Source organism: Kitasatospora sp. NPDC056531 (assembly GCF_042794375.1).
In the GTDB taxonomy this organism is placed as follows: domain Bacteria; phylum Actinomycetota; class Actinomycetes; order Streptomycetales; family Streptomycetaceae; genus Kitasatospora.
On sequence record NZ_JBHTTU010000006.1, the window covers coordinates 6,889 to 62,915 of the forward strand.

The following is a 56,027-nucleotide window of genomic DNA, read 5'->3' on the forward strand; positions in this document are numbered from 1 at the left end:
GGGGGGGGGGGGAGCGGGGGAAAAGGGGGGAGGGGGGGGGGGGGGGGGGGGGGGGGGGGGGGGGGCCCCCCCCCCCCCCCCCCACAGCCCTTCGCCGTACCGGTCAGGCCCCGGCGGCGAGCGCGTCCAGGTGCGCGGAGAGCACCTTCATGACCTCACCGGGTCGGCTACTCAGGTAGAAGTGCCCGCCCTGGAACACCTGGAGGTCGAACACCCCGGAGGTGTGCTCCTGCCAGGCGCGCGCCTCCTCGATCGAGGTCTTCGGGTCGTTGTCGCCGGTCAGTGCCGTGATCGGGCAGCGGAGCACGGAGCCGGGCTCGCTGCGGTAGGTCTCCACGGCCTTGTAGTCGCTGCGCAGCGCGGGCAACACCATGCGCACGATCTCCTCGGAGGCGAAGACCTGGGAGTCGGTGCCGCTCATCGCCCGTATCTCCGCCAGGATGCCCTCGTCGTCGCGCTCGTGCACGTCCTCGTCCCGGTAGCGGGAGGGTGCCCGGCGGCCCGAGGCGAACAGGTGTACCGGGCCCTCGCCGTCACGCTCGAGGCGCCGGGCCACCTCGAAGGCGATGACCGCCCCCATGCTGTGGCCGAAGAAGGTCAGCGGCCGGTCGGCCAACGTGCGCAGCACCGGGTGGAGTTCGTCGGCCAGTTGGTGAATGTCCTCGATGCACGGCTCCAGACGCCGGTCCTGGCGGCCGGGGTACTGCAGGGCGATCACGTCGGTACCGGGGCTCAGTTGGGCCGACACCGGGAAGTAGAAGCTCGCCGAGCCGCCCGCGTGCGGGAAGCAGACCAGCCGGCTGGGTGCCTGCGGAGCCGGGTGGAAGCTGCGGCACCACAGGTCGGTGTCTGGGGCAAGTCCGGTCATGGTGGTTCGATCCCGTTCTCAATGGCACTCCGCGATCGCGGTCGTGCGAGGCCTGCCAGGGTCTGTCGATCGGTCATGACCGCACGGGCTCCACCCGGGTCGCAGTCCGTCCCCCTGATGGCAGCCAGCATAGAGACTGCCCATGGATCTTGTCCGCGTGATCCGCACCGCATCGAAGGTGCGCGTCGCACCGGTCCCGTCGGCCGTCCGGCGGATCCGCGCAGGCTCCGAACCGCTCGCCGCTGCGCCGACACCAGGTCAGGAAGCTTGTACCGAAGAGTCCGTTTCCTCACACTTCCGGACAGCACCGGTCAGGAGCAGATCATCCGTCGTGCTTCCGGTGAGCACCGGCACCGTGTCCCCGGCCGAGCTGGCCAAAATCATGCGCGCCGTCGGCCACGACGCGCCCGCGCTGACCATCCGGCGCGTCCCCGGGGGGCATCGCAGCAAGGTTGCCGCCACCTGGTACACCGACCTCGCCCACAGCACCCTGATCGGCCCGACCGTCGCCGCCACCTTCCCGAACCATGACTACGCGCTGGTCCGCTACGACAGGCCCCATGGCCCACCCGTATGGTCGAGTAGACCGCGGACGCGAGCCGACGCGGACTGCCACCGACTGCCACGGACCGGGGACGAGGGCGCATGAGCTGCCCCGTCATGCGGTGCGCATGGCAGCCGAGGCCCTCAGTAACCACCCGAACGAGTCGGCCGCGCCGCCGGCCGCGCAGCGCTACCCGGCTGCGGCCGGGGCGTGCACCGCGTTCGACCACATAAGCTGGACGGGAACATCGCCACTCCCGTCCGCGAGTTTCACTGACCTGAAAATGGCCTCGGCGGGAACCAGCCCGCGATCGGCCTCGTTGATGGGAAGATCGCCGATCTCGCCCCGGCCGATGTCCGAGTACCAGCCGACCTTCGACCTGTCGTTGAACCGAACGGCGTCCTCCACGTCGGGATCTGTCCGCGCCTCGTTGAGTTCGTGGTAGAAGGTGGCGACGACGTTTTCCCAGGAGTTGTCGAATTGGACTATGCCGTTGGATCCTTCCGAAAAGACCCCGACCGCGTAGTAGGCCGTCACGGCCTGGCCGTTCTTGGTCACATGCACCGATCCGTGGTACCCGCCCAGTCCGTGCGTCGAGTCACCATCATCGTCGTCGATCTTTATCAGGGCGCGCTTGCGGCGGGCGTGCTCTTCTTCGGTGCCGGGCGGGGGCTCAAAGTCGGGCGAGAAGCCGTCCACGAGGATGACCCCGCGCGGCAGCATCATGTTGATGACGCACTGCCCGGGATCATTGTCGCCGAGCGCCCCGCTCAGGAACAACTGACTGGCGAGCTCCTCCGCCTGGTCCTTGAAGAACCGCGATCCCTCCGGGAGTTCCAGGTCCACCACGGCGCGCGGCAACGCCCTGGAGCTGATGCTGCCCGAGTAGTACTGGGCCATGACCGATTGCAACGTACTGTCCGACATCGCCGCCGCGAGCGCCTTGTCGATGTTGTCCATATCGCTATCGACCCAGGCTGCGGCACCGCCGACAAAGCGGTTGACGAAGACCAGGTCGGCGATCGTCTTTCCGTGATGATCCTTCAGATCCCATTGCGGAATCTCACGCAACCCGTCAGCCGTGACCGCAGCAGCCGCGGCCTCGCCGACAAGCGCAGTCCGCCTGCTCGCGAGCGCCTGAGCAAATCGCGAGTTGGGGCCCACCACAACGCCGCGCGGCCTGATCTCCCCGTTCTCGGAATAGATCATGGCAAATATCCCCTTATGTATTAGCTGGGGCAAATGAAACCACGAAGATATTGAGGGTCTGGGCGAATTCTATTTCTCGTGCGGACACCCGGGCACCCGGGCACCCGGGCACCCGCTACCCGGTGGAACGCGATGGCAAAAGAGCTGGAGCGCGGCGCCGCAGACACTAGCTCCGATTCCAGTCTACCGCTGACGTGTCGTAGGGCACCGCTATAACCGGCTCACTGGCGACTCACGGACGTGCGCCACTCCTCGCATTACCGCCGATCACAGCCCCGTCAGACCCTTATGCAGACGAACAATCCGTGTTCGCCGACCCGTCGGCTGCGTCCCCCTTGTACGCCGAGGTCCGTCTTGCCCTTTTGCAGGCCGCCGACCACGGCAGGAGATCCAGGTCCCCGGCTTCGGCGACGAACGGGTGCAGCCGCTTTCCTCCGTGCACCGTCAACTCGCCTTCGGGACGGTCACCTTGAGGAGATCGTCAGGTCGACCTGCCGAGCGACCCGAGTTCGGCCGGAGACCCGATCAACGTCTTGCTACGGCCCGCTCCGGTCCCGGCCCGTCAGCCCGCCGTGGCCGTCACCCGGTCGAGGGAACCGGTCTTGGCCTGCTCCAAGAGCTCCGCCTCCACGGGCAGCGGCGCCAGGTCACCCGCGCGCCCGCCGCCCGTGCGCACCGGCGTGCGCGCGCCTCCGACCTGGAGACCATAGAGCCATGAGCCTGTCCCTGAAGAAGCGTCTCGCCGCCGCCTGCGCGATGGGCGCCGCAACCGTACTCGTCGCTGCCGTGCCGGCGTCGGCGCACGTCATCGTGCAGCCGTCCAGCGTGCCGAAGAACGCGACCGACCAGACCTTCGCGTTCCGCGTGCCCAACGAGGACGACAAGAACAGCACGGTGAAGGTGGAGATCGACTTCCCCACCGACCACCCGATCCCGTCCGTCAAGGTCGCGCCGGTGCCGGGCTGGGCCGACACGATCCAGACCACCAAGCTCGCCACCCCGATCCACACCGACGACGGCGACATCACCGACGCCGTCTCCCAGGTCGTGTGGACCGGCGGCCAGATCACCCCCGATCACTTCCAGGACTTCACCATCGAGCTCGGCGCGTTGCCCGGCGGCACGGACAAGGTCGTCTTCAAGACCCTGCAGACCTACAGCAACGGCAAGATCGTGCGCTGGATCGAGGAGCCCCAGGACGGCCAGCCCGAGCCGAAGAACCCGGCCCCGGTCCTCAAGCTGACCGCCGCCACCGCCGCCACCGCCAGCGACCCCGATGGTCCCACCCCCAGCGCCGCGGCGAGCGCCAAGGCCGACCCGCCCGCAACGAGCACCGCCACCGCGAAGGCGAGTAGTGACGACTCCACCGCCCGCGCGCTGGGCATCGCCGGCATCGTGGTCGGTGTCCTCGGCGTGGTGACGGGCGTCGTGCTCGCCCGCCGGGGCCGTGGCACCGGCAGGGGCACCTCGGCGTGAGCGCCCCGGCGGGGGCCGTACACGGCCGGTGGCGCTTCGGACCCAGCCCTACGGGGGGCGTGTCGGTAGCGCCCGAAGCGGTCCGCGATCAGCAGGCGACCACCGGCTACCAGACGGTCGGGACTGCCCCGTCGTCGTCGACGACACCGCCCTCACCACCTCCTGACACCCCGGCACCCCCAAGGAGCCGCGGCGCCCCGCGCTGCGGCTCCTCCCTGCGCTCACAGCTTCAGCAGCCCCCGCTCATAGGCCTTGGCCAGACGGCGCGGCACCAGGTGCTCACGCCCCTCGATGGAGAGCCGCCCACAGCGGCGCTAGATGAAAATGGATTTCATTTGCTGTGTTGCTTTCCGCCCGACCGACCGGAGGAGGACCTCATGGCCCGTAACGAGTTGCGCCCGATCATCAAGCTCCGCTCCACCGCCGGCACCGGCTGCACGTACGTGACCCGCAAGAACCGCCGCAACGACCCGGACCGGCTGGTCCTGCGCAAGTACGACCCCGCCGCCCGGCAGCACGTCGACTTCCGCGAAGAACGCTGATCCCCACTCGCCCCCAGAGGAGGAACCACCCCGTGCAGCCCGGAATCCACCCCGAGTACCGCCCCGTCGTCTTCCGTGACAAGGCCGGCGGCCTCGCCTTCCTCACCCGCTCCACCGCCACCGGCACCCAGACCGTCGAATGGGAGGACGGCCGCACCTACCCCGTCATCGGCGTCGAGATCTCCTCCGCCGGCCACCCCTTCTACACCGGCAGGTCCCGCGTCCTCGACACCGCCGGGCGCGTCGAACGCTTCCAGCGCCGCTACGGCACCGCCCGACGCTGACCAGCCACCCAGCCCACCGCCCGATGGGGCGCGCGCCGGTTTCCGGGGTGATCGTGGCCGAGGGGTCCGTCGCCGTGATCCGGGGGATGCGGGGTGCCGGTCGTCAGGTGGTGTGCCTGGTGACGAAGCCGGCGATGGCGTCCTGCATCTGCTGCAGGCCCGGCTCTTCCAGGGGGTAGTGGCCCGCCTCGTCGAGCAGGACGGTGTCGACGGGGACCTGGTGATGCGGGAGAGGAACGGCGTGCTCAGGTGCAACGGGGTCCAGCGGTCCTCGGCGGGCCCGGCACCGCCACCGGCAAGATCATCCTGACCGGCTGGGCGGTCGACGCGAAGGCTCGACCTGCCGCAGACTCCGTCCGGGATGCCTAGGACGGTGGCGGGTACTCCGCGGGGGCATCGGCACCGCCGTGGCGCAGCGTCTCGAGGGATGAGCCGCGTCGGCGCCGCACGAGCTCCCGCAGGGTGCTGACGTTGCGGTAGCCGACCCGGCCGGCGATGGCCTCGGCGCTGAGCGTGGTGGTCCGCAGCAGGAAGGTCGCCTCGTCGAGTCGGATGTCCTGGATGAACTCCAGGGGCGATCTGCCGAGGACGGTCTGCGCGGTGCGCTGCAGGGTGCGCTGGCTCACGCCGAGGGTGCGGGCGGCCTCGGCCAGCGGGGGCGGGTCGGCCAGGTGAGCGCGGGCCCACCGTTCGAAGGCGGCCATCAGCGGGTCCGCCTGGGCCAGTTGGGTGGGGAGGGCGAAGGCGGCCTGCGAGGGCCGGTCGCCGATCAGCAGGTACCGGGCGACGAGGTCGGCGAGGGCGGGGCTGCGCCGCTGCACCACCCACAGCGCGAGGTCGATGTGGGCGAAGGCCGCGCCCGCGGTGGTGACCGGGCCGTCCTGGATCAGCGTCCGCGAGTCCTCCACCGCTACACCGGGGTAGCGTGCGCGGAAGGCGGGGCCCAGCCACCAACTCGTCGTCGCACGCCGCCGTTCGAGCGTGCCCGACTCGGCCAGGAAGAACGTTCCGCTGCACGCGGCGGCCAGCGGGGTGCCGGAGGTGGCGCAGGCCACGGCGAGGTCGAGCAGCCACGCGTTGGCGGGCTCGCGGACCGCCGCGACCACCTGGTCGGGAGCCTTGAAGCCCACCGCCGGCATCAGCAACAGGTCCGTCCCGTGAGGGAGTTCCCCGACCGGAACGGTCGCCAGACTCAGCCCGTTCCCGGTGCGGACCTGCGGCCCCGCGCCGATCACGGTGACCGAGAACGGCGGTGCGCCACCGTCCCTCGTGCTCAGCGAGTTCGCCGCGCCGAGCACGTCCATGATCGCCGAGAGCCCCGAGTCGAAGACGCCGTCGACTGCCGCCATCACAATCCGCATGGCGCAAACGGTACTGGAAACGTCGTTTCCGCCGCTCGTGGCGGATCGATCACGACCCTAACGTCTTTCCCAGGCCGGACGTCCGCTCCCGGCCCCGCCGGGAAGCCTCCGACGGCATCGCGGCTCAACCACCGACCCACCATGGAGATCCCGTCATGACACTGAAGCTCGGAGTCCTCGCGCTGCTGACCGCCAAGCCGGGCAAGGAGGCGGAGCTGGCCGCCTTCCTGGACGCCGGCCGCGCCGTCGTCGAGGACGAACCCGGCACCCGGGTCTGGTACGCGTTCCAGGTCGACGGCGCGACCTTCGGCATCTTCGACGCCTTCGCCGACGAGGACGCGCGCCAGGCCCACCTCACCGGCCGCATCCCCGCCGCGCTCGCCGAGGTCGGCCCGGAACTGCTCGCCACCGCCCCCGACATCCGCCTGGTCGACGTCCTCGCGACCAAGAACCCCTCCTGACGCGACGACGTCGAAGAAGCGCCGATCTCCAGCGCTCACACCCGAGGTGGAGATCGGCGCACCCGGCCGGCCGCAGTGTTCGGAAGGGCATCCGCCGGAACCGACGAAGAGGCGAAGAGGTGGACTCCCGTGTCAGCCGTCCGAAGCGAACGGGCCGTCCTCGACGAACCGCCGCAGCCGGCGGGCGAAGGACTGCACCTCGGCCGGCGTCCAGGAGGCGGGCGAATGCAGTCGTCACACCCCCACAATAGCGTGCGCTACGCACGCATCAGCTGCTAGAGTCACCACCGGCCTCGATGCGTGCGCAGCGCACGCATCTGCTTCCCTTCACCACGCCCTGTTCTCCTGGAGGAACCCATGCCCCACACGAACATCGCCGCCGCGCTCACCGATCTGCTCCTCACTCCGGGCCTCGACCTGGACGAGGCCGCGGACCGCCACTTCGCCCCCGACTACCGTCAGCGCACCGACGGCGACTGGGCCGACCGACAGGACTTCCTCGCCCACATCGCCCACCTGCGCACGATCGTGGCCACCGGATCGGTCCAGGTGCACGACGAGCTCGTGGACGGGAATCGCTACGCCGACCGGCACACGGTGGCCGTCACCAAGGCCGACGGGTCCGCCGTCCGGATGGAGGTCTACCTCTTCGGCGAGTTCGCCCCCGACGGACGGTTCCGCCGGATCGAGGAGACGACCCTCCTGCTCGACGGCGCCGAGGGCGACCGGAACCTCGGCAGCGCCCGATGAGCATCCATCACCGGCACATGTGACGAAGGCGCGAGCTCCCCGACGCCGGTCCGGGCACGCGTCTCGGATGCCGGCGTCGGCCGGAGCCGCCGTGGCGTCGGCGACCACCACTCACGCCGATCCCTGCAGGAGCGTGCGTAGCGCGTCGAGGCAGGCGGCGATCGCGGGTTCGTGTGCCGTGTCGTGGCGAACGGCGATCTCGATCGTGCGGGCGAGGGTGCCGTCAGTCACCGGTCGCGCGATCAGCGCGGGCGGTAGGCGCGTGGCGGCCATGCGGGGGATCAGGGCGGTGTGGCCCACGCTTTCGGCGAGAGCGATCATGGCGGAGAAGTCGGTGCAGATGTTCCTCACCCGGGGAGTGAACCCGGCTGACCGGCAAGCCTGGAGGACGGCGTCTCCGCACGCGGTCTGCGCCGGGGCGGTGGTCCACAGTGTGTCCGCGAGTTCCCGCAGGGCGACAGGAGGCCCGGCCGCCAGGGCTGCGGGGTGGTCGCGGGGCAGGACGGCGACCAGAGGGTCGGTTCGCAGCGTCCAGGTTTCCACGCCCGCGGGTGGGGGTGTGGCCAGGTTGTCGTACCGGTAGACGAGGGCGAGGTCGACACGGCGCTGGAGCAGCAGTCGTACGGCAGCCTCGGGCTCGGCCTCGGTGACGTGGAGCTGCACATCCGGACAGGCGCCTTCCAGAGCCTTCCCGAGAGGTGCGGCCACCGGTGCGAGGGCACTGGGGAAACAGGCGAAACGGAGGGGGCCTGCGGGGCTTTCGGCCTCGGTGTGCAGGCGGATCCGGGCACGCTCGAGAGCTGCGAGCACGTGCTCGGTATCCCTGTTCAGCCGACGCCCCGAGGCCGTGAGGTGGATGGAACGGCCGGTGCGCTCCAGCAGGCGGGTTCCGGTCTCCTCTTCCAGCAACCGCAGCTGCTGCGAGACGGCAGAGGGCGTGACGCCGTGGAGGTCGGCCACGGCGGTCACCGTGCCGTGCACCTCCAGATCACGGAGCAGAACGAGTCGTCGCACATCGAGCATCAGTCCATCTTAAAGATGAGTTGTAGGAGATGTAGCTGGACACGGGGGCGCGTGCACGACGACCCTGACTGCTTCAGCCCAGGCCCCGAGCAGTGCCAGGAGAGTTCCGTGCGTGCCACCGTGATCCACGGCCCCAACGACATCCGGATCGAGGAGGTGCCCGACCCCGTCGTCCGACACCCCACCGACGCGGTCGTGCGGGTGGTGAACGCCTGCATCTGCGGCAGCGACCTGTGGGCGTACCGCGGTGTGGCCCCCCGGACGGCGGGCCAGCGGATCGGCCACGAGTTCCTCGGCATCGTCGAGGCGGTCGGCCCCGAGGTGCGGGACTTCCGCCCGGGCGACTTCGTGGTCGCCCCGTTCGTCTGGTCCGACGGCAGCTGCGAGTTCTGCCGCGAGGGCCTGCACACCTCCTGCCCGCAGGGCGGCTTCTGGGGCGAGGTCGGCTCCGACGGCGGCCAGGGCGAGGCGGTGCGGGTGCCGTTCGCCGACGGCACCCTGGTGCAGCTGCCCAAGGAGACCGCCGGCGAGGAGAAGCTGCTGCCCGGTCTGCTCGCGCTCTCCGACGTGATGAGCACCGGCCACCACGCGGCCGTGACGGCCGGCGTGCGACCGGGCGCCACCGTCGCGGTGGTGGGCGATGGCGCGGTCGGTCTGTGCGGCGTGCTCGCCGCCCGGCGGCTCGGCGCGGGCCGGATCATCGCGCTGGGCCGGCACGAGGCGCGCACCGCCATCGCCCGCGCCTTCGGCGCCACCGACGTGGTCGCCGAGCGCGGCGACGCCGCCGTCGAGGCGGTCAAGGAGCTGACCGGCGGTCTGGGCGCGCACGCGGTGCTGGAGGCCGTCGGCACCGAGGAGTCGATGCGGACGGCGATCTCGATCGCCCGCGACGGCGGCGCGGTCGGCTACGTGGGCGTGCCGCACGGCGGCAGCGCCGGCATCGACATCGGCCGGATGTTCGACCGGAACGTGTCGCTGCGCGGCGGTGTCGCCCCGGCCCGCGCCTACATCCCCGAGCTGCTGCCGGACGTCCTCTCCGGCACGATCGACCCCGGCCTGGTCTTCGACCGCACCGTCGACCTCGACGGCGTCCCGGACGGCTACCAGGCGATGGACAACCGCACCGCGCTGAAGGTCCGCGTCGCCTTCTGACATTCCGCCACGCCCACGGCGCCCCGGGACTCATCAGGTGACACGAGTCGCCGACACTCCCGACGCCTTTGTAGGATCCCTGACGGATCGGCGGCTCCGGGGCGGCGGAATCCGGTGCCGGTACTAGGGGGAACGGGAGCCGTCATGGTGTCCGTGGGCGAGAGACTGAGCACTGCGCGCGTCCGGGCCTTCATCGGCCGGGACGAGCAACTCGAGCGCTTCGGGGAGTCTTTGACCGGCGATCCGCAGGCGCCCTTCGCCTTCTACGTGTTCGGGCCGGGCGGCATCGGCAAGTCGACACTGCTGCGTCATCTGGCGGACCACGCCCGTGCGGCGGGCCGACCGCTCGTCGAACTCGACGGCCGCTTCGTCAGCCGGGACCCAGCCGATTTCGAGCGCGCGGCTGGTCCTTTCCTGACCGTTCCCGGCACGGTGTTGTTCGTGGACTCCTTCGAGCACTGCCAGTGGCTGGAGAGCTGGCTGTGGCACCACTTCCTGCCCCGCGCCGCGGACGGCACCCTGGTCGTCCTGGCCGGCCGGCTCGCCCCGCAGCCGCAGTGGGCCGCCGACCCCGCTTGGTCCGAGCTCCTGCACGTGACCGAACTGGAACCGTTCTCCGAGGAGCAGGCCCGCAGCCTGCTGGTCGCGGCACGGATCCGGCCCGAGCTGCGGGAGCGGGTGCTCCGCTTCGCCGGAGGCAACCCGCTGGCCCTGTCCCTCGCGGCAGCCGCAGGATCGGCAGGCTGCAGCAGGGAGGAGATATGGGCCCCCTCGGCGGACGTGCTACGAACCCTGCTGACCGGGTTGATCGGAGAGGTGCCCACGGCCGCCCACCGCCGCGGCCTGGAGGTGGCCGCACAGGCTTACTCGACGTCCGAGGAACTCCTGGCCGCGGTGCTGCCCGAGGAGGACGCCCATCTTCTCTTCTCCTGGCTGAGGGACCTCCCCTTCATGGAGTCCACGCGGCAGGGGCTCCACCCCCACGACGCCGCACGCGAGACGCTGGCCGCCGACCTGCGCTGGCGAGCACCCAACGCCTTCGCGACGATGCGCCAGCGCCTGGCGGACGAATACCTGCGCATACTGCGTGAGGCACCCGAGGAGCGGGTGTGGACCGTCACCGACGAGCTCTTCTACCTCTTCCGGGAAGGGAAGACCCTGGCGCGACTGCGCACCTGGTCCCGCGAGGACGAGGTGCACGACCGCCCCCTGCACCCGGAGGACGTCGACGTCGTGCTGCGCATGGCGGAGGAAACCGAGGGAACCGCCTCCTCGGAACTGGTCCGCTACTGGGCGCAGCGCCAGCCGGAGGCCTTCAGCGTCTACCGCCTCGTGAACACGGGCCGCATCGTGGCGTTCACCGCCCGGCTCGCCCTGCCGGCCCCTCCCGACCCCGAGGACCTGGCCACCGATCCCGTCGTCGCCGCGGCGTGGGCGCACACCGACGCCACCGTGCCGGTGCGCCCCGGCGAGCACATCGGAATAAGCCGCTTCTCGGTCTACCCGGAGCGCTACCAGGTCCCCTCCCGCGTCATCGACCTGAGCAGTTCCCGGGCCCAGGCGGAGTCCGCCCGTGCCCGCGGCCGCGCCTACGGCTTCGCCGTCTGGCGGGACGCCGAGACATGGGCCGAGCGCGTCAAGGGGACCCTCGTCGACACCGGTGCGCGACCGCGAGTCGGCGAGCACACCTACGGACTGTTCGGCGTCGACTGGCGCCAGGTACCCGTGGACGCCTGGCTCCAGCGCTTCATATCGGACGCCGACGTACCTGTCCGGTCGGGACCGTCGCCCGTCTCGCGCACCGCATTCGACCAGGCCGTGCGCGAAGCGCTGACGCACTGGCGCGACGCGGGCGCCTTCGCCGCCTGCGCCCTGATGCGCACCCGTCTCGCGGCCGACTTCAGCGATCCCGTCGAGGAGTTGCGCGCTCTGCTGCGCCAGGCCGTCGACGACCTCGCCCACGACCCGCGCGGAGTACGGGCCCGCGAGGCCCTGACGGCGGGCTACCTCTCCGGTGCGCCGACACAGGAAGCCGCCGCCCGCCGCATCGGTCTTCCGTTCGGCACCTACCGGCGCCACCTGCGCCAGGGCCTGGACCTGCTGTGCGAGGCCCTGTGGCAGCGGGAACTGCACGACCCCCCGGAGACTCCGTAGCCGCCGACCCCTCCGCCCGTTCGGCAGGACCCGGTGGACAGGTGCGGACAGGAGTGGACAGTCACCGCTCCTGCCGGGCCTGGATAGTGGACACCGCCCCGCACGAGGCTGTGCGCCATGAACCTCCACCGCACACAGTCGGGGCGGCTGCCGCCCGCCCCTCGGCCGGCAGCCGCGCTCACGGTGCTCGCCGCAGCCCAGTTCACCGTCATGCTCGCCACCTCGATCGTGAACGTCGCGCTGCCGCAGATCCGCGCCGGGGTCGGCCTGTCGGACGGCGGCACCACGTGGGTGGTCAACGCCTACGGCCTCGCGTTCGGAGCACTGCTCCTGGCGGGCGGACGGGCGGCCGACCTGCTCGGTCGCCGCCGGGTGCTGATCGCCGGCCTCGTACTGTTCGCGGCTGCCTCGATGGCAGCGGGACTGGCCGCCGCACCGAATGCGCTGATCGCGGCCCGAGTGGTTCAGGGCCTGGGCGCCGCCGCCATCGCCCCGGCTGCGCTCGCCCTGGCCATGGACCTGTACCCGCCCGGCCCCGGGCGCGGCAGAGTACTGGGGGTGTGGGGCGCGGTCTCCGGCGCGGGAGGAGCGGGCGGTGTCCTGCTGGGCGGCGGGCTCACCCAGGCGTGGGGCTGGCCGTGGATCTTCCACTCCGTCGCGCTCGGGGCGGTGCTGGTCCTGGCCGCGGTGGCGGCCCTCGTCCCGCGGACGGTCAGCCGTGCGGCCGGGCGGTTCGACCTGCTGGGCACCGCCACCGTCACCCTCGCCCTGACCTGCCTGGTGTGGGGGCTGACCACCGCACGCGGCGCCGGCTGGACGGACGGCCGGGTGCTGGGCGCCCTCGGCGCCGCCGCCACGCTGCTCGCGGCCTTCGCCGTCATCGAGCTCCGTCGGCCGAACGCGCTGATACCGCCGCGGTTGTTCACCACCGGCCGGGTGACAGCGGGAAACCTGCTGATGGCCTTGCTGGGGTCCGTGTGGATCGCCCTGTTCTTCTTCCTGCCGCTCTACCAGCAACAGGTCCTGGGATCCAGCCCGCTGGCCACCGGAGCGGGCCAACTCCCGCTCGCCGCGGCCAACATGCTCGGATCCACTCTCGCCCCGCGCATCTCCCGGCGGGCCGGCGCCACCGCGACCGTGACCGCGGCCCTGCTCACCGAGGCCGCGGGCCTGCTGTGGCTGTCACGGATCAGCGCTGACGGGAGCTACCTCGCCGACGTCCTCGGTCCGAGCGTCCTGGTCGGCCTCGGCCTGGGCATCGCCTTCGTCCAGCTCACCGCACTCGCCGTGGACGGCCTCCCGCCCCAGGACGCGGGTCTGGCCGGCGGACTGGTAAACACCACCCGCCAGGTCGGCGGTGCGATCGGCCTCGCCGCCCTGGCCACCCTCGCCGGCTCCGTCACCGCCCGCTCGTCCACGCACGAGCCGCACCTGGCGGCCCTCACCGCCGGCTACCGGGCCGCCTTCACGGTCTCGGCCGCCGTCCTGGCCGCGACGGCCCTCCTCGCGGTGCTCCTCATCCGGTGCACCAGCCCGCGGACCGCAACCGCAACCGCAACCGGCACGGCACTGGCTCCAGCACCAGCACCAGCACAGCCGTCCTGACTCCCTGATGTGCACCGTCCCGGACGTCGGCCGCCGGCCACGGACGATCCGAGCGCCCCCGACCTCAGCCGACGACCCGCTGTGAGCACCGCCCAGCCGGCCGCGTGCGAACCCGTGCCCGCGGATCCGCGACCCGACACGCCACCACCCGACACACCCACCACCCGAAGGAGCATCACCGTGAGGTCCGGCTCACCCCGTGTCACGACCGTGCTGATCGGTGCCGCAGCCGCCTGCGCCGCGCTCGGCACCACCGCCTCCGCCGCGCAGCCCGCCGAACAGCGTCTGCCGAAGGTCGTCACCGACTGGGCGTGCGCCTGGAACGGCACCGAACCCCAGGCGCTCGGCGGCCTGTTCGCCGCCGACGGCACCTACACCGACCGTGCCGTGGATGTCACCTTCCACGGCCGAGAGGAGATCGCCGGGTGGAAGGCCCGCGCCGACGGCCTCATCGACGACGTCCACGTCACCGTCCGAGCCGCGTACCGCGACGGCAACCACATCACCGTCGAATCCGTGTACTCCGGCCGCCTCAAGGGCGCGCCCGAGCCCTTCGCCGTGCCGATGGCCACTCTCCTCGAACTGAACACCCGTCGCCAGATCACCTCCGACCAGGACTACTACAGCCTCACCGCCGTCCTCGCCCAGTCCGGCCTGCCCGCCGACTGGACCCCGCCCACCCACTGATCGGCAACCGAGACCGCACCGTCGCGGTACGCGCCTGCCATCCGACGCAGGACGCCCCCCGGCAACTCCCCCGACAGACCGAAAGAGGTTTCTGCCATGACCGTCGAAAAGCCCTACCTGACCGGCCACTACACCCCCGTCGCCGACGAGATCACCGCCACCGAACTGACCGTCGAGGGCGACCTGCCCCCGGAGCTGACGGGCCGCCTGCTCCGCAACGGCCACAACCCCAAGCCCGGCGTCACCCCGACCCACTGGTTCAAGGGCAGCGGCATGGTCCACGGCATCCGGCTGCGCGAGGGCCGCGCCGAGTGGTACCGCAACCGCTGGGTGCACACGCCCGCCCTCGACGGCGCCCCCTACATGACCGAGCACGGCCCCGACCTGGCCGCCAGCACCGCCGGCACCCACGTCATCGAGCACGCCGGACGCCTCCTCGCGCTGTGCGAGGCGAACCTCCCGTTCGAGCTCACCCGGGACCTGGACACCGTCGGCGCCTACGACTTCGACGGCAAGCTGCGCACGGCGATGACCGCGCACCCCAAGGAGGACCCGGTGACGGGAGAGCTCCACTTCTTCGGATCCTCGCCGTTCCCGCCCTACCTGATGTACTACGTCGCCGATGCGAAGGGCCGGATCGTCGACAGCATCGAGGTCCCCGGGGCGACCGCCTCGCTCAAGCACGACTTCGCCATCACCCGCCACCACGTGGTCTTCATCGAGGGCAACGTCACCTTCGACCCCGCCGACCACTCCGGCATCCCGTACGGCTGGAGCGACACCCAGCCCGCCCGCATCGGTGTCATGCCGCGCGGAAAGGACGGTGCGCGGAGCGTCCGCTGGTTCTCCATCGAACCGGGCAACGTGCTGCACGTCGCCAACGCCTACGAGGACGGCCAGGGCCGCATCGTCCTGGAGGGCCCCACCGTGGATGACGAGGGATTCCGGCTCTCCTGGAACTGGTGGATCGGCGCACCCGAGCGCGGCACCGAGCCCGTCACCCGCTCCTACACCCGCCGATGGGTGGTCGACACGGTGGCCGGCAGTGTCGACGAGCAGATCATCGACGACCTGCCGGTGGAGTTCCCGACCCTCAACGAGGAGTACCTGGGCGTCGAGAACCGCTACCAGTACGCCGTCGCCTTCCCCGACGAGAAGGGCTTCGGCGGCTACGGTCTGGTCAAGTACGACCGCACGACCGGTGCCCGCCGCATCCACCAGATCGGCGACGCCCGCATGCCCAGCGAAGCCGTCTTCGTCCCCGCCGCCGGAGCCACCCGCGAGGACGACGGCTACCTCCTCACCGTCGTCTCCGACCTCAAGCAGGACGCCTCGCAGCTCCTCGTCCTCGACGCCTCCGGCCTCGACCGGATCGCCACCGTCCACCTGCCCCACCGGGTCAGCTCCGGACTCCACGGCTCCTGGATCCCCGACACCGCCCTCGACGGGGCCGACGACTGAACACCACCACCCACCAGGGGCCCCTCACCCCGAACATCCCTTATTCCGAGGAGTACTGATGAAGCCTCTGCTGTTCCCGAACGACGCCCAGTTCTGGTACGAGACCCTGCGGTCGTTCGGCCACATCGCCTACGGCGGAGCCGACTTCGGCGAGGTCGTCTCGACGAGCGCGCGCATCGTGGAGGGTGACTACGACAGCTGGCACGACGAGTGGCTGGCCACCGCCGACCGGGTGGCCGGCGAGGCCCGGCGGGCCCTGGCGGCGGGCCACCCGGTCAGCGCCCGGGACGGGTTCCTGCGGGCGTCGAACTACTACCGGTCGGCGGAGTTCTTCCTCCACGGCAACCCGTGCGACCCCCGCCACGACCACGCCTACGACCGCAGCGTGGAGTGCTTCCACGCTGCGGCGGCCCTGTTCACCCCGCGGATCGAGCCGGTCCGCATCCCCTACGAGGGCGGCACTCTGCCCGGCTACCTCTACCGGGCCGACACCTCCGCGACGCCCCGGCCCACCGTGATCATGCACAACGGCTTCGACGGCACGGCGGAGGAGATGCACTACTTCGGAGCCATGGCGGGCGTGGAGCGCGGCTACACCGTCCTCGTCTTCGACGGACCAGGGCAGCCCGGACCGCTCCACCACGACGGACTGGTCTTCCGTCCCGACTGGGAGAACGTCGTGGGCCCCGTCCTCGACTTCGCGCTGACCCTGCCGGAGGTCGACGGCGACCGCGTCGCGCTGCTCGGCAACAGCATGGGCGGACTGCTCGCCCCGAGGGCAGCGGCGTTCGAACACCGGCTGGCCGCCGTGATCGCCCTCGACGGCGTCTACGACCTCGGCGCGGCGGTCACCAACATCGTGCCCGGCGACCGGGTCGACGTCGAACGGCGGCTGCGCGCGGCCTCGGATCCCGAACTCGACACCCAGCTCGACCACTTGATGGCCACCAACCCGGTCATGCGCTGGGCGTTGAACCACGGCATGTACGTGATGGGAGCCGACACCCCCCGCGCCTTCGGCGCCGCGTATCTCGACCACCACCTCCGCGACGGCATCGCCGAGAAGATCGAGTGCCCCGCCCTGATCTGTGAGGCCGCCGAGGACCTGTTCTTCGCCGGGCAGGCCCGACAGCTCTACGACCACCTCACCTGCCCCAAGACCCTGATCGAGTTCACCGCGGAGGAAGGCGCCGACGCGCACTGCCAGGCGGGAGCTCAGCGACTCGCCCTCGCCCGGATCTTCGACTGGCTGGACGACACGCTGCAGCACCGGCCCGCGGTCAGGTAGGAGCGCCACGCGCGCCATGGGTGATGGTGCGCCGTGCCCGCGCCGGTGGCTGACGGCGCGGGCACGGCGCACCCGTTTCCGGTGCCGGCCGCCGTCGGCCGGCACCGCCTGCCCCGCCGCACCCACGACCCGACAACCACCCCACCGCCCCCGCTCCTCTCCCGGATCCACTCCAGCAACGAGAGCGTCGACCCCGGTGAGATCGAGCGAATGGCGCCGGCCGAGGCGATGTTCCTGCAGGCATACGCCGAAGGAAGCCGAATCGTCGCTTCCACTAGGCTGAGGCACGATGAGGACGCCAGCCCGGCGGCGGCCGCGGAGAGGGCAAGGAACCCGCAAGTGAATGACAGCAAGCTGCGCGTGGTCTGGGTCTATCCGGACCTGCTGAGCACTTACGGCGATCGCGGCAACGTCCTGGTCCTGCAGCGGCGTGCACGGCAGCGCGGGCTCGAGGTGGAGCGGATCGACGTCCGTTCCAGCGAGGCCATCCCCTCCACCGGGGACGTCTATCTGCTCGGCGGCGGCGAGGACCGCCCGCAGCGGCTCGCCGCCGAACGGCTCTGCGCTGACAGCGGCCTGAGGCGCGCACACGAGAACCGCGCGATCATCCTCGGCATCTGCGCCGGCTACCAGATCCTGGGCCAGCAGTTCGTCAACGACCTCGGCCAGGTCCAGGCCGGCCTCGGCATCCTGGACGTGACCTCCACCGGCGGGCGCACCCGCTCGGTCGGCGAGATCGTGGCCGAGCCCACCCCCGAGCTCGGGCTGCCGACCCTCACCGGGTTCGAGAACCACATGGGGGTGACGCAGGTGGGCCGGACGGCGAAGCCGCTGGCGAGTCTGCGGCTCGGTCACGGCAACGGGGTCGGCGACGGGACTGAGGGGGCGTGGCAGGACAACATCTTCGGCACCTACCTGCACGGGCCGGTGCTCGCCCGCAACCCTCGCTTCGCCGACTTGATCATCCGGCTGGCACTGGACAGCGGCGAGCTGCCCGGCCTGGACGACCAGTGGTACGAGCAGCTGCGCCAGGAACGGCTTGCCGAGGCCGAACAGCGGGCCTCCTCGGCAAGGCCCGCCTGACCGCTGGTCGCGATGCGGTAGCCGAGTTCGGCACGGCTCGTGCCGCCGAGCCGCTCCGAGGTGACGCGAATCCGCTCGGCGACGGTGCGGCGGCCGAGCGCGATCTTGCGAGCGATCCCGTCCTCGGCGAATCCGGTCACCCGCATGCGCATGATGCCGAGTTCCAGGTCGGTGGCCACCGTGTCCGTGGACCGCGCCGACTCGTCGCCGAAGGCGCCGGCGCGCTTCCACATCTGCTCGAAGTTGCCCTTGCCGAAGCGGATAACCGCCGGCTGGCGGATCTCCAGGGCGCCATGCTCACGCTGTTCACTGAGCGGAATGAAGGCGACGGACTCGTCGCAGATGATGAACCGGTCGACGAGCTCGTCGATGGTTCTCACCTCCCCGCCGGCGGCGACCACGTCGCGCATGTAGTGGCGGGTGGGGGCGTGCCTGCGCACTACGTGCTCGGTGCGCATCGCGGTCCGGTCGTGCATGCGGCCCGGGCGGTCCGCACCCGACCCCAGCAGACGGCCCCGGCCGTCGCTGATGGTGGTGGACCACCACCAACAAGCGGCGACCAGTGCATATCCCGACCGAGCACCGCCCATCACAACACCCCGGGCTGGTCAACGGTCGTAGCAACACCCCAGATCAGCTACCGCCGAGACGGAGCTACGCCCCTGCTCTCGGTGCGTCCGTAGCCGACGGTCCAGAGCTGGCCGTCCTGGGCGGCCGCGATCCTGCCGAGGACGCAGTCGTTGGTGGCCAGGTAGGGGACCGAACTGCTCGCCACTTCACCTGGATACCCCCCTAGGTATTTGACGTCGACAGCGCCGGGGAGTTACATTCGAAACCAAGATACCTAGGGGGGTATATGAAGGAATGAGATGACCCCCGAGATCGACCTCGACACCTTCGCTTCGACCTGGGCCGATGGCGGCCTCGTCCTGGATGTGCGCGAGCCGGAGGAGTACCAGGCGGGGCACGTGCCCGGTGCGCCGCCCGTCCCGCTCGCGAAGCTGCCCGCCTGGGCCGACGCCCCGGCGGACCGGCCGGTGTACGTGATCTGCGCGAGCGGCAACCGCAGCCTGGTCGCCGCCGACTGGATGTACGCCCGCGGCGTCGACGCCCGCGCGGTCGCCGGCGGCACCCGCGTCCGGGCCTGCGCCGGACACCCCCTCGTCACCGGCCCGCATCCGCACTGACCCGCTACCGCGCCACCCGGCGCACCTTCATTCCTCCGTTCACCTGAAGCCGCGGCCCGTCGCCGACCGCACGCAGCCCCACCCTGCCCGTTTTTATACCCCACCGGGTATATCAAGCCCGGTGTGAACCCTCAATCAGGAGGTTGATCCCCGTGTTCTTCGCCCAGTACTACCTCGACTGCCTCTCCCAGGCCTCGTACATGATCGCCGACGAGTCCACCGGCAAGGCGGTGGTCGTCGACCCGCGCCGGGACATCTCCGAGTACCTGGCCGACGCCCAGGCACGCGGCTTCACCGTCGAGGCGGTCATCAACACCCACTTCCACGCCGACTTCGTCGCCGGCCACCTGGAGATGGCCGCCCGCACCGGCGCGTGGATCGGCTACGGGCAGCGGGCCGAGACCGAGTACGCGATCCGCCACCTCGCCGACGGCGAGCGGATCAGCCTCGGCGAGGTGACCCTGCAGATCATGGAGACCCCCGGCCACACCCCGGAGTCGATCAGCGTCCTGGTCTTTGAGCGCGCCGCCGACGAGGTCCCCTACGGCGTGCTGACCGGAGACGCGCTGTTCATCGGCGACGTCGGCCGCCCCGACCTGCTCGCCTCGGCCGGCGTCACCGCCGAGGAACTCGGCCGGATGCTCCACCACAGCGTCCAGCACAAGTTGATGGGCCTGCCCGACGAGGTGCGCGTCTTCCCCGCCCACGGCGCCGGCTCGGCCTGCGGCAAGAACCTCTCCACCGAGAAGCAGTCCACCATCGGCGCCCAGCGCGCCACCAACTACGCCTGCCAGCCGATGAGCGAGGACGACTTCGTCGCCATCGTCACCGCCGGACAGTCCGCCGCCCCCGGCTACTTCGCCTACGACGCCACCCTCAACCGCCGGCAGCGCGACCTGTTCGACCCCGCCGCCGCACCCCGGCCGCTGCCCCTGGAGGACTTCCGCGCCGCACACGCTGCTGGAGCGGTCGTGGTGGACACCCGCAGCCCGCAGGAGTTCGGTACCGGCCACCTGCGCGGCGCGATCAACATCCCCGCCGACGGCCGCTTCGCCGAGCAGGCCGGCACCGTCCTGACCCCCGACAGCCGCATCCTGGTCATCGCACCCCAGAACCGCGAGGAGGAGATCACCACCCGCCTCGCCCGCATCGGCTTCGACCACGTGACCGGCTACCTGCCGGGCCCCGACGACGCCCTCGCCGCCATGCCCGACCAGGTCACCCCGGCCAGCCGCCTGACCGCCGAGCAACTGCGCACCGCCCTCGCCGGCGACCAGCCCCCGGTGGTCCTGGACGTCCGCAACTGCTCCGAACGCGCCGACGGCCACATCGACGGCTCACTCCACATCGCGCTCGGCGAACTGCCCCACCGCCTGGACGAGATCCCCACCGACCGCCCCCTGGTCCTGCACTGCGCCGGCGGCCACCGCTCCTCCATCGCCGCCAGCCTGCTGCGCCACCACGGCTTCGAGGACGTCTCCGACATCCTCGGCGGCTACGGCGCCTGGGCCCTGCTCGCCGAACCCACCACCGCCTGACCGACCCCCCAGACGCCGGGATCCGGCGCGGAGGCCGACCGTCATCAGCCCTCCGCGCCGGCCCCGGCCCCAAAGCCACATCCCAGCCCCCGAACCAACGGTGTCCGACGCGAGACCACCCCCACCGCCCCGCCGGACACCCGCGCCCAGCCACACCCCGACAAATACCCGGGTGGGTATTTAGCCCGCCTGGTAGAACCGGCAACGGAGACTCCATGACCACCCCCACCCGCACCCCCGCCGGCATCGACACCGCCGCTCTGAGGGACCTCACCAAGGACAGCAGCGGCCCGCGCCTGCTGGACGTGCGCACCCCCGGCGAGTTCCACACCGTCCACATCCCCGGCGCCTACAACGTGCCCCTGGACACCCTGCGCGAGCACCGCGCCGAGCTGCTCCACCACCTCGACGAGGACACCGTCCTGATCTGCCGCTCCGGCGCCCGCGCCGCCCAGGCCGAGCAGGCCCTCTCGGATGCCGGACTGCCCAACCTGCGCGTCCTGCAGGGCGGCATGGTTGCCTGGGAGACGGCCGGGGGCCCGGTGACCCGCGGGGCGGCCCGCTGGGAACTGGAACGCCAGGTGAGGCTGATCGCCGGTTCGATCGTGCTCGTCTCCGGACTGGCCGGCCTCGCGATACCCGGCCTGCACCTGATCGGCACCGCCGTCGGGGCCGGCCTCACCTTCGCCGCCGTCACCAACACCTGTGCGATGGGCATGATGCTCGCCAAGCTCCCCTACAACCGCGGCCCGCGCACCGACATCAACTCGGTGATCGCCGCCCTGAGGAGCCGGCCGTGATCACCCTCGCCATCGCGGCCTCGCTCCTGATCGGGATCCTCCTCGGGATCCTGGGTGGCGGCGGATCCATGCTCACCGTCCCGATCCTGGTCTACCTGGCCGGCCAGGACACCGAGCAGGCCATCACCACCTCCCTGTTCGTCGTCGGCGTCACCAGCATCGCCGGCCTGATCTCCCACGCCCGCGCGGGCCGGGTGCGCTGGCGCACCGGAACCCTGTTCGGCCTCGCGGGCATGGCCGGCGCCTACGCCGGCGGACGAGCGGCCGCCTACATCCCCGACACCGTCCTGCTCGTCGCATTCGCGCTGATGATGCTCGCCACCGCGGCCGCGATGCTCCGCCGCCCAGCCAAGGCCGCGAAGCGGCCACAGGGCGAACTCCCCCTCCCCCGCCTGCTCCTGCAGGGCCTCGTCGTGGGCGCGGTCACCGGCATCCTCGGCGCCGGCGGCGGCTTCCTCATCGTCCCCGCACTGGCTCTGCTGGCCGGCCTGCCCATGGGCATCGCCATCGGCACCTCACTGCTGGTCATCGCCATGAACTCCTTCGCCGGACTGGCCGGACACATCTCCGGCGCCCACCTCGACTGGAACCTGGCCCTCGCCGTCACCGCCGCCGCCGTCCTCGGCAGCCTCATCGGCGGCCGCTACGCCGGACGCATCCCCCAGCACACCCTGCGCACCGGCTTCGGCTGGTTCGTCATCGCCATGGGCCTCTTCGTCCTCAGCCGCCAGACCGGCCCGGCCGTCCTGGCCGCCGCCCCCGCGATCGCGGCCTGGTCGCTGCTCCAGCGCAGACGCGCACGCCGTACCGAAGACCCATCCGCAGCAGGGGCGGTGGCATCCACCCCGGAACCTGCCACCCGCCACTGACTGCCACAGATACCCGCTGGGGTATCCTGGAGGGCGTAGTCGGCACGAGCCAGGAGGAAACCGGTGAAGGTGGAAGAAGAAGCGACGAGCGCGGTCCTCAACCGGCTGCGCCGCGCCCAGGGGCAGCTCGCCGGCGTCATCGCCATGATCGAAGCCGGCCGCGACTGCAAGGACGTCGTCACCCAACTCGCCGCCGTCTCCCGGGCCCTCGACCGGGCCGGCTTCAAGATCGTGGCCAGCGGCATGCGCCAGTGCCTGGCCACCGCGGACGGCGACACGCCGCCGATGTCCGAGGCCGAGCTGGAGAAGCTCTTCCTCGCCCTCGCCTGACCGAACCCGAGCGGCCCGACGGCACCACCTTCGCCGACGGGCCGCTCGCGCGATGTTCGGCCACCCGAACACGTAGGAACCGCGGAACATCCGAGTCCGGGCGGTCGGAGAAGTGGCCGCCCGGATCGATGTGGTGGTCGCGGGTGGCGACGATGTGCGTGTAGCCGTCGCCGGCCGGGCGTCGGATGAGGTCGGCGATGGCGCGGGCCCGATCGGCGCCGCCCTTCACCGGAACTTCTTCACGACCGCCGACCGACTGGCCCCTCGGCCCGGGGAAGGCCGGCGATGATCAGGTCGAGGGCGAATTCGAAGCGCTGGTCGAAGTCGTCAGGACCGACGTACGGCAGGACCGCGGCCAGGGCCGGGTAGGTGTCGGCCGGGACCTGGTCCGGGAGGAGGACCGGTGCGGTCTCCTGGGCGGCCTGCTGTTCCTGGGTGAGGCCCAGGGTCAGGTAGAAGATCGACCAGTGGGTCCACGCGGCCGTGCGCGGCGAGTGGCCTGCCGCCAGCAGGGTGGCGATCACGGTGTCGGCGTAGCGCAGCGTGCGGGGCTCGGCGGCGAAGACGCCCGCGACCATTCTGGCGGCGTCACGGCGGGAGAGCAGCGCCGCGCGGCAGCGGCGGCTCAGTTCCTTGAGCCGGTCGGGGAACGCCTCGGGCAGCGGCTCGTCGAGACAGTGCGCGAGGAGTTCGTCGGAGGCCAGTTCGAGCAGGCGGCCCTTGCTGGAGGCGTGCCAGCGGACGGTGTTGTGCTGCACCCCGAGCCGGGCCGCGACGGCGCGCATGGTCACCCCGTCCAGCCCGTGTTCGTCGAGGACTGTCAGCGTGGCGGCGACGATCTCGCCCCGTGTCGTACCCATCCGATGCGCCTTCCCGTCGGCTTCCACACCCCTGTTGTCCAATGGACAATTCTAGGGCATGCTCACTCTTGTCCAACGGACAAGAGTGAGAGGAAGTGGTTGTCATGCTCGACGTGCTCATCGCCGGGGCCGGGCCGGTGGGGCTCTGGCTCGCCGCGGAGTTGCGCCTGTACGGGGTGGAGGTGACCGTCGTGGAACGCCGGGCGACACCGGACGGACGCTCGCGCGCGGTCGGCATGCAGGCCGGCACGCTGGACACCTTCGCCACCCGCGGACTCGCGGAGCGGTTCATCGAACGCGGCACCCCGGTGCCGACCGGCCACTTCGGCGCGGCGACCACCCGGCTGGACTTCTCCACAGTCGGGGCGGTGCACCCGTTCATGCTGGCACTCGGTCAGTCCGTCACCGAACGGCTCCTGGAGGAGCACGCGGTCGCCGTGGGCGCCCGGGTGCTGCGCGGGGAGGAGGTCGTCTCGCTCACCCGGGGGCCGGACGCCGTCGAGGTGGTGATCCGGGCCGGCGGCACCCACCGGACCGTGCGGGCCCGCTGGGTGGTGGGCTGCGACGGCACCCGCAGCGCGGTGCGCCAGGCGGCCGGCATCGACTTCCCCGGTCAGGACACCACGCTGACCGGGTGGCTCGCCGACGTCGAACTCGACGATCCGCCCACCGCGCCGCTCGCCGCCACCGGGCCGGCCGGTTCGTTCCTGGCGGCCCCGATCGGCGACGGCGTCCACCGGCTGGCGGGCCTCTCCACGGCCACCATGCACCACGGCACCGGCGAACCGCTGACCCTGGAGGAGGTGCGCGAGCAGACCCGCAAACTACTGGGACGGGACCTGGGCATCCGCAACCCCCGCTGGCTGTCGCGCTACGGCAACGCCACCCGCCAGGCCGCGCGGTACCGGGCCGGACGGGTGCTGGTGGCCGGGGACGCGGCACACATGTTCTTCCCGGCCGGCGGGCAGGGCATGAACCTCGGCATCCAGGACGCCACCAACCTGGGCTGGAAGCTGGCAGCCACCCTCCAGGGCCGGGCACCCGACGCACTTCTCGACAGCTACGACACGGAGCGCCGGCCGGCCGCCCGCGCCGTCATCGACAACACCCGCGCGCAACTCGCCCTGTTCGCCGCGGCGAGCCCGGAGCAGATCGCGCTGCGCGAGGTCTGGTCCGCCGCACTGGCCGAACCGGAGACCAACCGCCAGTGGGCGCGCCGGATCGCCGGCTTCGACGACCCGCTCCCCACCGACACCGCACCCGGCGCGCACCCGCTGAACGGCACCCGACTGGCCGGCCTCGCTCTGGACACGCCCGACGCACCCACCGCCCACCCGCTGATGCACCACGGCCGGCCGCTGCTGCTGGACCTCGGCGGGACGCGGACGCCGTGCCCCACGGACGGCCTGGAACAGCGAGCAGCTTCCGTCAACGCCGAAACAACGGATCCGATCTGGCGGGACGTCACCGCCGTCCTCATCCGGCCGGACGCCCGGATCGCCTGGGCCAGCACCGACACCGACCCGCAGCGCCGGGCCGCGGACTGCCTCACCGCCCTGCGCACCCTGCGCCGCTGAGTACGCTCGGCGATCCCACCCTCCGGACCCGCTCGGCGCCCCAGGCGTCGAGCCGTTGGTCTACGCGCGCGTGAGGTTCGGAAGCAGGCACTCACCGGCCGGCGACACGGATCCGCGTGCCGGCGTCACGATTCCGCGAAGGGGCCGGTGGTGACGAAGCGGTGGAGCTGGCGGGCGAAGGCCCGCGCCTCGTCGGGTGGCCAGGAGGCGAGGGACGCCTCGATGTACGTGGCGAGGCGCTGCCGGGTGGTTTCGACCGCCCACCGTCCGGCTTCGGTCAGAGCGAGCAGGGTGGCGCGGCGGTCGTGGGGGTCGGGTTCGCGGCGCAGCAGGCCGGCTTCCTCCAGTCGGGTGGCGCGGCGGGTGACGCCGGAGCGGTCCAGGCCGATCTCACCGGCGAGGTCGGCGGCGCTGCGCGGGCCGGTGCGGGCGAGGCCGCTGAGGACGGGGTACGTGGTCTCGTCCAGGCCCTCGCCCAGGTCGTCTGTCAGGCGTCGGTACAGCCGTGCTCGGGTGTCGCGCTTGAGCAGCGTTCCCAGGGCGTCGGCGATCTCGTGTCCCACATCGTTCGGCATGACTCCAGATTAGCGTGCGCAGCGCACGCAATCTGCGGTACTGTGCAGATGCGTGCTCGACGCACGCATATTTTGCCGGAACGTGAATCCCGAGGAGATCCCCATGACCGCCGCCACCACTCGCACCGACGTCGTCGCCGCCCTCACCGACCTGCTCTTCACCCCCGGTCTGGAGCTGGCCGAGGCCGTCGACCGGCACTTCGCCCCCGACTACCGCCAGCGCACCGACGGCCGCTGGGACAACCGCGAGGAGTTCACGACCCACATCGCCCACCTGCGCACGATCGTTGCCGGCGGCGAGATCCAGGTCCTGGAGGAGCTCGTGCAGGGCGACCTCTACGCGGACCGCCACATCATCGACATCCACAAGACCGACGGCTCCTCCGTGCGCGTGGAGGTCTACCTCTTCGCCGAGTTCGCGGCCGACGGCCGGTTCCGCCGCATCGAGGAGACCACCCTCATGCTCCAGGGCGCCGACGCCGACCGGAACATCGGCAGCGCCCGCTGACCCGGCGGCCCCGCCGTCCGGCCGAGTCGGCTGTCGACGGCCGGCATTGACACCCCGAAACGCGAGGGCGCCCACGCCGGCTCCGACAGCCGGGCCCACCGCCGCCGAAGCCACGCCCGTCCGCGCCCCCGTCACGGACGGGCGTGGCTTCGGCGCCGCGCAGGAGCCTTCCACGAGTACCAACAGGCCGGATGATTCGGTCGTTGGCGGTGGGACGGTTCTTCACTTGCTCCGCAGGATCCCGAGCGGCTCGGGGTCTTCCGCCAGCGAGGCGGCCGCCACCTCCCAGCCGGCGTCGTCGCCCTGGAGGGCGCCGTGCGGGAAGGCCGTGGTGAGCTGCTGGATCAGGGCCACGCGCGCGGCATCCATGCCCGGGTGTTCTTCCGGCTCCCCCTCGGGGCGTGGCGGCGACGGCCTGGCCGTCGGTTCCCCGGGTCTGGCATCATAAATGAAACGGAACCTTGTTCCACATGCGATACGGAACGCCGTTCCGCTTTGCAGGAGCAGTCGTCGAAGGAGTGCCCGATGAGCGAGAGCAGTCCGCGCCAGGGAAGTTCGGCCGCCTCCAAGCGCAGGGACGCGCGCCGCAATCAGCAGACCCTGCTGGACGCCGCCGCCGCAGTCTTCGTCACCTCCGGCGTGGACGCACCGGTACGCGAGATCGCCGCCAAGGCCGGCGTCGGGCTGGGCACGTTCTACCGCCACTTCCCCACGCGGGCCGACCTCGTCATCGCCGTCTACCGCCACCAGGTCGACACCTGCGCCGAAGCGGGCCCGGCTCTGCTGGCGGCCGGCCCGACGCCTTTCGCCGCCCTCGAACGCTGGGTCGACCTCTTCGTCGACTTCCTGGTCACCAAACACGGCCTGGCCGCCGCGATGCAGGCGGACAGCACCGGCTTCGAGGTGCTGCACGCCTATTTCCTCGACCGCCTCGTGCCGGTGTGCGCCCAGCTCCTCGACGCCGCAGCCGCCGCCGGCGAGATCCGCCCCGACCTCGATGCCTACCACCTCATGCGCGGAATCGGAAACCTCTGCATCGGCACCGACAGCGACCCCCGCTACGACGCACGCCGACTGATCGCACTCCTCCTCGCGGGGCTGCGCCAGCCGCACCGAACCTGACGCCACAAATGACCGGGCGTGCCGCGTTCACCCGCCAGGACATGCGCCGGTGGACCCCGCCCGGTATCTCCTTCGCCGGCCCGGGGCCGCCGGCGGCATCGTCGCCACCGCCGGGGACCGGGCCCGCTTCGACACTGCACTGCTCTCCGACAAGCTGCTCCCCGCCGCCCAGCTCACCGCGAATGGGGTGCACGATGGCTGCACCATGACCAGAGGCTGCTCCAAGACCCCTGCTACACCGCTCGGCATCAATTGGCAGGCGGGGCGAGGACGGTTCGGTCGAACGGCCCGCCATGCGCGGCGGCGTACTCGACAGCGTCGTTGACGGCGTCGAGGGGGAAGGTCCGGACCCATTCGGCATTGAGATCGAGCGCACCGGATGCGACGAGTCGGATCATGCCGACGTTCGCCGAGCGGGGGTACATCCACTGCCCGCGCACGGTGACCGAGTTGCGCATGATCCACGGGTAGGGGAGAGCGAGGTCGGCACCGCCGAGCATACCGACGCCGCCCATGAGGACGACACGGCCGTACTCGCGGACGGTCATGGCCGCCGCACGTGCCGCCGAACTGGGTGCGGCGGGCGGGAGCAGGTCGATCACCATGTCGATCGGGCCCCCGGCTGCGGCGGACATGGCCGTGCGGTCGGCGTCCTCGTCGCCGGTCAGTTGGACCGGGCGTACGCGCGGGCCGAACCGGTCTGCGAGGAGGTCGAGCACGGCGCGGTTGCGGCCCGGCGTGACCACCCGGCCCGCTCCCATCGCAAGGGCTGTGGCGACCGCGGCGCTACCAAGGTTGCCGGTGGCCCCGCTGACGAGCAGTGTTTCGCCGGCTTCGAGCCCTCCTGCCAGCAGTCCTCCGTAGGGGATTACGTACACGCCGAGCGAGGACCAGCGCGCCGGGTCACCCTCCGCTTCCGTGGGCAGTGCGTAGACGTTCTCCGTCGGCACCCGCATGAGCTCGGCGAATGACCCGTCGTGCAGGTGCCGGGCGAGCCTGGCACCGCCGTCGCCGCGGGAGCTCCAGCCCTGCAACGTGATGTCGGGGGTCAGAGCGTCGTCGCGAGAGCGGACCGTGCAGTCGCACCACACCAGGTCGCCGACGCGCAGCCGGGTGGCATCCGGGCCGATGCTGACGATCCGGCCCACGCCACCGGTACCGGGGACCACTGGCGGTTCGAGCGGGTAGTTCCGCCGACCGTTGAAGACCTCCTCGGCGTACGGGGGGACGCAGCCCGCCAGGACTTGGACCACTACCTCGCCCCCGCCTGCCACGGGATCGGGCATCTCCTGCACGGTGAGCGGGGCGCCGAACTCTGTCAGGACTGCTGCTCGCATCTGCCGGCCTCCTTGATTGTCCGTCTTGAGACGACGTTAGGAGCACGGCGGCCATGCGCCAAGCGACGATCTGGCATCTGTGGTATGCGTAGTACGCATGGACTTCTCCAGTACATCTCTCCGGGTGTTGCGGCAGGTCGCCGAGTCGGGGAGCTTCACTGCGGCGGCCTCCCAGCTCGGCTACACCCAGTCGGCGGTCTCACGTCAAGCAGCGGCCCTCGAACGGAGCGCGGGCGCCGTCCTGTTCGAGCGCCGCTTCGACGGGGTGCACCTCACCCCCGCGGGCCTGACCCTGCTCCGGCACGCCCGCACGATCCTTGACTCCGTCGCCGAGGCCGAACAGGAGCTCGCCGGCTCCTCCTCACCGACGGAACTGGTTCGGCTGGGCATGTTCCCCAGCGCCGGGGCACTGATCCTGCCGCCCGTGCTCACACGGCTCGCAACGGCCGGCCCGCATCTCACGGTCACGACGCGGGAGGCCACCACACCCGTACTGATCCGCGCCCTGCGGGCAGGCTCGATCGACGTCGCCGTGCTGACATCCCGCCCACCGCACCGGCCGTCGGACGGCGAGTCCCCCCAGCTGCACATCGAAACGGTCGCGGACACCGAACTGCTCGTAGGGGCAGCAACCACCGGCATGTTCGCCGGCCGCACCGCGGTGCACGTGGACGAGCTCGTCGACGCTCCCTGGATCGCCGCCCCGTCATCGGGTGCCGAACCCCTGCTCGGCGTCTGGCCCGGCCTGCCCGGCCGGCCGCGCATCGTCCACACGACGAGGGACTGGATGACGAAGCTGCAGCTGGTCGCCGGTGGTTTCGGCGTGACAACCGTCCCGTCCCGCATGTCGATCGTGCTGCCGCACGGCGTGAGCCTGCTGCGCGTAGAAGGAGCGCCCCCCGAGGTCCGCCGGATTCTCCTGGCGCGGCTTCCCGGCCGACCGGGCCCCGGAATCTCGGCTGCCATCCGAGCGATCACCTCGGTCGCTTGACCTGTCGCCGGAGCCCGCCAACGCCGTCCCCATCGCGTTCAAGAGCCCCACCATCGACGACGCCATCCACGCCTACGAAGCCGTCCTGCAGCCCCGCTCCGTCGCAGCAGCCGAAGGAGCCGCAGAAGGCATCAACAGCGCCTTCGCCCCCGACAGCGCCGCCCAGACCCTCCTCGCCCACATGACCCAGCTCCGCTGACACCGCATCACCGCCTCGCGCCGTCACCCGAGCGGCCGCCTTCCCCGACCTGCCGATCCACCGGACCACCGAGCCCGGAACCATCGTCGACCGGATGTGCGGGTCGGCCGCCCGGTCGAGACCGGAGGACCGTTCGACACGGCCTACACCACCGTGGTGACTGTCCAGGACGGTCGGTTCGCCTCCTACCGCGAGTACTGGAACCCTCTCGCCGTCCGGTAGCCCGGACTCGACTTCCCCGGGAGCGGTGCCCGATGACCATGACCACCACCGGCGCCACCCTGGTCATCGGCGCCACCCGGATCACCGGCAGCCGTACCGCCACACGGTCGGCCGCTGCCGGAGACTGGCCGCGCAGATGCCCTTCGAGTTCGCCGCAACGCCGACCGGCATGGACCTCGCCATCGCCGAGTGCGCCGCGGACCGCACCACCGACACCGTCCAGCGACTCACCGGCCGCCCGCCACAAGTCGTCGGGGTCCACCTGCTCCAGCGGCAGCCCCACCCCCCTGGCGTCCACTGACCGGTGGACCCGAGGTTCAACCGGCCGGGCGTGTCGGGCGCGGCCCCCGGCCGACCAGGATCTCGGGTATGAGTCAACTCCCTGTACGGATAGCCCGTTGGAGCGCCCGGCACGCATGGCGCGCGATCGCCGGCTGGTTCGCGTTTGTCATTGTGTGCCTCGGTGTTGGTGTCGCGATCGGCTCCCATGAAGCAACTACCGAGGATTACCGGGTCGGTGAGGCGGGGCGGGCCGAGGCGATCGCGGCTGCGGGAGGCTTGCAGCAGCGGCCGACCGAGCAGATCATCATCCGTGCCAGGTCCGGGCCGCTGGACCTGGCCGCCGCCGCGGCGGCGCAGGACCTCACCGAGCGGCTGCGGAAGCTGCCCGAGGTGGACAGCGTCGCGGCTCCGGTCCGCTCCAAGGACGGCAAGGTTCTCAGGGTCCCGGTGGTCCTTGAGGGCCCCGAGCTGGAGGGGAAGAAGAACGTCGTCCCGGTCCTCGCCCAGACGGCTCAGGTGCAGGGCGGCCACCCGGACCTGATCGTGGAGGAGACCGGCTCCCCCTCCATCAGCAAGGGCGTCAACGACCAGCGCGGGAAAGACCTCACGCTCTCCGAGCGCATCACCCTGCCGGTCACGCTCATCACCCTGCTGATCGTCTTCGGATCGGTGGTCATGGCCGGAGTGCCACTGCTGCTTGCGCTCTCCTCGATCGCCGCCGCCCTGGGGCTGTCCATGATCGCGTCCCATGTCCTGCCCGACCCCGGTGTCGGGACCAACATGATCCTGCTCATCGGCTTGGCGGTAGGCGTCGACTACACGCTCTTCTACCTCAAGCGCGAACGCGAGGAACGGGCCCGTGCCGGGGGGCGGCTCAGCTCCGAGGCCCTGGTGGAGCTGGCGGCGGCGACCGCGGGCCGGGCCATCGTGGTCTCCGGTCTCGCCGTGATCGTCTCCACCGCGACCCTGTATCTGGCCACGGACGTCATCTTCTCCTCGCTGGCGACGGGCACGATCCTGGTCGTGGCGGTCGCCATGGTCAGCTCGCTGACCGTACTTCCCGCACTCCTGGTGAAGATCGGCCGGCGGACCGAGCGCCGTGCGGCCGGCAAGGCCGCCCGCCGGGCGAGCCGCGGCAAGCCGGTCCGGACCAGGCGCGCGGAGGCCGAGACGGGCCGGGTGTTCGGTGCCCTACTGAGGCCCGCGCGGAATCGTCCCGCCCTCACGCTGTGCGTGTCGGTGCTGGTCATGCTCGCTCTGGCGGCGCCCGCGCTCGGCCTGAAGCTCGTCGACCCGGGCAAGGACACCTTCTCCCGCGGCATCCCGGCCATGCAGGTCTACGACCGGCTGAACGCGGCCTTCCCGGAGCTCCTGGTCAAGCACGTCGTTGTCACCCGCTCCACTCCGGACCGAGCGACCCAGGTGCAGCATGCGCTGGCGGACCTCGGCCGGCGGGCGCAGGCCGATCCGCTGTTCGCCAGGGACACCGAGCCGACGGTGCGTACGTCGGCTGACGGCCGGGTCAGCGTGCTGGAGCTGGCCGTCCCGTTCCCCGCCCCCTCCGCCGAGGCGATCGAGTCACTCGACCACATCCGGAAGGACTATCTGCCCGCCACGGTCGGCAGGCTGTCCGGCGTGGAGACGGGGGTGACCGGTGACGTGGCCCGAGGCCGCGACTACGTGGATCACGAGAACAGGAAGCTGCCGCTGGTCATCGGGTTCCTGCTGCTGATGACCTTCGTGATGAGCGTGTGGGCGTTCCGCTCGGTGGCCATCGGCCTGATCGGCGCCGTACTCAACCTGCTGTCCGCCGGGGCCTCGCTCGGCCTGCTGGTCGTGTTCTTCCAGGGAACGTGGGCAGAGCACCTGCTGGCATTCGACTCCCTTGGCGCAATCGCATCCCGGGTGCCGCTGTTCCTCTTCGTGATCCTCTTCGGCCTGTCGATGGACTACCAGGTGTTCGTGGTCAGCCGGATCCAGGAGGCCAGGCAGAACGGGATGTCGGCACGTGAGGCGGTAGTGGACGGCATCAGCCGGTCGGCCAAGGTGGTGACCAGCGCGGCGATCGTGATGGTGACCGTGTTCGGTGCCTTCGTCGCACTGCACCTCACCGAGATGAAGCAGATGGGCTTCTGCCTGGCGGTGGCCGTGCTGCTGGACGCCGTGGTCATCCGGCTCATGGTCCTGCCGTCGCTGCTGTTGCTCCTCGGCGAGCGGGCATGGTGGCCGCCGCGCCCGGCGCGACGGGCGCGGACCGCTGTCCCTGCTGCCGGCATGCCGCAGAACGTAAGCTGACGATCATGATTCAACGGCCGCAGCCCGACGACCGGTTCCGCACCCGAACGCTGCGCCGGTGGTACGCAGTCTCCTGGGTGCTCCTGGGCTTATGTCCCCCGGTCATCTCCGCGCTGCACCACACCGGAACGACGAGGTACTGGTCGTTGGCGCTGCTTGCCGTGGTCGCCCTCTGCTACACGATCGTTGTGGCCCTTCCCCGCAACCCCGTGCTGCGCCCCCACACCTTTCTGGGCGTGCTCGTCCTCGGCCTGGGCGCGCTGTCCCTCCTGCGCGGCGACGGCGCGGCACTGTTCATCGTGTCGCTCCCCCTCTTCTGGCTCTTCGCCAGGAGCCCGCGGCACTCGATCGCCCTCAGCGGCGCTGCCGCCGCGGCCACCGTGGCCGGCATCGTCCGCCATCAGAGCTGGCACGCGGAGGACTTCGCCACCGGCAACATCGTCTTCACCCTCATCGGCTACACGGCGGGCGTGCTGCTCGGACTGGGGGTGGTCCGGATCGTCGAGCAGAGCGACGAGCGAGCGCGCCGCCTGGGCTCCGAGCTGGAGAGCACCCAACTGCGCCTGGCCGAGGCGCACAAGCTCCAGGGCGCCACGGAGGAGCGTGAGCGGCTCGCGCGGGAGATCCACGACACCCTTGCGCAGGGCTTCGCATCCATCATCGTGCTGGCGGAGGCGGCCCGCTCCAGCCTCGACACCGACCCCGGCAGGAGCGCCCGGCAGTTGCTCTCGATCGAGAACACCGCGCGCGAGAACCTCGCCGAGGCGCGGGTACTCGTCGACTCCGCCCCCCAGAGCGGTCCCGCCCTCGGCTCGGTCGCCAAGACCCTGCGCCGGACCCTGGACCGGTTCGCCGAGGACACGGGGCTCACCGTCACCGCAGATCTGCCGGACGTCGAGTGCGACCAGCCGACCCGGATCGCGCTCCTGCGCTGCACCCAGGAATCCCTGGCCAACGTCCGCAAGCACGCGGCCGCCTCCGCGGTGGAGATCGTCCTCGCGCCGTCTCCGGATGGCGTCGAACTGGAGATAACCGACGACGGCAGGGGCTTCGTGGTCGAGGACTCCCACGGCTTCGGCCTCAACGGCATGCGCAATCGCCTCGCCGAACTCGGCGGCGAACTCATCGTCACCAGCTCCCTCGGCGACGGCACCCGCGTCCTCGCCGTGATTCCCACGAACAGTCAGGTGTGACGACATGACCGCTCGGACAGAGACGGACGGGCTCCGGATCATCGTGGTCGACGACCACACGGTCATGCGCGCCGGGGTCGTCGCCCTGCTGGCCTCGGAGCCCACCATCGACATCGTCGGCGAGGGCGGCGACGGCCGCGCGGCCGTCGAACTCGTCGGGCGCCTGAAGCCGGACGTGGCACTGATCGATCTGCGGATGCCGGTCCTCGACGGGGCGAGTGCCACCGCCGAGATCGTCGCCCGCCACCCGGGAACCCGGGTACTGATCCTGACCACGTACGACACCGACGCGGAGATCGAGCGCGCGGTCGAGGCCGGCGCGATCGGCTACCTGCTCAAGGACACCACGCGTGACCAGCTCGTCGACGCCATCCGATCCGCGTCCCGCGGCGAGACCGTCCTGGCCCCGAGGGTCGCGGAGCGGCTGGTCGCCCGCATGCGGCAACCAGCTCCGGTGGCCCTGACCACCCGGGAGGTGGATGTGCTGCGAGCGGTCGCCGACGGCCTGTCCAACGTGGAGATCGGCCGGCGGCTGGTCATCACGGAGGCCACGGTGAAGACCCATCTGCTGCGGGTCTTCGCCAAGCTCGACGTCAGAGACCGCACGCACGCGGTGGTCGTGGCCCTCGAGCGCGGACTGCTGGACAGGCGATAGCGGCTGTTGTCGTTCCGATCTTGAGGGGTGTTGGTCGAACGGGAGTCTCGATCGGATGATTCCGGCGGCGGCCGCGTGTCAGAACAACACCGCCGTCCTGGCTCTGCCGCCGATCGGTTGCCACGGGTCCGCGCCCGGGATCGCACTGCGCCGCCGGCAGCCCCGGCGGTCGTGGCGCTCGCCCGCCGGCTTGTGCTGGAGGCCGCCTGCGCGGCGCGGGAGGCCGGCCGGCGGCGACGCCGGGTGCTGCTGCGCCCACCGGTTGAACCACCACTTCACGATGGCGGCCCCGGCGAGGGCCGCGGTCAGGGTGGCCCGGAGCCTAAGCGGTCAGCGGCGCGGTCGACGAACCGTCGGCGGGACGGGCGGCTGTTTCCCTGACACATCGTCGGCCGCGTCGAGGTGGTGCACGGGTTCCGGCCGCAGCCTGGGGCTGCAGGCCGGCGCCCGGCGACTGGTGCAGCGCCGGGGATGTCCTGGCGGGCACGGTAGATCGCCACTGGCCGCGATGGTCGTCAGGACGGTCGGTGCTCGGCCTACTAGGCTGGGTCTGGGAACGATCCCGGAGGGGGCTCAGCCTCTACGGATGAGCCGATAGGAGATTCCAGACCAACCACCAGGAGATCCGAGGGGAGACGAGGCCATGACGACGCAGAAATCGCCGGCGACCGGGACGGCCGAGATTCCTACCGTGGTCAGGCAGCCCGAGGGTGTCGGGAAGCGGGCCGGGGAAGTAGCGGAAATCACCGTGCTCTTCGATGTCAAGCCGGGCGGGGCAGCCAGGTATCGCCAGGACGCCGCCAAGTACCAGGCCGATGCCTGGTACTACGAGAGGCTCGTCGGCACCGTCCACGACTTCCGCGTGGTCTTCATCAACAACGACACCCAGGTCATCGCGGCGGTCACTTACGACGGTGGCTTCAAGCCGTACCTCGCGGACATCATTGCCAACGCCGCGCCGTGGTTCGACGAGATGTTCACCGACGTCGTCGAGGGCTGGCCCGGGTCGACCGACCCTCACTTCAGCGAGTGGCTGACGTCGCGAATCGTGGAAGCCGACATGTGGTACGCGTCCAATCCGACCATGACGGTCCAGGACACCGCCAAGGCACAGAAGGTCACCCAGGCGTTCGACATGTTGCTGGATGCCGCAGCTGGCTAGTGGCCCACGACTACCGGTCGTGGGAGGGGAGTCCCCAGGGATTGTCTCCCGCGCAAAGCGCTCCGGCCGGAGCCGTGATACCTGGGGTCACCGAGGGATCACCGAGTGACCCGGCAACGGCGCACGGGTCGCCGGCGCCGGGATGCGCACAGGAGGTCACAGCGTCGTGTCCGACCACCTTTCCGGTCCCCGAGCCCTGGCCGATCCGGCCATCGATCTCGCCGACCTCTATGCCTTTCCCAGCCCCGCCCGGCCGGACCGGCTCGTCCTGGTCATGAATGTCTTCCCCAACGCCCGGCCTGGGGCCCTGTTCTCCGACGCCGCCGACTACCGCTTCCGCGTACGTCCCGCGAGAATCCCCTCGGAACGCTCCGACCCGCTCTTCGGCGTCGGCACCGACGAATACGCGTTCACCTGCACGTTCTCGGCACCGGCCGAGCCCGACGCCGACGGTGCGCCGGTCCAGCGGGGAACCTGCGTGCTCCCGAGCGGGGAGTCGGTTTCCTTCGAGGTGGACGACGAGCGGGGCGGCCACGGCTCTGGCGTTCGCATCTACGCCGGAGTGCGGCTGGACCCGTTCTTCATGGACGTGGGCAAGGAGGTGGAGACGCGCGCGGCTCGGCGGCTCGCGTTCCTGCCGAAAGGCAGCAACGCGCTGGAAGGCGCCGACGTTCTGACGATCGTCGTCGAGCTCGACGTCGCCACGGTACTCGGGTCGGCCTCGGGCACCGTGTTCGCCGTGGCGGCGGAAACCGTCACCGCCGGCCCCTATCCCATGCGCCTCGAGCGGCTCGGCCGCTTGGAGATGAAGAACGTCCTCCTGTCGGAGAACGGGGTCGACCCCGGCAACACGGTGGTGGAGCTCCGCGATCTCTACAACGAGGAGGACCCGTTCGAGTTGGCTCCGACCTACGTGAGTGCCTATCGCTCACGACTCAACGCCAACCTGGTCTTTTTCGACGGTCTCGACGGCAGGCTCGACTGGTCGACGCAGCCGGACGGGACGCACCCGCTGACGGAGCTGTTCCTCGCCGACTTCCTGGTCGTGGACGTCGCCAAGCCGTACGCCGAGGACAGCTACCTCGAGATCGAGCGGGCGCTGTTGGAGGGACGGGCACACACGACCTGTGGCGGCAGGTCGCTCAACGATGACGGCTTCGACACGCTGTACACGCTGCTCATCAACGCCGGCCGCGGCCCGCGGATCAGCGACGGCGTCGATGGGGCGACCGTGCCGGCCTCCCGCGAGTTCCCGTACCTGGCACCGCCCAACCCCGACCCGCCCGCGCCCTATTCCGTCCCGACGGTCGCCGCAAGCCGATGAGCGGCTTCCCGGCGGACGGCCGTGCGGGCGGCGGGTCGCGGCTCGATGGTGACAGCTGGCCGGTCACCACGGCAGGCGCGATCGCGATGGGAAACCTCGATGCGCGCATCGAGGGCCTGACGTCGCAGGCGAGCCGGGGAAGCCTGACGGGTGCCGGGTGGGCCGAGCTGGTGGAGCTGACCGCCCTGCGCGGGCACGTACTGGGCCGCATCGACGAGAGCGAGCGCGCCGCGACGCTGGCGGAGGCGTTCGTCGACCTGGCGCCGCGTGATCCCCTCTCCCATCTGGCTCGCGCCAGGGCGGCCGCCTTCTTCCACCGCTTCCCGGCGGCGCTGGCCGAGCTCGACGCGGCGGCCGCTCTGGGGCTCGACGGGCGAAGCCTGGACGCGGAGCGCGCCGCCGTCCATCAGGCGGTCGGGCGATACGACGAGGCACTCGCGCTGCATCGACAGGCGCTGGCCAGGCGGCCCGACTTCAGCGCTCTGGGGGCCCTGGCCGGCTGGCATGCCGAGCGCGGAGAGACGGTCGCGGCCGAGACCTGGCTGCTGGCGGCGCGACGCGCCCACCGCGGGGTCAGTCCGTTTCCACTCGCGGTGCTCGAGTGCCGGTGCGGGCAGATGTGGCTGGCCCAGGGCGACCTGCGAAGAGCGCGCAGCCGGCTGGAGTCGGCGGCCCGCCGGTTGCCGGCCTACGTACCGGCCCAGAGGCACCTCGCCGATGTCGATGCCGCCGAGGGCAGGGCGGGCGCGGCGATCGGGCGGCTGCGTCGGGCGGCGGCAGGCGGTGATCCCGACTGTGCGGCCCGGCTGGCCCGTGTCCTGGGCGAGGCCGGGGCATCGGCGGAGGCGCGGTTCTGGCGCGCCCACGCGGCCGAGCGGTACGAGGACTTGCTGGCGCGCCACCCCGAGGCGTACGCCGACCACGCGGCGGAGTTCTGGCTGACCGTCGGTGGCGATCCGCGGCGAGCGCTTCGGCTCGCGCTGCGCAATCTCGAGTTTCGCCCGACCCCGCGCGCCCACATGCTGGTGGATCACGCGATGTGTCAGTGTCGGACGGGGCTGACCGCGCCGGCGCTCGGTACCACCTCTGCCGATGCCTGACCGGGAGGACGACATGACGGTGGCCGAGGGACCGCGGCTGCAACTGGACGAGATTCAAGGCATCGTGCTGCGCGACCGGCCCTCACCGTATGTCGGCATGTACATCCTGCTGCGGGTGGACGATTCCGGGACCGGCCGGCAGTTGATGGGACGCCTGGCCGAGCTGGTCGACTCCGCCGCCGACTGGTGGCAGCCCACCCTTCCGGCACTCCTCAACGTCGGGCTGACGTATCGGGGGCTCGAAGCGCTCGAGGTGCCGCCGGCCTCGCTGAACAGTTTCCCCGCGGAGTTTCGGCAGGGCATGGCTGCCCGCGCCGAGTTCCTGGGTGATACGGGCGAGAGCGCACCCGCGCGCTGGGAGCCGCCCTTCGGCAACGGCCAGGTGCACGTCGTGCTGTCCCTCCTCGCCGCCGACCAGGAGTCGCTCGCGGTTGTCCTCGAACGAGCCCGCCAGGCCCACGCGCGGCTTCCCGGGATTCAGGTCGTCCATCGGCAGGACTTCTACCAGCTGTCCACGGGCCGCACCAGCTTCGGCTACAAGGACGGCATCGGCAACCCGACGATCGAAGGCAGCGGGGCGGCCATGCCCCCTGCCTGGGGTCCGGCGCTCAAGGCGGGCGAGTTCGTACTGGGCTACCCGGACCAGACCGGCAATCTGCCGCCGATGCCGGAGCCGGAGGTGCTGGGCCGCAACGGCACGTTCGTGGCCTGGCGGAAGCTCCACACGCGGGTCGCCGCCTTCCGGAAGTATCTCCACGACAACGCCGGCAGCCCGGACGAGGAGGAGCTGCTCGCCGCGAAGATCGTGGGTCGCTGGCCGAGCGGCGCCCCGTTGATCCTGGCATCCGAGCGCGATGACCCGGCCCTGGGGGCGGACGCGCAGCGCAACAACGACTTCCACTACCAGGAGGCCGATCCGCACGGCGCGATCTGCCCGCACGGCGCCCACGCCAGGCGAGCCAATCCGCGCGACTCGGAGATCATCGGCGACGTCCACCTGCACCGCATGATCCGACGGGGCACCAACTACGGGCCGCCGCTGCCGCAGGGCGTCCTGACGGACGACGGCGCCGACCGCGGCATCGTGTTCGTCTTCATCGGCACACACCTCGACCGGCAGTTCGAATTCGTGAAGTCGCAGTGGCTCAACGACGGCAACTTCACCGGCCTCGATCGGGAGAAGGATCTGCTCACGGGCGACAACGACGGCACCGGCATCTTCACGATCCCTCAGCGACCCGTCCGGCGCCGCCTGCACGGTGTCGAACGCTTCGTCATCACCCGTGGCGGCGAGTACTTCTTCCTGCCGAGTATCGGCGCGCTGCGCTGGTTGGCCCACCCAAACGCCTGAGCCGAGACGACCGAGTACCTGGGCGACGAGCGCTTGGAGTCGCGAGGGCCGCGCCGCTGAATGCTTGGAGGCGTTCACCTTCAACTCGGACCGGCGCTCGGGGTCCGGATCGGTACCGATCAGGTGGCCGATCCCCAGCGCGGAGTAGGTGCCCCCGCTGCCCCCAGGGGCGGCTCACTCCTACACCCAGGCCATGCACGGATGCCGGACCGTGATCCACACCGCCTCACCCTTCGTCCGGTCCGTACGGGATCCCCAACGCGACCTCGTCGACCCGGCCGTACGCGGCACCCGCAACGTGCTCACCACCGCGAACGAGGTCACCAGCGTCGAGCGGGTCGTGATCACCAGCTCGATCGCCGCGATGATCGGCGATGCACGGGACGTCCTCCGCATCCCGGGCCGGACCGTGACCGAGGCTGCCTGGAACACGACCTCGTCGCTCACCCGCGAGCCCTACAGCTACTCCAAGACCCTGGCCGAGCGGGAGGCATGGCGGATCGCACAGGCCCAGGACCGCTGGCGCCTGGTCACCGTCAACCCGGGCCTGGTGATCGGCCCCGCGCTGAACGACGACCCGACCAGCGAGAGCTTCACCATCGCCGGTCAGCTGGCGAGCGGCCGGGCGCGCCTCGGCGCCCCCCGCGTCGCGCTCGCCGTCGTGGACGTCCACGAGGCCGCGTACGCGCACCTGGCCGCCGCGTTCCTGCCCGATGCGCAAGGACGCCACCTCGTCGTGGCCGAGAGCACCGACATCGTCGACCTCAGCCGCAGGCTCCTGCCCGCCTACGGGTCACGGTCCGCGTTGCCGCGCCGCGCGCTGCCCAAGGCCCTCGCCGTCGCGCTCGGCCCGGCGGCCGGACTCGACCGCGGATACCTGCGCCGCAACGTCGGCTACGACCTGCGCTGTGACACGTCCAAGAACCGCCGAGACCTCGGCGTGCGCTACCGGCCCGCCCAGCAGTCGATCGAGGACATGTTCGACCAGCTCGTCCGGTCCGGGCCACCGCTCCGCTGACTTCCAGACCTGCCCGAGCCGAAGCCCGGACCCGCACCGAACGCCCCCGGGCGAGGCGCGGGGGCAGTGCAAGCCCGCGTCACCCGTTCGGCCCACCCTCCCCGCAGCCCGGCACGCGCCGAACCGCCAGGCGCGGCAAGGATGGTGCCGCGGCCGCCGATTCGCGCCGCCATACCCAGCCCACCCCAGGAGGCCTCCATGGCCACGACCTCCCGCCCCACCGCCCCGGTCCTGGAGCCGGCCGCCACCGACCTGGCCAAGGCCACCGACCCCCACCCACGCATCTACGAGATCCCCCCGGCCGACGGACGCGACGCACTGGCCGGCCTGCAGACCGGCACCGGCGTCGAAAAGCCCGCCGTCGACGAGGAGTGGATCGACGTCGACACCGGCCCGTACGGCACCATCCGCACCCGCATCATCCGTCCCGCGGGCGTCACCGGCACCCTGCCGGTGATCGTCTACATCCACGGCGCCGGATGGGTCTTCGGAGACGAGAACACCCACGACCGCCTCGTACGCGAACTCGCCGTCCGCGCCAACGCCGCCGTCCTCTTCCCCGTCTACACCCGCGCCCCCGAGGCCAAGTACCCCACCCAGATCGAACAGAACTACGCCGTCGGCCAATGGCTCAAGGACCACGGCCCGGCCAAGAACCTGGACCCCGCCACCGTCGCGGTCTGCGGCGACTCGGTCGGCGGCAACATGTCGACCGTCTTCGCGATGATGAACGCCGAACGCGACGGACTGCGCCTCGCCTGTCAGGTCCTGCTCTACCCGGTCACCGACGCCGCCTTCGACACCCCCTCCTACCTGCAGTTCGCCGAGGGCTACTTCCTCACCCGCGAAGGCATGCAGTGGTTCTGGGACCAATACACCACCGACCCCGCCCAACGCGCCGACCCCCACGCCTCCCCCCTGCGTGCCTCCCTGGACCAACTCAAATCCATGCCCCCGACCCTGGTCATCACCGACGAGGCCGACGTCCTCCGCGACGAGGGCGAGGCCTACGCAGCCAAACTGCGCGCCGCCGGGGTCCGGGTCACCGCCGTCCGCGTCCTCGGCATGGTCCACGACTTCATGATGCTCGACAGCCTGCGCGACACCGCCGCCAACAACGTCGCCCTCAAACTCGCCGGCGACACCCTGCGCGACGCCCTGCACGGATGGTGAGCTCCAGCCGTCGCCCGACCAGCACTCACCCCGCATGACGCCAGAGCGCCGTACCGTGAACGGGTGACGGGATCGCTCTGCACGATGAGGTCCTGACGGAGGCTCGGCCACCGAGACACCACTCCCGCCCCCGGCACCCGCTCTCACCTCTGCTGGTGGCGCATGCCGCTGCCCCCTGCGGCTGAGGCCTCTTGCCCCGGCAGAGTTCTGACCGAGGTTGCTATAGGGAATGGGTGGCTCGGTAGCGGGTGGGTGGGGTGCCGCGGTGGCGGGTGAATGTGCGGGAGAAGGCGAACTCGGAGGTGTAGCCGACGGTGTTGGCGATGCGGGTGACGGAGTCGTTGGTGTCTCGGAGCCTTCGTGCGGCGATCTCCAAGCGCCAGCGTGTGAGGTAGGCCAGTGGGGGTTCGCCGACGAGGCGGGTGAAGCGGCGGGACAGGGTGGCTCGGGAGACGCCGACTTCGCGTGCCAGGGTGTCCACGGTCCATTTCCGCCCGGGTTCTTCGTGGATGAGGGAGATCGCGGCAGCGACTTCGGGGTCGCGGAGGGCCGCCCACCAGGTGGCGCCGTGGCCCGGGTCGTCCCGCAAGGCCGCCCACTGGCGCAGGATGTGGACGAAGAGGACGTCGACCAGCCGGTCGGTGATGGTCTGTGAGCCCGGTGCCGGGTCGGCCAGTTCGGCGGTCAGCATGCGCAGCGTCTCGGTGAGATCGTGCCGGCGCGCCGAGGGGTCGGCACGCAGCAGCAGCACGGGTGGCAGGGTCAGCAGTGGGTGGGAGGCGTGGGTGTCGAAGCGGTAGCCGCCGCAGACGACGCGGGTCTGGGGTCCGGGGCCGGGGAAGTCGATCGGTGTGCCCTGCCCGCTGCCAGGCGCCGGGGTGACGTCTTCGAACCGGATCGTCGGTCCTGTCGGGTCGCCGGCCATCGCGTGACCGGTGCCGGCCGGGAGCAGGACGAGGTCGCCCGCCGTCAGGGGGAGCGGTTCGGCGCCTGGGCGGCGCAGCCAGGCGGCGCCCTGGGTGATGTGGTGGAAGACGGCCGAGGGCAGGTGCGGGAATTCGATCCCCCACGGCCCGGCGGCGTGCACCCTGGCGGTGACGGTGCCGCCGATCTTCGTGGCAGACAGCACATCGGCGAGGACATCCATGCCCGGACACTACACGCGGTGAGACGAACAGACAGGAATCTGCACCAGACAGGCATGGAACGGCTCACTCTGGCGGACATAGCCTCGGAGTCATGGCACACACCACAGTCATTCCGGTACCGGTGATGGGCAGACGCAACGTCAACGCCTATCTACTCCTGGGCCGTAAGGCGGTTCTGGTCGACACCGGCATCCCGGGCAGCGGCGCGAAGATCCTTGCTCGAATCGCCGAGCACGGCATCGAGCCCCGCGACGTCTCGGCGATCGTCATCACCCACGCCCACATCGACCACTTCGGATCCGCCGCGGAACTTCGCCGGGCCACCGGGGCTCCAGTGGTCGCTCACATCGCGGATCTCGGGCCCTACACAACCGGCCGGATCCGGGAACCGTACCTCCCCACCGGACGGTTCGGCCGCTTCCTGGATCGACTGGACGCCTTCCACGAACACGCGGAACCCTTCCGGCCGGACCTAGTGGTCGACGGCCCCACCGCGCTGTACGAGCACGGCGTCGACGCCCGGATCATGCCCACCCCGGGACACACCGCCGGGTCGATGTCGGTCCTCACCGATGAGGGCGATCTCGTCGCGGGCGACCTGGTCGCCACCTCGTTCCTCGGCGTCGCCCGCCGAAGGCCGGCCAACCCGCCCTTCCACGACGACCCGGTCGGCAACCTGGCCAGCCTGCGAGCCATGCTCGCGCTGAAGCCGACCACGCTGCACGTGGGCCACGGCGGACCGCTGGACCCGGCACGAGTGGAGAACTGGGCGGTCAGGGAACAGCACCGACTGGACAGGCTCGCCGCGCGCGGCAAGCTCCACACCCGGGCAGAGGGCGACGGCGCCACGGGGAATTCGACGAGCAGCAGGCAATGAGACCCGGGCCCTGGCCCCGGAGTGCGCCAAGCAAGCGGACGGCTGCCGTCGGTTGGTCGTTGAGCGCCTTCCCCGATCGGTGCCGCGCCGGGCGGCGATGCGTCGGAAGCGGGCGGCCAGGCAGGTGCCCTTGGACCGGCCCGCGCTGGCGGCCGCCTGGCCGAGGACCGCCTTGAGATAGCGGTTGCCATGCCGGATCTGGCCCGACATTCGCCTGCCTCCGGACTCGTGGTTGCCAGGACACATCCCGGCCCAGGAGGCGAGCTGGCCGGCGGTCGGGAACCGGGACATGCCCGCGCCGATCTCGGCCAGGATCACCTCCGCCGCGCGGTCGCTGACGCCGGGGATGGTGACCGGCAGCTCGATCAGTCGCCGAAAGGGCCGGCCGTCAGCGGTGTGGTGCGCGGCCAGGCGGCGGCCGATCTCCTCGGTGATCCGATCCTCAGCCGCGCGGGCCTGGTCGATGCGGTCGAGCATCGTGCGAACGATGAACGCGTGGTGCTCGGTGAAGGGGACACGCTCGCGGACCACGTCGGTGCGGTAGCGGGTCAGGTCCCGCAGCTGCCGGATCGGCTCCGGGGGCACGAAGCTGGGCCGGACCAGCCCGTACTCGACCAGCTCGGCACCGGACAGACCAGGCGCCGGACCCGTACTGACGCCATGACCCGCCGTCCGTCACCGGCACGTCGGCGACCACCCGTCCGTGGAAGCCGCGCACCCGCCCCGTCGGCTGCCCGCACGCCGGGCACGGAACGGGATCATCCCGGGTCCGTGCCGACACCCGGATGACCTCGCCCTCGCCCGTCACGCCCTCGACGACGGTTGACGGTCCCGAAAACACCACGCCCACAGGCTGGTTGACATCACGCATGCCATGCCAGCGACGGCAGTCACACTTCGCTACCGCAGGTCGCCGCCGTCCCGGGGGTGCACGGTGCAGTAAGCGAAGCGGCCGGCGCCCGAGAGCCAATCGGCCTGGGTCGGGCCGAGCACCGCCCGGGCGAAGCTCAGCGAGGGGTGGGTGGCGGATTCGACCTCCGTGGCGGCCGTGTCGCAGCTGCTGCTCAGGAGGGCGAGGGCGGTGTGCCACTTCGCGGCGAAGGTCGGATCGGTGAGGGTGAGCACCGTGACGACCTGCGCCTGGTGAGGGCGGGCGCAGTCCAGCTTCGTCCAGCCGAGCCCCGCGTCCAGGTTCGTGTCCAGATCACCGGGCGGCTTGGAGTAGGAGAGGCAGTCGCCGGGGTGCAGCTGCGCCGGGAGCGGGGTGGCGGTCGGGTGGTTCGGCTCCCACCCGGGGGTGACGGTGCTGTCGGAGGTGGCGTACGGCACGTCGAGGACCTTGACGGCGGCCAGGGCGAAGGCGAGCACGGCAACGATGCCCAGGACGGCCCGGCGCACCCGGTGCTGCGGCCCATCGGCCTCCTTCGGCTCGCGACGCGTGGGGATCTGCCGCACCGCCTTCGGGGCCTTCCGGCCGCCGTGGCGCTCGGCCAGGCGGCGCAGTTGCTCGGCGACCGGTGCGGCTCCGGTCGGGCGCTCCGCCGGGTCGGGCCGCAGCAGGGAGCCGATCAGCTGCGCCAGCTCCTTGGGCACGTCCGGGCGCAGCTCTCGCAGCGGCTGACCTCCGGCCGGCGGCCGCCCGGTCAGCAGGGCGTGCAGGGTGCCACCCAACGCGTACAGGTCGGCCCGGGCGTCGACACTGCGGCCCGTGTGCTGCTCGGGGGCCATGTAGGCGAGGGTGCCGACGGCCGTGGTGCGGTCGGTCGGTCCGGAGTTGTCCAGGGCCTGCGGGCGCTCGTGGACGAGGCCGAAGTCCAGCAGTTTGACGGCGCCGTCCTCGGTGAGGAAGAGGTTGCTCGGCTTGACGTCCCGGTGCACCAGCCCGGCGGCGTGGGCCATCGCCAGGGCCTCCGCCACCTGCGCACCCACCTCGGCGGCCCAGCCCACAGCGACCGGGCCGTCACCCCGACGGGTTTCCAGCGAACGTCCGGCCAGTAGTTCCATGACCAGGTACGGCAGGCCGTCGAACTCGCCGAAGTCGTGCACCACCACGATCCCCGGGTGCTGCAGCCCGGCGACGGCCCGCGCCTCCCGCAGGAAGCGCTCCCGGGAGTCGGCGTCGGTCCGGTGCAGCAGCTTCACCGCCACCCGCCGGTCGAGCAGCTGATCCTCGGCAGCCCAGACCTCGCCCATCCCGCCGGCGCCCATCGGACGGTCCATCAAGTACCGGCCTGCCACGACCGTGCCGCTCTGCACCGCGTCCGCCTTCCGTTCTCGTGATCGTCGGAGAGCGGCCCAGCATAGAGCCAACCACCGTCTGCGGCCTCAGGGCTGGGCGGTGTCCTGGTACTGGTCGGGCGGAGTGGGGATCGGGGTGACGGTGGCGGCGTCGAGGGCGGGCTCCTCGGGGGGTCTGGTGCCGGGTGCCGGGTGCCGGTGACCCAGGAGTCGGTGGGCGGGGTGGGGGCGCCGTGGATCCGGACCCCGACCACCTTCGCGTCGGCGGCGCAGCAGGTGACGATCAGTCGGCCGGCTGCCAGCCGGAGCTGTCCTTGGGGGTGGCGAAGCCGGTGAGGCGGATGGTGCGGCCCTTGAGGGAGGCGGCGGAGTCCCAGACGGCGCGGCTGCGGCGAAGAGCAGCTGGCCCGAGGCGACCGGGCCCGGCGGTGCTACACGACGCGGGCGGCACGCCTGGGCGTCCGGCGGCGGCCGGAGGAGCCCTGGTCGTCACGGCCCGTGGCGGCCCGGGTGTCGCCGGTGGCGTAGGCGGGGCGGCCGCGGCGGCCGCGACTCGTGGACGGGCCGCGGCGCGGCCGCTCGACGACGGGGTCGGGTACTACGGTGGGGATGCCAGTGGGCACGCGGGCGCCGGTGATACGGGCCAGGTCCTCGTCACCGGCGCTGACCCTGGTGGTGACGGGGGTGATGGCGGCCGTGGTCATCATGCGGGCCATTGCGCGGCGCTGGTTGGGCAGCACCAGCGTGACGACGGTGCCGGACTCGCCGGCCCGGGCGGTGCGGCCGCCCCGGTGGAGGTAGTCCTTGTGGTCGATCGGCGGGTCGACGTTGACGACCAGGTCGAGGCCGTCGACGTGGATGCCGCGGGCGGCGACGTTGGTTGCGATCAGTGCGGTCACCTGGCCGGTGCGGAACTGCTCCAGGGTGCGGGTGCGCTGGGGCTGGGACTTGCCGCCGTGCAGGGCCGCGGCCGTCACCCCGTTCGCGAGCAGGTCCTCCACCAGGCGGTCCGCGCCGTGCTTGGTGTCGATGAACATGATCACCCTGCCGTCGCGGGAGGCGATGTGGGCGATCGTGGCGTTCTTGTCGAAGTTCTGCACGTGCAGCACGTGGTGTTCCATGGTGCTGACCGCTCCCGCGGACGGGTCCACCGAGTGTGTGACCGGGTCCTTGAGGAAGCGCCGCACCAGGCGGTCGACGTTGCGGTCCAGAGTGGCGGAGAACAGCATGGTCTGGCCGCCTCCGGCGACCTGTTCGAGGAGCTCGGTGACCTGGGGCAGGAAGCCCATGTCGGCCATCTGGTCGGCCTCGTCGAGCACCGTGATGCCGACCCGGTCCAGCCGGCAGTCGCCGCGCTGGATCAGGTCCTTGAGTCGGCCCGGGGTGGCCACCACGACCTCCGCCCCGCGGTTCAGCATCCATGCCTGGCGGCTGATCGACGTCCCGCCCACCACGGTCGCCATACGCAGGTGTACGGCGCGGGCGTAGGGGGTGAGTGCCTCGGTGACCTGCTGTGCGAGCTCGCGGGTGGGGACCAGCACCACGGCCAGCGGGTAACGCGGCTCGGCCCTCTGCCCAGCGGTACGAGCCAGCACGGCGAGCCCGAACGCGATGGTCTTGCCGGAGCCGGTCCGGCCTCGTCCGAGGAGGTCGCGGCCGGCCAGCGAGTTCGGCAGCGTTGCGGCCTGGATCGGGAACGGCGCGGTGACGCCCTGGCGGGTCAGCACCGACAGCAGCGCCTTCGGCATGTCCAGCTCGTCGAAGGACTCGACGGCCGGCAGTGCCGGGGTGGTGGTCACCGGCATCGCGAACTCGCCCTGCGCGGAGGGGCGTCGGCCTCCGGCGGGCCGGTCGCCGTAGAAGGAGCCGCCACCGGAGCGGGCCGCGGAGCGGAAGTCGGCGTTGTGGTACGAGGAGCGACTGGAGCGGGCCATGCGGAAAACCTTCCTCGGGGCGGCACGTCACGAGGAAGGCTCCGTGGCGCGGGGCGCCGGACGGAGACCGCAAGGGAACGGGCCAAAAGTGTGACGGGCGGAGCGTGGACGGTGAAACCGTTCGGCACGTCACCTACGGTCGGCGCTCACCGCAGAGGGCGGGAGCGAAGAACCTCGAACCGTGAGCTGTCACGGCAGGGCGCCGATCCGGACGCGGCGCTGTGCGTCTCGCGTGGGGATGGCCGCCGGTGGCGGAGCCAGGGGCCTGAACGGCCGGAGGGATGCGCCGTGGCGCGATGACCGAGGGGCCCGCACCGGGCACTTGTGCGCGGTGCGGGCCCCTCGCTGCTAGGCGGGTGCCATGGCAGAAGAACTACAGCGGGCGAATGTTCTCGGCCTGCGGGCCCTTCTGGCCCTGCGTGACGTCGAACTCGACCTTCTGGCCCTCGAGCAGCTCACGGAAGCCGTTGGCGTTGATGTTCGAGTAGTGGGCGAAGACGTCGGGGCCGCCACCCTCCTGCTCGATGAAGCCGAAGCCCTTTTCCGAGTTGAACCACTTCACAGTGCCATTAGCCATTAAAAATCTCCTTCAAGGGACTGTCCGAAGCACGCACAGCGCGGGCTTCGAGTCACCGCATGGAGCGCCCACCGGGGAAGAGCCGGGGAACAAAAAATGCACCTGCATACATCAGCAGGCGCACACAAAGTTCATGGGAACCACTACTGCAACTAAGACGACTGTAGCAGGCCACGGCCCGCCGCGGTGGGATGTTTCACCCCCGGTTCTGCGGGAGCCTTCCCCGGGGCGGCCGGTCCCGAGCCGGGAGGACCGTGAACACGCCTGGAGAGCAAGCCCCTTGAGGATCCGGCCCGCACCTCGTCGGGGCCGACGGCTCCCAGGGGAGGGCGATTCCCGCGGTGCGGAACGCCGCCTGCCCTTGCGGTGACAGCCCCGCGAAGGCGGCGCACCACGCCGCCCACCGGCGCCATTCAGGGGCCGCACTGGACGGCGGGCGCGGCATTCCGGCCCGACTCGAACTCGTATGCACTGAAAAGGCCCGCGCCCGCGCTTCCAGGCGCATACTGGCCGGAATGACGAAATCCTCAGCAGGTCGCCGCCCCCTGCCCACCAGCCCCTTCAAGCCCCGGGCGGAGGCACCGCGCAAGCACTTCGCCGTCGGCGACCGGGTCACCCATGACGGGTACGGCCTCGGTCGGGTCATCGGCATCGAAGGTGACGGCGACATCGCGGTACTCGTCGACTTCGGATCACGGCAGGAACGCATCACCCACCCGTACACCGCGATGTTCAAACTCTGACCCCGGACGCCCCGGCGCTCGGCCGATTGCGCCGCGCAGCACGCGGGCGGAGCACGCCGAGCGGGACGGTGGGGCATCGTGCCGGTGCGGCGTCGAGGGGGGTGCGCTCCGACCGAGAACCACACGGCCAGCGGCCCCCACGTGCCGGTCCAGGCGCCACAGCCGCCGATCGCCTCGCCGTACCGCGAGGACGCCGGCCGGGTTGGTCACGGAGGGTTCTTTCCAGCGGTTCGTCCGGACCTCCCGGCGGGGGAGGTCACCGAGGCGGTCGGGTGCGCTGGGGCCGCGTGGCGTTGTGTCTGGACACGCTCGGATCAGCAGGTCGTTCCGCTCGGAACCGGTTTGAGGTCGGTGAGGTAGGCGTCCACGGCGTCGGTGACGCAGGCGTTGCTACGGCCGTAGGCGGTGTGGCCCAGGCCCTTGTAGGTGAGCAGCATGCCGCCGGGCAGTTGGGTGGCGAGGCTCTGCGCCCACGGGTAGAGCGTGGCCGGGTCGCCGGTGGTGCCGACGACCAGGACCGGGGGCAGGCCGTCGGCGTGGACGCGGTGCGGCTGCTGTTGTCCGGCGGGCCAGTCCTTGCAGGTGAGTTCGGCGAGGACAGTAGAAGTGCCGATGGCTCCGGCCTCCTTGTGCGCGCGCTCCAGCAGGTCCCAGTAGGGCTGCGGGTCCCTTGGGTGCGGTTGGTCGAGGCAGTTGACGGCGGTGATGGCGACGGAGGAGTTGTCGGGGGCCTGCTCTGCGGAGGCGCTCGGGTCGGATCCGGCGTCGGGGCTGTCATCGGAGTTGCTGTCGGAGTTGCTGTCCTGGGTGGATATGCCGGGGCTGGCGAGTTCGGCGAGTTTCGTTCCGTCGCCGTTGCGTGCGGCGCGGAGCGCCTCGGACAGGTCCTGCCACTGGGCTTCGGGCGTGTACATCGACGTGGTGATGGCGGTGAGCAGCAGGTTCTGGTCGAGCCGTTCGTCGGTGCCCTTGATGCGCAGGGGGTGTTTCGATGTGCGTGCGTACAGGTCGGTGATCACTTTGCGGATGCCGTCCGGGGTGGTGGCGGGGCAGGCGTCGTGCACGACGGTGGCGCATTGCTGGGCGTAGTCGTCCACCGACTTCTGGAAGGCTTTGCCTTGTTGGAGGGTCTGTTCGGACCAGGTGAGTGAGGGGTCCATCGCTCCGTCGAGGACGAGCGCGCGTACCCGGTGTGGGAACAGTTCGCCGTAGACGGTGCCGAGGTAGGTGCCGTAGGACCAGCCGAGGTAGCTGAGCTTCTCGTCGCCGAGGGCGGCGCGTAGCACGTCCAGGTCGCGGGCGGCGTCCAGCGTTCCTACGTGCGGCAGGATCGCCCCGCTGTGGGCCTTGCAGGCGGCGACCTGGCGGGCGGCGTCGGCGAGCGCGGCGTTGCGTTCGGCATCGGTCGTCGGGTACACGCTCGTTGGTGTGTCGTCGGAGGCGGGCTGGTCCTGGTCGGTGGCGTCGGAGGGGCCGCAGTCGATGGCCGGTTTGCTGCCGGCCACGCCGCGTGGGTCGAGGCTGACGATGTCGAAGCGGGCGCGGGTCCGTTCGCTGAAGGAGGAGACGCCGCCGTCCTTCAGCTGGTCGACTCCGGAGGAGCCCGGGCCGCCGGGGTTGAAGACCAGGGAGCCGATGCGCTGGACGGGGTCCGCCGCAGCCTCCCTGGCCAGCCGCAGGGTGAAGGTCTGGCCGTTCTCGGGGTGTGCGTAGTCCATGGGGACGGTCAGCGTGGCGCACTGCAGTCCGCCGCATGGTGTCCAGGTAAGCTTCTGCTGGTAGAAGGCTTGCAGGGCGCTCCGCTCGGCGGGGTCGGCCGTCGCGGCGGCGGTGGGCTGCGCGTGGGTGTCCTCTGCCGCGTCGTGGCAGCCTGCGAGTGTCGTCGCGCCGAGTACGGCCAGGGCCAGGATCAGGCTGCCGCGCTTGATGGTCGGGTACTTCATGGGACTACTCCGTCGGTTTTGGTCAGAGCTGTTTCGCGGCACGCAAGGCACGGGCGTGCGGGCCAGTAGCGTCGAGCACGTGGCCGCCCCGGTACCCGCGGCGTTCTCGGGCCTCCTTGCACCAGCGCGTCAAACCCGCGGCATCGGACGCCTGTGAGAGGCCCAGGGCGTTGGCCGCCCGGCGGACCTGCTGGACCACCACTCCCCGCTGGTCCAGGCCGCCCACGTCCGACGCCGCGCCCGCGACGGTCAGCAGTGCCAGCACCCCGGCGGCCCACCGCAGCCGGAGCGAGGACGTCAGCCGGGCCCGGCCAGTCCCCGGGGCGCGATCGGGGCCCACGCCCGGGGGTGTCCCGCGTCGCCGCACACCGCCGCGCTCACCAATCTCTCGGACCGACCACCGCACTGTCCGGGCCCCTCCTGTTCGATTCCGCCGTCACGTCACTGGAGGATTCCTGAGGAAGGCTGAGGATTTGATGAGGTCCGCCTCAAGGCCGGACGCCGGACCGGGCTATCCTGACCGCCGTGCGAGTACTGGTGGTCGAAGACGACGCTGACCTGCGGTTCGCGGTAGCCGCGGCACTGCGCGGCGAGGGCCTGGCCGTCGACGAGGCCGCCGATCTGCCGGCCGCCGACGAGGCGCTGTTCGTCACCGAGTACGACTGCGCGGTGTTCGACCGGATGCTGCCATCCGGGGACGCCGTCGACTTCGTCCATGGACTGCGCCGCGCCGGGCACACCGTCCCGGTGCTGTTCCTCACCGCCCGCGACACGGTCGCCGACCGGGTCGAGGGGTTCGCCGTCGGCGGCGACGACTACCTGGTCAAACCGTTCGCGGTGCCCGAGCTGGCGGCCCGGGTGCACAGCCTGTGCCGACGCGCGACGACCCTCCGGCCCCCCGTGCAGCGCTTCGCCGACCTGGAGATCGACACCGCCCGCCGCCAGGTGCACCGCAGCGGCGTGCTGCTCGGCCTGACCCGCAAGGAGTTCGCCGTGCTGGAACTGCTCGCGACCCGGGCGGACCAGGCCGTACCCCGCGCCGACCTCATAGAGAAGTGCTGGGACGAGATGGCCGAACCGAACTCCAACGTCGTCGAGGTCCTGGTCTCCCAGCTGCGCCGCAAGCTCGGCGATCCACCGTTGATCCACACGGTCCGCGGGATCGGCTACCGGCTGGCACCACCCACCGCCGGCAGCCGGCGATGAGCGCCGCGGCCCGGCGCCTGCGCCTGCGTCGGCGACAGCGGCCGGCGATGACGGCCGCGGCCCGGATCCGGCGGCTGCGCTGGCGGCTCACGGCACTGTTCGCCCTGACCAGCGCGGTCGGACTGATCGCCCTGGCGGCGTTCGCCATCCGCACCGACGACAACTCCTGGCGCAGCGAGCTCGACGACACGCTCAACCTCCAGGCCAGCCAGGCAATCCCGTATCTGAGCTTCGACGACGACGGCCGATTCGAGGCGCAGAGTCTGCTGGACGCCGTGGAGACCGAGTGCCCGCCGGTGACAGTGGTGACCGGTACGGCCGACCGGCCCACCATCGCCTACACCCCGCACCAACCCTGCGTACGAGCCAGCGCCGAAGACCTCGAAGCGGTCGCTGCCACAGCGATGCGGGACGGATCGGCCACCGAGGTCGAGGCGCGCAGCGCGAACGGCCACCAGATCTGGCTGCTCGCCCAGCCCTACACAGCGGCAGGCGGCCAATCGACGGCCGGCGCGGTGGTCGCAGTCGGCGACACCACCAGTGGCCAGGCCGAGCACCGCAAGCTGGCACTGCTGCTGGTGACAGGCTGCGCGGTCCTGGTAGCCCTGTCCGCCGTGGCCGGGCACCTGCTCTCCGGAAGGGCGATCCGGCCGGCCCTGACGGCACTGCAGCAGCAGGAGGAGTTCCTCGCCGACGCCGCCCACGACCTGCGCACCCCCACCGCCTCGCTGCGCAGCCTCGCGGAGACCGCGCTGCGCGACGACGCCCACCGCGCCGCCGCACTGGAACGGACCGTTCGCCTGGCGACCCGGATGGGCGACCTGATCGACGGCCTGCTCACCCGGGCCCGGCTGATGGCCGGCGTCGGCACTCTGGCCCGCCAGCCACTGCGCCTCGACCAACTCGTCGAGGTGGTCGTCGACGACACCGAGACCGGCGAGCACCGTGTGACCGTACGCACCGAACCGGTCGTCGTGGACGCCGATCCCGACCTGATCCGGCGGGCGGTGGCCAACCTCCTCGGCAACGCGCTCCGCCACGGCCACGCCCCGGGCCGGCCGGCGGAAGTCGAACTCACCGTCGCCGCCGACGCAACCGTGACCGTCGACGACGCCGGCCCCGGAATACCCCCGGCCCTGGCCGACTCGCTCTTCCAGCGCTTCCACAGCGGTTCCGGCTCCACCGGCCTCGGACTGTCCATCGCTTCCTGGGTCGCCCACGCCCACGGCGGCACCCTCGACGTCGGCACCAGCCCACACGGCGGCGCCCGCTTCACCCTCCGCCTCCCACCACGGGCCAAGACCGCCTCCCCGCAGTAGCCGCGCTCCAAGCAGCGACCCTGCTCTACACCACCATGAGCGGGTTCGGCCACGTCGACCTCGTAGTGCTCCAGCGCAACGCGCTCATCACCATCCGCTATGAAGCGCTCACCCGCTCCGGGTACACCCTGAAAAGACGTCCCGCCCACCACCGCGGAAGCCGCCGCCACCGCCTGCGCCCAGGACGCCCTGGGCACGCTCACCGCCTCGTGAAACCACGACGCCACCGACATACGGTGCGACCTGTGGTTCTGCCGATTCCGGGCCGCCGGCCCACTGGACCGGGAAGAACCCGTGACTGACGCCGCCGAGCCGGCCCGACGACGGGAAAACGGCATCGTCCGTCATCGGGCCGCCGGCGTAGCGGAAGCGGCTGAGCGCCGATAAGCCGCTGCGAAGCCGCCCAGTCGCGAGGGTCGGTTCGGGTCCCAGAGCGGCGCGTACTGCGGGTGGGCTGAGAAGCGGGTCGCGACCGAGCGGACCATCGCGCACGGGGCCGGCTTGCGACACCGCTCGCACTCCGTGCGGTGACGGCGGGTCGCCCGGGCCACTGAGTCGGCCGGCAAAACGCGCTCGGAATCGTCGTGGAACTCCAGGCCGAGCCTGAAGGCGTTGGCCTGCCCTTCGGCCAGCAGCCGGTTGCACGGCCGGTACGGGCTCCATCAGTGGTCGTGCGGCACCTGGCTGAAAGTCCGCAACGGCAACCTGTCGCACGGACGACCATTGGACGAACGAGTCTGGAACCGCCGCCCTGTTGGACAGTTGTCACGACTGGAGCCCTGTCCGTCCGGGCATACCGTCGATACCGCCGCCGGCGGGTCCGGCTGAGACTCCCCAACGAGCACAACCGGACCCCTGGTCGGCGGCCGGGCCTGGACGCGGCTCCCCCCACGGAGCGGCAACCGGGCCCGCGTACTGTTCAACCAGCGACACGCAGCGTACATGCCATCTCAACGCACCGCTACCGTCTGCCGGGAACCCGATCCGTCCGGCCCGAGAGACCGGTTTCGCGGATCAGCCACAGAGAGCTGCAGGTCGCTTGGGCGAAAACGCCCAAGCGCTACGTCCCGCCCAAGCCCCGCCGATGAACGCACCTGCTGGACCCCGGACCAGGCCGCCCCGTTCCCGCACCGCGGCGCCGAGCACTACGCCGACCAGCTCAGCGAACCCGAGCCCGGACCTGTTCGCCCTTGCCCTTGCCCTTGCCCTTGCCCTTGCCGAGAACATCATCCGCCCTGGCGAGGGGCACTGTGCGAGGGTGGACAGGCACCGACCCCGTCAGTCGGGTCTGCGCTCTGGCAAGGCCGGCGGGCTCCGCGGCATGACGATCGACCGCACTGCTACGACTGGCGCACTCGGGCGTGACGGACACTGCGGGTGCCGATAAACCATCCGTCCAGGTCGTGCGCTTGATCATCGGTCACGGACCATCTACGGTCGCACCGCACGCACCTGCGCTCTTCCCGTGGACGACGGACAGGCAGCATCATGATCTACCGTGCTTCTGGGTGTCCGTCAGGACCTCGCGGGCGGCGCGGTAGGCGTCCTCCTGCAGGGCCGCGTCCGCCGGGTTGGTGGTCGCCTCCGCCAGGGCGAGGGCGGCGCGCTCCCGAGGGGCGAACAGCTCGGTGTCGCGCCAGGCCGGGAGGGTGCCCAGGCGCTGGGCGGTATCGCCCTCCTGCAGGGCAGCCCTGGTGTGCACGTTGAGGCAGTAGGCGCAGCCGTTGATCTGGGAGACGCGCATGTTGACCAGTTCCACGAGCTTGCGGTCCAGCCCGGCATCCGCCGCGCCCGCACGGGCGGATTCGGCCGTCGCGCGCATCGCGCGGTAGGTGGCGGGACTCTGCTTGTCGATGAACACCCGAAGGCGCCTCGGGGTCACGGTCACATCCGTCGCTGTCGCGTCACTCACGGAAGCTCCTCTGGCGGATCACTGTCGGGCGGCACTGCATCATGGCATAATAGTTGAAAATAAAACATTCTTGAAGAGCCGACGAGGGGACCCACCATGACCACCACCGAGACCGATCCCGTCGAGCCGCGCGGCGAAGCCCCGGACCGGAAGGCCGGCCCCCGGGTGGAGGTGCTGCCCGCGCGGGACGTGCCGCTGGGCGGGCCGCGGGCGATGACGGTCCGGCGCACGCTGCCACAGCGGGCCCGGACGCTGATCGGTGCCTGGTGCTTCGTCGACCACTACGGGCCCGACGACGTCGCCGAAAGCGGCGGGATGGACGTCGCCCCGCACCCCCACACCGGACTGCAGACGGCGAGCTGGCTGTTCAGCGGCGAGATCGAGCACCGCGACAGCCTCGGCGTCCACGCCCTCGTCCGCCCCGGCGAGCTGAACCTCATGACCGGCGGCCACGGCATCAGCCACTCGGAGGTCTCGACCCCCGCCACCACGATCCTGCACGGCGTCCAGCTGT

General features: G+C 71.3%; 55 protein-coding genes and 3 pseudogenes (1 of these 58 running past the window's edge). 38 read left to right on the top strand and 20 right to left on the bottom strand.

What is annotated here, in order from left to right; genetic code table 11:
• Window positions 1-103: 103 nt before the first annotated feature.
• Window positions 104-868, bottom strand: coding sequence for a thioesterase II family protein (locus ACFQ87_RS08870; protein WP_380609919.1), 765 nt, complete (start codon window positions 866-868; stop codon window positions 104-106).
• A gap of 340 nt (window positions 869-1,208) precedes the next feature.
• Between ACFQ87_RS08870 and ACFQ87_RS08875 the strand changes: the two genes are divergently transcribed.
• Entirely contained in the window at window positions 1,209-1,517 is a 309-nt protein-coding gene (locus ACFQ87_RS08875; protein WP_380609920.1) for a hypothetical protein, read from the top strand.
• 84 nt (window positions 1,518-1,601) lie between these two features.
• On the opposite strand, the gene ACFQ87_RS08880 is transcribed toward ACFQ87_RS08875, so the two are convergent.
• Complete coding sequence (locus ACFQ87_RS08880; protein ID WP_380609922.1) at window positions 1,602-2,621, bottom strand: hypothetical protein; 1,020 nt, start codon at window positions 2,619-2,621, stop codon at window positions 1,602-1,604.
• A gap of 714 nt (window positions 2,622-3,335) precedes the next feature.
• Here ACFQ87_RS08880 and ACFQ87_RS08885 point away from each other — a divergent pair.
• The 3 genes from ACFQ87_RS08885 to ACFQ87_RS08895 all read left to right on the top strand — a co-directional run bounded on the left by ACFQ87_RS08885 (window position 3,336) and on the right by ACFQ87_RS08895 (window position 4,923).
• Entirely contained in the window at window positions 3,336-4,097 is a 762-nt protein-coding gene (locus ACFQ87_RS08885) for a YcnI family protein (protein ID WP_380609924.1), read from the top strand.
• Window positions 4,098-4,474: 377 nt separating this feature from the next.
• A complete protein-coding gene (gene rpmG / locus ACFQ87_RS08890) occupies window positions 4,475-4,639 on the top strand; it encodes a 50S ribosomal protein L33 (RefSeq protein WP_380609925.1) in 165 nt (54 codons plus the stop codon).
• A gap of 32 nt (window positions 4,640-4,671) precedes the next feature.
• Complete coding sequence (locus ACFQ87_RS08895) at window positions 4,672-4,923, top strand: type B 50S ribosomal protein L31 (RefSeq protein WP_380609926.1); 252 nt, start codon at window positions 4,672-4,674, stop codon at window positions 4,921-4,923.
• Window positions 4,924-5,288: 365 nt separating this feature from the next.
• Here the strand turns inward: ACFQ87_RS08895 and ACFQ87_RS08900 are convergent, their stop codons facing one another.
• Window positions 5,289-6,284 carry a GlxA family transcriptional regulator gene (locus ACFQ87_RS08900; protein WP_380609927.1) on the bottom strand — a complete coding sequence of 332 codons (996 nt, stop codon included), beginning with the start codon at window positions 6,282-6,284 and terminating at the stop codon, window positions 5,289-5,291.
• A gap of 155 nt (window positions 6,285-6,439) precedes the next feature.
• Between ACFQ87_RS08900 and ACFQ87_RS08905 the strand changes: the two genes are divergently transcribed.
• Entirely contained in the window at window positions 6,440-6,745 is a 306-nt protein-coding gene (locus ACFQ87_RS08905) for a putative quinol monooxygenase (protein WP_380609928.1), read from the top strand.
• 357 nt (window positions 6,746-7,102) lie between these two features.
• Complete coding sequence (locus tag ACFQ87_RS08910; protein WP_380609929.1) at window positions 7,103-7,495, top strand: nuclear transport factor 2 family protein; 393 nt, start codon at window positions 7,103-7,105, stop codon at window positions 7,493-7,495.
• Between the two features lie 111 nt (window positions 7,496-7,606).
• On the opposite strand, the gene ACFQ87_RS08915 is transcribed toward ACFQ87_RS08910, so the two are convergent.
• Entirely contained in the window at window positions 7,607-8,518 is a 912-nt protein-coding gene (locus ACFQ87_RS08915) for a LysR family transcriptional regulator (RefSeq protein WP_380609930.1), read from the bottom strand.
• A 108-nt stretch (window positions 8,519-8,626) separates the two neighbouring features.
• On the opposite strand from ACFQ87_RS08915, the gene ACFQ87_RS08920 reads away from it, so the two are divergent.
• From ACFQ87_RS08920 to ACFQ87_RS08950, 7 genes are all read left to right on the top strand, one after another.
• The gene (locus ACFQ87_RS08920) at window positions 8,627-9,670 is read left to right on the top strand and encodes a zinc-dependent alcohol dehydrogenase family protein (protein WP_380609931.1); all 1,044 of its coding nucleotides are present in this window, start codon (window positions 8,627-8,629) and stop codon (window positions 9,668-9,670) included.
• 153 nt (window positions 9,671-9,823) lie between these two features.
• Window positions 9,824-11,824: an ATP-binding protein gene (locus ACFQ87_RS08925; protein WP_380609932.1), complete on the top strand. Its 2,001-nt coding sequence runs from the start codon at window positions 9,824-9,826 to the stop codon at window positions 11,822-11,824.
• Between the two features lie 117 nt (window positions 11,825-11,941).
• Window positions 11,942-13,429, top strand: a complete 1,488-nt coding sequence (locus ACFQ87_RS08930) for an MFS transporter (RefSeq protein WP_380609933.1) — start codon at window positions 11,942-11,944, stop codon at window positions 13,427-13,429.
• Window positions 13,430-13,609: 180 nt separating this feature from the next.
• Window positions 13,610-14,116, top strand: a complete 507-nt coding sequence (locus ACFQ87_RS08935; protein WP_380609934.1) for a nuclear transport factor 2 family protein — start codon at window positions 13,610-13,612, stop codon at window positions 14,114-14,116.
• Between the two features lie 96 nt (window positions 14,117-14,212).
• Window positions 14,213-15,577, top strand: coding sequence for a carotenoid oxygenase family protein (locus tag ACFQ87_RS08940; protein WP_380609935.1), 1,365 nt, complete (start codon window positions 14,213-14,215; stop codon window positions 15,575-15,577).
• 58 nt (window positions 15,578-15,635) lie between these two features.
• Window positions 15,636-16,865 (top strand): alpha/beta hydrolase family protein, encoded by a 1,230-nt coding sequence (locus ACFQ87_RS08945; RefSeq protein ID WP_380609936.1) that lies wholly within the window; start codon window positions 15,636-15,638, stop codon window positions 16,863-16,865.
• Between the two features lie 339 nt (window positions 16,866-17,204).
• Window positions 17,205-17,948 carry a type 1 glutamine amidotransferase gene (locus ACFQ87_RS08950; RefSeq protein ID WP_380609937.1) on the top strand — a complete coding sequence of 248 codons (744 nt, stop codon included), beginning with the start codon at window positions 17,205-17,207 and terminating at the stop codon, window positions 17,946-17,948.
• Between the two features lie 637 nt (window positions 17,949-18,585).
• Here the strand turns inward: ACFQ87_RS08950 and ACFQ87_RS08955 are convergent.
• Window positions 18,586-18,723 carry a hypothetical protein gene (locus ACFQ87_RS08955; protein ID WP_380609938.1) on the bottom strand — a complete coding sequence of 46 codons (138 nt, stop codon included), beginning with the start codon at window positions 18,721-18,723 and terminating at the stop codon, window positions 18,586-18,588.
• Between the two features lie 94 nt (window positions 18,724-18,817).
• Between ACFQ87_RS08955 and ACFQ87_RS08960 the strand changes: the two genes are divergently transcribed.
• The 5 genes from ACFQ87_RS08960 (at window position 18,818) to ACFQ87_RS08980 (ending at window position 22,672) form a co-directional block, all read left to right on the top strand.
• Complete coding sequence (locus tag ACFQ87_RS08960) at window positions 18,818-19,135, top strand: rhodanese-like domain-containing protein (RefSeq protein ID WP_380609939.1); 318 nt, start codon at window positions 18,818-18,820, stop codon at window positions 19,133-19,135.
• A 152-nt stretch (window positions 19,136-19,287) separates the two neighbouring features.
• Window positions 19,288-20,673, top strand: a complete 1,386-nt coding sequence (locus ACFQ87_RS08965; RefSeq protein ID WP_380609940.1) for a rhodanese-like domain-containing protein — start codon at window positions 19,288-19,290, stop codon at window positions 20,671-20,673.
• 215 nt (window positions 20,674-20,888) lie between these two features.
• Entirely contained in the window at window positions 20,889-21,473 is a 585-nt protein-coding gene (locus ACFQ87_RS08970; RefSeq protein WP_380609941.1) for a rhodanese-like domain-containing protein, read from the top strand.
• Window positions 21,470-22,342, top strand: coding sequence for a sulfite exporter TauE/SafE family protein (locus ACFQ87_RS08975; RefSeq protein WP_380609942.1), 873 nt, complete (start codon window positions 21,470-21,472; stop codon window positions 22,340-22,342). Before ACFQ87_RS08970 ends, ACFQ87_RS08975 begins: the two co-directional genes overlap by 4 nt.
• 63 nt (window positions 22,343-22,405) lie before the next feature.
• Window positions 22,406-22,672: a metal-sensitive transcriptional regulator gene (locus ACFQ87_RS08980; protein WP_380609943.1), complete on the top strand. Its 267-nt coding sequence runs from the start codon at window positions 22,406-22,408 to the stop codon at window positions 22,670-22,672.
• Window positions 22,673-22,766: 94 nt separating this feature from the next.
• Here ACFQ87_RS08980 and ACFQ87_RS08985 read toward each other — a convergent pair.
• Together ACFQ87_RS08985 and ACFQ87_RS08990 are read right to left on the bottom strand one after the other, a co-directional pair.
• Window positions 22,767-22,901: pseudogene (locus ACFQ87_RS08985) on the bottom strand (nicotinamidase); the annotation flags it as partial.
• A 10-nt stretch (window positions 22,902-22,911) separates the two neighbouring features.
• Entirely contained in the window at window positions 22,912-23,532 is a 621-nt protein-coding gene (locus ACFQ87_RS08990) for a TetR/AcrR family transcriptional regulator C-terminal domain-containing protein (RefSeq protein WP_380609944.1), read from the bottom strand.
• Between the two features lie 104 nt (window positions 23,533-23,636).
• Here ACFQ87_RS08990 and ACFQ87_RS08995 point away from each other — a divergent pair, with 104 nt between their 5' ends.
• Entirely contained in the window at window positions 23,637-25,109 is a 1,473-nt protein-coding gene (locus tag ACFQ87_RS08995) for an FAD-dependent monooxygenase (RefSeq protein WP_380609945.1), read from the top strand.
• A gap of 125 nt (window positions 25,110-25,234) precedes the next feature.
• Here ACFQ87_RS08995 and ACFQ87_RS09000 read toward each other — a convergent pair whose 3' ends face one another.
• Window positions 25,235-25,684 (bottom strand): MarR family winged helix-turn-helix transcriptional regulator, encoded by a 450-nt coding sequence (locus ACFQ87_RS09000; RefSeq protein WP_380609946.1) that lies wholly within the window; start codon window positions 25,682-25,684, stop codon window positions 25,235-25,237.
• Window positions 25,685-25,787: 103 nt separating this feature from the next.
• Here ACFQ87_RS09000 and ACFQ87_RS09005 point away from each other — a divergent pair, with 103 nt between their 5' ends.
• On the top strand, window positions 25,788-26,192 hold the full coding sequence (locus ACFQ87_RS09005; RefSeq protein ID WP_380609947.1) for a nuclear transport factor 2 family protein: 405 nt from the start codon (window positions 25,788-25,790) through the stop codon (window positions 26,190-26,192).
• A 222-nt stretch (window positions 26,193-26,414) separates the two neighbouring features.
• Here the strand turns inward: ACFQ87_RS09005 and ACFQ87_RS09010 are convergent, their stop codons facing one another.
• Window positions 26,415-26,561, bottom strand: a complete 147-nt coding sequence (locus ACFQ87_RS09010) for a hypothetical protein (RefSeq protein WP_380609948.1) — start codon at window positions 26,559-26,561, stop codon at window positions 26,415-26,417.
• 156 nt (window positions 26,562-26,717) lie between these two features.
• Between ACFQ87_RS09010 and ACFQ87_RS09015 the strand changes: the two genes are divergently transcribed.
• Window positions 26,718-27,314, top strand: coding sequence for a TetR/AcrR family transcriptional regulator (locus tag ACFQ87_RS09015; RefSeq protein ID WP_380609949.1), 597 nt, complete (start codon window positions 26,718-26,720; stop codon window positions 27,312-27,314).
• A gap of 248 nt (window positions 27,315-27,562) precedes the next feature.
• Here the strand turns inward: ACFQ87_RS09015 and ACFQ87_RS09020 are convergent, their stop codons facing one another.
• On the bottom strand, window positions 27,563-28,651 hold the full coding sequence (locus ACFQ87_RS09020; RefSeq protein ID WP_380609950.1) for an alcohol dehydrogenase catalytic domain-containing protein: 1,089 nt from the start codon (window positions 28,649-28,651) through the stop codon (window positions 27,563-27,565).
• 97 nt (window positions 28,652-28,748) lie between these two features.
• Here ACFQ87_RS09020 and ACFQ87_RS09025 point away from each other — a divergent pair, with 97 nt between their 5' ends.
• The 12 genes from ACFQ87_RS09025 to ACFQ87_RS09080 all read left to right on the top strand — a co-directional run bounded on the left by ACFQ87_RS09025 (window position 28,749) and on the right by ACFQ87_RS09080 (window position 41,616).
• The gene (locus ACFQ87_RS09025; RefSeq protein WP_380609951.1) at window positions 28,749-29,642 is read left to right on the top strand and encodes a LysR family transcriptional regulator; all 894 of its coding nucleotides are present in this window, start codon (window positions 28,749-28,751) and stop codon (window positions 29,640-29,642) included.
• Window positions 29,643-29,937: 295 nt separating this feature from the next.
• Window positions 29,938-30,063, top strand: a complete 126-nt coding sequence (locus ACFQ87_RS09030; protein ID WP_380609952.1) for a hypothetical protein — start codon at window positions 29,938-29,940, stop codon at window positions 30,061-30,063.
• Window positions 30,064-30,199: 136 nt separating this feature from the next.
• Window positions 30,200-30,364: a hypothetical protein gene (locus ACFQ87_RS09035; RefSeq protein WP_380609953.1), complete on the top strand. Its 165-nt coding sequence runs from the start codon at window positions 30,200-30,202 to the stop codon at window positions 30,362-30,364.
• A gap of 68 nt (window positions 30,365-30,432) precedes the next feature.
• Window positions 30,433-32,640: an MMPL family transporter gene (locus ACFQ87_RS09040; protein WP_380609954.1), complete on the top strand. Its 2,208-nt coding sequence runs from the start codon at window positions 30,433-30,435 to the stop codon at window positions 32,638-32,640.
• 5 nt (window positions 32,641-32,645) lie between these two features.
• Window positions 32,646-33,833, top strand: a complete 1,188-nt coding sequence (locus ACFQ87_RS09045; protein WP_380609955.1) for a sensor histidine kinase — start codon at window positions 32,646-32,648, stop codon at window positions 33,831-33,833.
• A 4-nt stretch (window positions 33,834-33,837) separates the two neighbouring features.
• On the top strand, window positions 33,838-34,488 hold the full coding sequence (locus tag ACFQ87_RS09050) for a response regulator (protein ID WP_380609956.1): 651 nt from the start codon (window positions 33,838-33,840) through the stop codon (window positions 34,486-34,488).
• Between the two features lie 643 nt (window positions 34,489-35,131).
• Window positions 35,132-35,650, top strand: a complete 519-nt coding sequence (locus tag ACFQ87_RS09055; RefSeq protein WP_380609957.1) for a hypothetical protein — start codon at window positions 35,132-35,134, stop codon at window positions 35,648-35,650.
• Window positions 35,651-35,816: 166 nt separating this feature from the next.
• Entirely contained in the window at window positions 35,817-36,974 is a 1,158-nt protein-coding gene (locus ACFQ87_RS09060; RefSeq protein WP_380609958.1) for a DUF4331 family protein, read from the top strand.
• Window positions 36,971-38,074, top strand: a complete 1,104-nt coding sequence (locus ACFQ87_RS09065) for a tetratricopeptide repeat protein (RefSeq protein ID WP_380609959.1) — start codon at window positions 36,971-36,973, stop codon at window positions 38,072-38,074. Before ACFQ87_RS09060 ends, ACFQ87_RS09065 begins: the two co-directional genes overlap by 4 nt.
• Window positions 38,067-39,425, top strand: coding sequence for a Dyp-type peroxidase (locus tag ACFQ87_RS09070; RefSeq protein WP_380609960.1), 1,359 nt, complete (start codon window positions 38,067-38,069; stop codon window positions 39,423-39,425). The genes ACFQ87_RS09065 and ACFQ87_RS09070 overlap by 8 nt, the downstream gene beginning before the upstream one ends.
• A gap of 148 nt (window positions 39,426-39,573) precedes the next feature.
• Window positions 39,574-40,443: an NAD-dependent epimerase/dehydratase family protein gene (locus ACFQ87_RS09075; RefSeq protein WP_380609961.1), complete on the top strand. Its 870-nt coding sequence runs from the start codon at window positions 39,574-39,576 to the stop codon at window positions 40,441-40,443.
• Window positions 40,444-40,641: 198 nt separating this feature from the next.
• Entirely contained in the window at window positions 40,642-41,616 is a 975-nt protein-coding gene (locus ACFQ87_RS09080) for an alpha/beta hydrolase (RefSeq protein ID WP_380609962.1), read from the top strand.
• 220 nt (window positions 41,617-41,836) lie between these two features.
• On the opposite strand, the gene ACFQ87_RS09085 is transcribed toward ACFQ87_RS09080, so the two are convergent.
• On the bottom strand, window positions 41,837-42,763 hold the full coding sequence (locus ACFQ87_RS09085) for an AraC family transcriptional regulator (RefSeq protein WP_380609963.1): 927 nt from the start codon (window positions 42,761-42,763) through the stop codon (window positions 41,837-41,839).
• 92 nt (window positions 42,764-42,855) lie between these two features.
• Here ACFQ87_RS09085 and ACFQ87_RS09090 point away from each other — a divergent pair, with 92 nt between their 5' ends.
• Window positions 42,856-43,641 carry an MBL fold metallo-hydrolase gene (locus tag ACFQ87_RS09090; RefSeq protein WP_380609964.1) on the top strand — a complete coding sequence of 262 codons (786 nt, stop codon included), beginning with the start codon at window positions 42,856-42,858 and terminating at the stop codon, window positions 43,639-43,641.
• Window positions 43,642-43,782: 141 nt separating this feature from the next.
• Here ACFQ87_RS09090 and ACFQ87_RS09095 read toward each other — a convergent pair.
• From ACFQ87_RS09095 to ACFQ87_RS09120, 6 genes and pseudogenes are all read right to left on the bottom strand, one after another.
• A pseudogene (locus ACFQ87_RS09095) lies at window positions 43,783-44,118 on the bottom strand (transposase); the annotation flags it as partial.
• Window positions 44,119-44,264: 146 nt separating this feature from the next.
• Window positions 44,265-44,482: pseudogene (locus ACFQ87_RS09100) on the bottom strand (transposase family protein); the annotation flags it as partial.
• Window positions 44,483-44,541: 59 nt separating this feature from the next.
• Complete coding sequence (locus tag ACFQ87_RS09105; RefSeq protein ID WP_380609965.1) at window positions 44,542-45,897, bottom strand: serine/threonine-protein kinase; 1,356 nt, start codon at window positions 45,895-45,897, stop codon at window positions 44,542-44,544.
• Between the two features lie 265 nt (window positions 45,898-46,162).
• Window positions 46,163-46,330, bottom strand: coding sequence for a hypothetical protein (locus tag ACFQ87_RS09110; RefSeq protein WP_380609966.1), 168 nt, complete (start codon window positions 46,328-46,330; stop codon window positions 46,163-46,165).
• The gene (locus tag ACFQ87_RS09115) at window positions 46,311-47,813 is read right to left on the bottom strand and encodes a DEAD/DEAH box helicase (protein ID WP_380609967.1); all 1,503 of its coding nucleotides are present in this window, start codon (window positions 47,811-47,813) and stop codon (window positions 46,311-46,313) included. The genes ACFQ87_RS09110 and ACFQ87_RS09115 overlap by 20 nt, the downstream gene beginning before the upstream one ends.
• Window positions 47,814-48,186: 373 nt before the next feature.
• The gene (locus ACFQ87_RS09120) at window positions 48,187-48,390 is read right to left on the bottom strand and encodes a cold-shock protein (protein ID WP_045694210.1); all 204 of its coding nucleotides are present in this window, start codon (window positions 48,388-48,390) and stop codon (window positions 48,187-48,189) included.
• Window positions 48,391-48,905: 515 nt separating this feature from the next.
• Between ACFQ87_RS09120 and ACFQ87_RS09125 the strand changes: the two genes are divergently transcribed.
• Window positions 48,906-49,133 carry a hypothetical protein gene (locus tag ACFQ87_RS09125; protein WP_380609968.1) on the top strand — a complete coding sequence of 76 codons (228 nt, stop codon included), beginning with the start codon at window positions 48,906-48,908 and terminating at the stop codon, window positions 49,131-49,133.
• Window positions 49,134-49,447: 314 nt separating this feature from the next.
• On the opposite strand, the gene ACFQ87_RS09130 is transcribed toward ACFQ87_RS09125, so the two are convergent.
• Window positions 49,448-51,076, bottom strand: a complete 1,629-nt coding sequence (locus ACFQ87_RS09130) for an alpha/beta hydrolase (protein ID WP_380609969.1) — start codon at window positions 51,074-51,076, stop codon at window positions 49,448-49,450.
• A 22-nt stretch (window positions 51,077-51,098) separates the two neighbouring features.
• The gene (locus ACFQ87_RS09135) at window positions 51,099-51,416 is read right to left on the bottom strand and encodes a hypothetical protein (protein WP_380609970.1); all 318 of its coding nucleotides are present in this window, start codon (window positions 51,414-51,416) and stop codon (window positions 51,099-51,101) included.
• A 185-nt stretch (window positions 51,417-51,601) separates the two neighbouring features.
• Between ACFQ87_RS09135 and ACFQ87_RS09140 the strand changes: the two genes are divergently transcribed.
• On the top strand, window positions 51,602-52,282 hold the full coding sequence (locus tag ACFQ87_RS09140) for a response regulator transcription factor (RefSeq protein ID WP_380609971.1): 681 nt from the start codon (window positions 51,602-51,604) through the stop codon (window positions 52,280-52,282).
• On the top strand, window positions 52,279-53,601 hold the full coding sequence (locus tag ACFQ87_RS09145) for a sensor histidine kinase (protein ID WP_380609972.1): 1,323 nt from the start codon (window positions 52,279-52,281) through the stop codon (window positions 53,599-53,601). The genes ACFQ87_RS09140 and ACFQ87_RS09145 overlap by 4 nt, the downstream gene beginning before the upstream one ends.
• 1,486 nt (window positions 53,602-55,087) lie before the next feature.
• Here ACFQ87_RS09145 and ACFQ87_RS09150 read toward each other — a convergent pair.
• On the bottom strand, window positions 55,088-55,513 hold the full coding sequence (locus tag ACFQ87_RS09150) for a carboxymuconolactone decarboxylase family protein (RefSeq protein ID WP_380609973.1): 426 nt from the start codon (window positions 55,511-55,513) through the stop codon (window positions 55,088-55,090).
• Window positions 55,514-55,609: 96 nt separating this feature from the next.
• On the opposite strand from ACFQ87_RS09150, the gene ACFQ87_RS09155 reads away from it, so the two are divergent.
• Window positions 55,610-56,027: the 5' end (the start) of a pirin family protein gene (locus ACFQ87_RS09155; RefSeq protein ID WP_380609975.1), read on the top strand. 569 nt of this gene lie beyond the right edge of the window; 418 of the gene's 987 nt are visible here — the first part of the coding sequence; the start codon lies at window positions 55,610-55,612; its stop codon lies off the right edge, out of view.

Excerpts from the sequence above, each read along its gene's own strand:
- ACFQ87_RS08870 (WP_380609919.1), bottom strand. The coding sequence starts at position 868 with ATGACCGGACTTGCCCCAGACACCGACCTGTGGTGCCGCAGCTTCCAC.
- ACFQ87_RS08880 (WP_380609922.1), bottom strand. The coding sequence starts at position 2,621 with ATGATCTATTCCGAGAACGGGGAGATCAGGCCGCGCGGCGTTGTGGTG.
- ACFQ87_RS08885 (WP_380609924.1), top strand. The coding sequence starts at position 3,336 with ATGAGCCTGTCCCTGAAGAAGCGTCTCGCCGCCGCCTGCGCGATGGGC.
- rpmG (WP_380609925.1), top strand. The coding sequence starts at position 4,475 with ATGGCCCGTAACGAGTTGCGCCCGATCATCAAGCTCCGCTCCACCGCC.
- ACFQ87_RS08900 (WP_380609927.1), bottom strand. The coding sequence starts at position 6,284 with ATGCGGATTGTGATGGCGGCAGTCGACGGCGTCTTCGACTCGGGGCTC.
- ACFQ87_RS08905 (WP_380609928.1), top strand. The coding sequence starts at position 6,440 with ATGACACTGAAGCTCGGAGTCCTCGCGCTGCTGACCGCCAAGCCGGGC.
- ACFQ87_RS08910 (WP_380609929.1), top strand. The coding sequence starts at position 7,103 with ATGCCCCACACGAACATCGCCGCCGCGCTCACCGATCTGCTCCTCACT.
- ACFQ87_RS08915 (WP_380609930.1), bottom strand. The coding sequence starts at position 8,518 with ATGCTCGATGTGCGACGACTCGTTCTGCTCCGTGATCTGGAGGTGCAC.
- ACFQ87_RS08930 (WP_380609933.1), top strand. The coding sequence starts at position 11,942 with ATGAACCTCCACCGCACACAGTCGGGGCGGCTGCCGCCCGCCCCTCGG.
- ACFQ87_RS08940 (WP_380609935.1), top strand. The coding sequence starts at position 14,213 with ATGACCGTCGAAAAGCCCTACCTGACCGGCCACTACACCCCCGTCGCC.
- ACFQ87_RS08945 (WP_380609936.1), top strand. The coding sequence starts at position 15,636 with ATGAAGCCTCTGCTGTTCCCGAACGACGCCCAGTTCTGGTACGAGACC.
- ACFQ87_RS08960 (WP_380609939.1), top strand. The coding sequence starts at position 18,818 with ATGACCCCCGAGATCGACCTCGACACCTTCGCTTCGACCTGGGCCGAT.
- ACFQ87_RS08970 (WP_380609941.1), top strand. The coding sequence starts at position 20,889 with ATGACCACCCCCACCCGCACCCCCGCCGGCATCGACACCGCCGCTCTG.
- ACFQ87_RS08990 (WP_380609944.1), bottom strand. The coding sequence starts at position 23,532 with ATGGGTACGACACGGGGCGAGATCGTCGCCGCCACGCTGACAGTCCTC.
- ACFQ87_RS08995 (WP_380609945.1), top strand. The coding sequence starts at position 23,637 with ATGCTCGACGTGCTCATCGCCGGGGCCGGGCCGGTGGGGCTCTGGCTC.
- ACFQ87_RS09000 (WP_380609946.1), bottom strand. The coding sequence starts at position 25,684 with ATGCCGAACGATGTGGGACACGAGATCGCCGACGCCCTGGGAACGCTG.
- ACFQ87_RS09005 (WP_380609947.1), top strand. The coding sequence starts at position 25,788 with ATGACCGCCGCCACCACTCGCACCGACGTCGTCGCCGCCCTCACCGAC.
- ACFQ87_RS09010 (WP_380609948.1), bottom strand. The coding sequence starts at position 26,561 with ATGGATGCCGCGCGCGTGGCCCTGATCCAGCAGCTCACCACGGCCTTC.
- ACFQ87_RS09015 (WP_380609949.1), top strand. The coding sequence starts at position 26,718 with ATGAGCGAGAGCAGTCCGCGCCAGGGAAGTTCGGCCGCCTCCAAGCGC.
- ACFQ87_RS09020 (WP_380609950.1), bottom strand. The coding sequence starts at position 28,651 with ATGCGAGCAGCAGTCCTGACAGAGTTCGGCGCCCCGCTCACCGTGCAG.
- ACFQ87_RS09025 (WP_380609951.1), top strand. The coding sequence starts at position 28,749 with ATGGACTTCTCCAGTACATCTCTCCGGGTGTTGCGGCAGGTCGCCGAG.
- ACFQ87_RS09035 (WP_380609953.1), top strand. The coding sequence starts at position 30,200 with ATGCCCTTCGAGTTCGCCGCAACGCCGACCGGCATGGACCTCGCCATC.
- ACFQ87_RS09040 (WP_380609954.1), top strand. The coding sequence starts at position 30,433 with ATGAGTCAACTCCCTGTACGGATAGCCCGTTGGAGCGCCCGGCACGCA.
- ACFQ87_RS09045 (WP_380609955.1), top strand. The coding sequence starts at position 32,646 with ATGATTCAACGGCCGCAGCCCGACGACCGGTTCCGCACCCGAACGCTG.
- ACFQ87_RS09050 (WP_380609956.1), top strand. The coding sequence starts at position 33,838 with ATGACCGCTCGGACAGAGACGGACGGGCTCCGGATCATCGTGGTCGAC.
- ACFQ87_RS09055 (WP_380609957.1), top strand. The coding sequence starts at position 35,132 with ATGACGACGCAGAAATCGCCGGCGACCGGGACGGCCGAGATTCCTACC.
- ACFQ87_RS09065 (WP_380609959.1), top strand. The coding sequence starts at position 36,971 with ATGAGCGGCTTCCCGGCGGACGGCCGTGCGGGCGGCGGGTCGCGGCTC.
- ACFQ87_RS09070 (WP_380609960.1), top strand. The coding sequence starts at position 38,067 with ATGCCTGACCGGGAGGACGACATGACGGTGGCCGAGGGACCGCGGCTG.
- ACFQ87_RS09080 (WP_380609962.1), top strand. The coding sequence starts at position 40,642 with ATGGCCACGACCTCCCGCCCCACCGCCCCGGTCCTGGAGCCGGCCGCC.
- ACFQ87_RS09085 (WP_380609963.1), bottom strand. The coding sequence starts at position 42,763 with ATGGATGTCCTCGCCGATGTGCTGTCTGCCACGAAGATCGGCGGCACC.
- ACFQ87_RS09090 (WP_380609964.1), top strand. The coding sequence starts at position 42,856 with ATGGCACACACCACAGTCATTCCGGTACCGGTGATGGGCAGACGCAAC.
- ACFQ87_RS09115 (WP_380609967.1), bottom strand. The coding sequence starts at position 47,813 with ATGGCCCGCTCCAGTCGCTCCTCGTACCACAACGCCGACTTCCGCTCC.
- ACFQ87_RS09120 (WP_045694210.1), bottom strand. The coding sequence starts at position 48,390 with ATGGCTAATGGCACTGTGAAGTGGTTCAACTCGGAAAAGGGCTTCGGC.
- ACFQ87_RS09125 (WP_380609968.1), top strand. The coding sequence starts at position 48,906 with ATGACGAAATCCTCAGCAGGTCGCCGCCCCCTGCCCACCAGCCCCTTC.
- ACFQ87_RS09130 (WP_380609969.1), bottom strand. The coding sequence starts at position 51,076 with ATGAAGTACCCGACCATCAAGCGCGGCAGCCTGATCCTGGCCCTGGCC.
- ACFQ87_RS09145 (WP_380609972.1), top strand. The coding sequence starts at position 52,279 with ATGAGCGCCGCGGCCCGGCGCCTGCGCCTGCGTCGGCGACAGCGGCCG.